This is a genomic window from Endozoicomonas sp. (assembly GCF_051008435.1).
Taxonomy (GTDB): Bacteria; Pseudomonadota; Gammaproteobacteria; order Pseudomonadales; family Endozoicomonadaceae; genus Endozoicomonas_A.
The window spans coordinates 1-57671 of record NZ_JBPCXO010000141.1 but is presented as its reverse complement, the minus strand read 5'-3'; the positions used below and the strand labels follow the sequence as shown (position 1 = coordinate 57671).

Here is a 57671-nt window from a genome sequence, read left to right as displayed (position 1 = left end):
TCAGGCGTTTGACCCCGGTATTGTTCATGGCGTTGATGATGCACTCTGTGCCTTTTTTTCTAAGCATGCTCTGATCTTTGGGTGGTGCACCCAGAGCACTCAGAATGGCATCCTGGCCTTGAATGGCGGACTCAACATCGTTGATGTTTAGAACGTCCCCCGCCACTTTAGCCAGCCTGGCGTGAGTGATTTGCAGGCTGGTTGTTTTGCGAACGAAGGCAGTTACTTCGTGTCCCTGATCCAGTGCCTGTTTAACCAGTTGAACACCTGTTCGTCCTGATGCACCAAAGATCACTAACTTCATAGTTTATAGATGACCTGACTGAATAAATACGAGTGTTCCCGAAAGGTGCAGTGAGCGTTTTCTGATGCTCCGCTTACCTTTAATCGGTTAATAACGGTCGTTTTGCCCAATTAAACAGCCTACGATAATCTCACGCGCAGCCTCTATGCAAGGGAAATCACGGGTAGTCCCTCTTTTTTGTTGAGTTGTGAAGAGAGAGTAAATATTTAGAGAAATAAGGCGAAAGTATCACAAAGGAAATTAGATTCGGCAGCTGGGAGCAAGCCATGAATTCGGATTTTATTGTATTGAGGGATCTTTATACCCGGACGCAGGCTCTGCAACAGAGGCGTGAGCATGAGGCTGAAATTGGCGTAGCTGAAACCGGAGAAGTGGTTGATAGCACTCAGCAGCCTGAGAGTGGATTAGGATATTACTTGAGTTATGTGGTGTCTCAGTCACCGGTGACGGAAGTCACAAAGGCTAATGCCTCTGCTGTGTTCAATCGCTGCACTGAGGAAGTGGAGCAGTTTAATGTTCGTGACAGGTTCGTGTCGCTGCGAGGTGCTTTGCCGAGGCAGCTTGCGGGTACAACTCCGGGAGCCATGGCGGATCAGTTAAAAGTTCTGCTCGACAGTGAGTGGGGTAGAACACACCAGCTCATGAGTGATATCGAGATCTTTGTGAAATCCAGCTTGAACGGTCTTGATCAGTTCAATCGCGAGCCAAAGGATATTAATGATGAGGGGGTTGATGAGGGGGTTGATGAGGGGGTTGATGAGGGTTTAAGGTCGACCTTCAAACTCATGGAGTACAACCAGAAAAAGTTGGTTGAGCGTATTGAGGATATGGTCAATCGATCCGCGAATCCTGAAGCCATTAGAGCTGAGCTCAAGAAGCTTTATGAAAGGCTTAGGGATGAGAAAGTAGGAGCGGGTCAGGAAGAGGGGGGTGTGCTGGCTCAAAGTAATCTGAAGTTAAGATTGATCAATCGCATGCTGAATGTTCTGCCAGACCTGGCCGTGGCGCCCATTCCTCTTCCGGAAGTCCGAGTCATAGATCGTGATGCAGATAGTTGCCTGGAAGGTATTGCTCAGTACATTAATGGCGTAACAGATAATGCCTCAATGCAGGGATTAAGAGGAGCATACCTTGCTACGGTGTCACGGGATGCTGCTGCCAGAATCAAGAAATTGATCGAGCGCAGCCACACAACGTCCGCTCAGAAGGTCTTTATCATGGATGTGATAAAGGCCGATCACCTTCAAAAACTAGAGAGGGCCAATGAGCGTATTCAGGGTGGCCTGACCCCTCTGATAGCCAGACTGGAGTTACTGGATGCTGAAATCGGACCAAAAATAAAGAGCTTGAAGCCTGTCCGCCAGTAGCTTCTGCTCCCAGAGGTCAGGCTATTAATATCAGCCAGATAGTTCAAAGTCAGTCTGATCTGATTGTTCAGCACCTCAGTAGTGGAGAAACTGGTCATGAGCAGGGCTGGTGTGAGGTTTTGGCTCAAACAGTAAGTACCTATCCTCTGGAGCAGCGCTCGAGAATTCGATTCGATATCGCTGCAGGTATTGAGAGGCGAGTATCTGAACAATTGAATGATCCTGATTTAGCAAAGGGCGTTTTTAATGTTTTGTATCGTGGTACAGGTTTGCAGCCTGTTCAACGAGTTGAATTGAAGAGGCTGTGCGATCGGTTAGCAAAGTTACGTCTGATGGATGTGGAGATGGAAAAGCTAAGGAGGAAAATTCCGGATGTTTCTTTAGCCGAGGTCAAGAACTATTCAAAGCCTATTCCGGGGTGACTTTTCATTACCCTATTGATGAAAGAGGGGTGGGTTCTGCCAGGGGTTTTATAGAGGAATTGCGAACTCACTTTACCCAGACTCGTCAGGGAGATGGTTTTGCAGATGTTTTTCGAAGTGTTGAGCAAGAAGTGATTCTGGATCTCTTTAAAGCGCTCTCAACTGATCATGCTGTGCAACTTATTCAAAGTATGCGTTCAGATCCTGCACTTCGGCACGGTATGTTGCAACGATTTTTAACCCACATCCTGAACAACGGACTGGTCAACAGTGACTCAATCCACGGTCATACCCGTGATCTAGTGAATCCTGATCATTTGTTATTTCTGGATCTGCTGGAAAAAGCTGGGGTCCTTGATTGGCTGGATGTTAAAAGAACAGATATTAACGGCGAGGAGCTGGCTTTAAGCCCCAGCAGACTAAAAGCGAACCTTGAGTTTGAAGTCCGGGATTTCTGTCACAGTAGCCCTGCCTATCGAAAACTGAAAGATCAGTTGTTGCGTCTGGATCTCACCCGGTTGGAAAAGGCTGTAAGTCAGGGGTCAGTGCCACCTGAAGACGTGGTTAAAACCGTGATAGAAGCCAGAAAGCTGATGCTGGATATTGATCTGGGTATGGGAAGGCGTTGGGATCTAGAAGTGCTGAAATCCCCGGATTACTGGCCGTCGAGAGATGACCATGAAGCTTTTCTTAAGCTGGAGCGCATCAAGTTTCTGAAAAGCCCGGCCATTTTTCGAGCACAAAGGCAGTGGCTGGTAGAGCAGCATAATAAGCATAAGAATTTTCCGAATGTAGTCATTGAAGGCGCAGGCCCGACCGGCATGATGTCCGCAATATGTCAGTACCAAGCAGGAGCAAAGGTTCAGGTTGTTGAGAAGCGAAACTTACAGTATGACCGGGTTCAGGTGGTCAGACTGAATCCCAAGTGGATGGATATGCTGCGCTTTTATATGGGGGAAGAGTTTGATCAACTCTTTACTGATCCTGCTCACCCTTCAAGAGTGGAGGGGAAAGGTATCATCCGGGAGGATGGTTTTGGTGAGATTGTCACCTTTGAGCTTGAAAAAGCCATGCAGAGAGAGCTCGGTAAAGTTGAAGCGTTGAACGGAGCCCGTAGTCATCTGGATCTGACTGCGCAATGTGAGCTTCGTGAAATTAAGGGGCCCGAGGATGGGCGCGGTTATAGAGCTGTTGCTCATAAGTTGAATACCAATACCCCTGTAGAGTTTGATGATGTGGATCTGGTGATTTGTGCAGGCGGTAAATCCAGTCCTACACGAAAGCGGTATCTGATTGCAGAGACGGTGACTGAAGAAGGGCAGTACGGAGTCTGTACCTGGAAGGGAGAAGACATGAGAGATAACCAGTTTGGTTCTTTCCTGGACTTTCGCCAGATGCTTGTGGTGGATAGGGGTTTTAAAGGGTCAGCGATTTCCCAGATGAGGGAGCAACTGAGAGGTTTTCAGCGCAATCAAACCGTTACAGCCGATGTTGCTCGTGAACTGGGGCGTAAACTCGACGAGCTTGATGGGAAGCTTCTTGCATTACAGGGACAAGAGCGTGCTTACCAGTCTCGCTGTTTTGAAAACAGGAAGCTGATCTATATCGGTATGGAGATACCCACTGTTTTACAGGACTCTCTGAGAGAGATGAGTCAATATCTGGAAGCACAGAATGTTGATAGAGCTCAGGTAAAGGAAGTTCTGACTGCGATGCGGATGGGCTGGTTCCAGGCAGTTGCGGGTAAATACGATCTGAATGCCTGGACAGGGGCAACAGAAAGGCACATTGATAGAAAGTTCGCTGCCACCTTCGGCGTTTCGCAACACCGATTGCAGCAGAATATTGTCAGAAATGAGCAGAGTGGCAGCAGAGTTTATGTAACTGCTGCCGGAGATGCTAACTGCAGCCCCCATTTCATGCGCTACAGTGGCCTGACCGGAGCTCGTGAGCATATCCTGCATGATCAGGAATTCACAGAGCGGCTGGCTGCCGGAGCAACGCCTGAGCAGATGGCCAGTTATCAGGATGATCTTGAAGAGAAAAGCAAGAATACAGCAGACTTTGTCATAGGTCGTGGACGTGTTTTTCTTAATCCGCTGGATAGGCTTCAGAAGGAGTATATTGATTCCTGATAGGAGCGATAAGTTTTATCTTGTCTTATTTTGTTCGGATAAGACTGACACTGGGATAGTGATCGTTTACAATGCGGCCCAAGCTCCCCCAATGACTGGAGGTAGCGCATTGAATTATAAACTTGACCCTTTTGGGGTCAAAACAAGAACGTTTGGAGAGTGTAATGGCCGTTGAGCGCACTTTGTCAATTATTAAGCCTGACGCTGTAGCTAAAAATGTAATTGGCGAAATTTTCAGCCGCTTTGAAAAAGCCGGCCTGAAGGTTGTCGGAACCCGCATGGCTCACCTGAGTAAAGAGAAAGCTGAAGGTTTTTATGCTGAGCATAAAGAGCGTCCTTTCTTTAATGATCTGGTGGCTTTCATGACTTCGGGTCCAGTCGTTGTATCTGTACTGGAAGGCGAAAACGCCGTAGCTCATCACCGTGAGCTGATGGGGGCAACCAATCCTGCTGAAGCGGCTGCCGGAACTATCCGTGCAGATTTTGCTCAGACTATTGATGAAAATGCTGTGCATGGTTCGGATTCCCCGACTTCTGCTGCTAGAGAAGTGTCCTACTTCTTTGAAGAAGCGGACGTTTGTTCTCGCACCAGATAATGGCATAACGGGGCATACGTCCTGGACCCTGAATTCAGGGTTCAGGCGTATGCCCTGTATTTTTATCTATGAAAATGCCGTGGCTAATGTGGTTTAATGGCGCTCATATTTTTTATCGTGAATAATTTTCATTACTCCATGAATAACGACTCATTGTTCAGTCGCTCATGAGAGTTAGTGGAAATACAGCCATTTCAGGTGTGCATTCCTTTCCTTGTCGAGAAACAATGCATTTCCGCCCCATGGCTGTTGAGCGATCTATAACGCTCATGGCTTTTTGAGGTATTAAGAATGTCAGAATTGATCACCGTAAGCGCTGAGACCGGTGAGGTTCAGAACACAGCCATTAATCTGATGGATTTGTCCCGCAGCAAGATGGTGGATTTTTTTCTCAGCATTGGTGAAAAGAAATTTCGTGCTGAGCAGATGCTCAAGTGGATTCATCACTTTGGCGTAGATGACTTTGATGAAATGACCAATATCAGCAAAACTCTGAAGCAGAAGCTGAAAGAGGTCGCTGAAATTCGTGGTCCTGAAGTCGTCAGCAGCCAGTTTTCTGAAGATGGCACCTGTAAGTGGGTTGTACGCGTTGCCAGCGGTAGCTGCGTTGAGACTGTTTATATTCCAGACGGAAAGCGTGGCACACTCTGTGTTTCTTCCCAGGCCGGTTGTTCACTGGATTGCAGTTTCTGTTCTACGGGTAAACAAGGTTTTAATTCCGATCTCACCGTTGCAGAAATTATCGGTCAGGTCTGGATTGCTGCACGCCATTTTAATAATGTCCCCGCCAAAAAAGATCGTGCTATCACCAACGTGGTGATGATGGGTATGGGCGAGCCCCTGATGAACTTTGATAATGTCGTCGACTCTATGAACCTGATGATGGATGACCTGGGTTATGGTCTATCCAAGCGCAGGGTGACATTGAGTACTTCGGGTGTTGTTCCGGCTCTGCTTAAGTTGGGTGAAGTAACGGATGTGTCACTGGCCGTTTCTCTTCATGCACCCAATGACGAATTGAGAAATGTTCTGGTGCCCATCAATCGCAAGTATCCTCTTGCAGCCTTGTTGGACGCGATTGACCAGTACATGAGTGGCCTTCCTGATAAACGCGTTGTAACCATTGAATATACAATGTTGGCTGGGGTGAATGATCAGCCTGAACATGCAAGCGAACTGACTCAGTTGTTGAAGGATGTTCCCTGTAAAATTAATCTGATTCCCTTTAACCCGTTCCCGCATTCTGGTTATGAGCGTCCAAGCAATAATGCAGTGCGTCGTTTTCAGGAACAGCTACAGGAAGCTGGCTTTAACGTAACAGTGCGCAAGACTCGCGGTGATGATATTGATGCAGCCTGCGGTCAGCTGGTAGGTCAGGTGGCAGATAAAACACGAAGAAGTGAGCGTTACATTGCGGCTCGAGAGCTGAATGCAAGCTGAGTGAAAACCAGTATTTGCCACTGGAAATCAAGTCAGGGTCAGAATTAAGTGGCCTTGGCTATCCCGGTTCACATAAGATGGTAAAGTTGTCGCGAAAATGCGAGCACTGAAGTGTCTGAAACCCTGAGTGAACTTTTTTTCTCGGTGAAACTTCTGGGATCAGGATAAAACTTAAGTAATATTCCGTTACCAATCGCTAAAATGTCACCCGTGGGCGGGTAGCTTAGAGACGTACTGGCAAGTGAACTGCTGGCGTGGCATTTTTCAAGTATAAAAGTGCCAGATGATTCAATACGATTAATGATGGGGAGAAGCATGATCGCAAAACTGAGAATCAGTGCAGTTTTGTTCAGTATCATCCTGAGTGGCTGTGTGACAACCGGTGGGCCTGAGCCTGTCAATGAAGATGAAGCTGTCCGTAGCTACCTGGAGCTGGCCAGGGGATATGTTCAACAGGGGTTGACCGAAAAAGCGGTTAAGCCTATCAACCGGGCGCTGGAAATTCAGCCCCGATCTTCAGATGCCTACGGCATGCTGGGACTGGTCTACCAGCTCCAGGGTGAAGCCAGTCTGGCAGAAGAATCCTTCAAAAAAGCCCTGTCCCTGAACCCTGACTCTTCCGAAATACATAATAACTTCGGTGTCTTTCTATTCAGTCAGAATCGTCTGACCGAAGCCTATCGTGAATTTGAGAAAGCGGCTGATGACGTGCGTTATAACAGCCGCAGTCGAGCTTATGAGAACCTTGGTCTGGTGGCGTTAAGACAGGGCCGGTCATCTCTGGCAGCAGAGCATTTTGGCAAAGCTCTGAAACTGAACAGTAATTTACCCCGTGCAAGTCTGGAATTAGCAGCGATACTTGAGGAGCAAGGCAGGTTCCGTGAAGCCTGGCAGTCCTATCAGGTCTTTACTCTCCTTTCCCGTCAGAATGAACGATCCCTTAAACTGGGGATTCGCTTGGCCAGAATTAATGGCGATAAAGACGCTGCAGCCAGTTATTCTTTGCAATTAGGGCGTTTATTCCCTTCTTCCGCTGGAGAGGGAGTGCGGAGTAGAGGCAGTTATGAGTACTGATGAGCAAAATAATCAGGAAGGTCTCGGGATGGCTGCCAAAGCCTCTCCAGGTCAGGTTCTGCAGTCTGCGAGGCTGAAAGCAGGTCTTTCGGTAGAGGAGGCAGCTGATCGTCTGAAGGTGCCAGAATCTTACATACTGGCGATAGAGGGCAATGATTTTGAGAAGTTGCCGGGAGTGGTTTTTGCCCGGGGTTATGTCAGGGGCTATGCTCGAGTTCTTGAACAGGATAGCAATGAGCTGGTGGAACATTTTGATCGTTATACCGGTCAAAGTGGTGTCGACACGCCTCACCTGAAAGCCGGTGCTCCGGTAACCAATCGCCGACCCATGTCTTCTGTCCTGGCTTGGGGGGCTTCTCTACTGACCGTTATCCTGGTGGGCGCTGGCAGTTATTATGGGTGGAACGCTGACAAGCGCTCGACTTCAGAGTCGGAAGTGACCTCCCATGAGCAGGCTCCTGCAGTGATTGAGCCTGTTGAACCTGTAGAGGTTTCTGATGAAGAGCTGTTACCTGCTCAAATTGATTTTGATGACTCTGATGTCGAGGTGACGGATCCAGAACTGGAATCAGAACCTGAATCACAGGTTGATTCCATGTCAGAAGAGGCAGAAGAGCCTGGTTTGGCGGATTCATTGGAAGCTGAACCTGAGATGACCGCTGCTGTTGTTCTGAATAATGCGGAATCACTCCCCGAATTAGACAACTCTCTGGTCAGTTTGGCCATTCAGTTTGCTGAAGACTGCTGGGTCCAAATTAAAGACATGAGTGGTAACTCACTCTATGCCGATGTTCAGAGAGCCGGCTCTAACTTGAAGTTGGACGTGCCTTCGTCTGTTCAGGTCCGGTTTGGTAATGTCAACGGGGTTTCAGGCCTTAAATTTGATGGCAGGGTTGTTGCAGTCAAGGCACCTGAGCCGGGCCGAAAGGTAGTCAGCCTGGTGCTCGATGCCGGCTGATTCAAAACTAAATTGCTGACCATCCCGTGAGGCAGGTCTATCGGCCATATACTCATGGCTTCGGAAAAGTTATAGTTGGCGCTTTTGTCGTTGGAAAAAACCATTTTTGAGCAATTTTGTTGGTTGATCAACAGACTTCCAGCATTATCTGCCATTATTATCTCTTCACCAACGGCGATTTAGAGGATTAGAGGACGTCAGAACTTGGCAAAGCAACTTCAAGCCATTCGCGGGATGAACGACATCCTGCCAGAACAAAGTCTTGCCTGGCAGTATCTGGAATCCAGACTCCGTAACCTGATGGCAACCTACAGTTATCGTGAAATCAGGATGCCTGTCGTTGAGCCCAGCCCGCTGTTCAGTCGCGGAATTGGTGCGGGTACGGATATCGTAGATAAGGAAATGTATACCTTCGAGGATCGAAATGGCGAGAGCCTGTCGCTGCGTCCTGAAGGAACTGCGGGTTGTGTTCGTGCTGGTATCCAGCATGGCCTGCTCTATAACCAGACTCAAAGACTGTGGACCATGGGACAGATGTTCCGTTATGAGCGTCCACAGAAAGGCCGTTATCGCCAGTTTCATCAGTTCAGTGTTGAGACCTTTGGCATGGCCGGTCCTGATATTGATGCAGAGCTGATTTTGCTGACCGCCAGACTCTGGAAAGAGTTGGGTATCCATGAGCATGTTCGTCTGGAACTCAATACGTTGGGTACTCTGGAAGCTCGCAAGAATTATCGTGAAGCATTACTTGAGTATCTGACCCGCTTTGAGCAGGAGCTTGATGAAGACAGTCGCAATCGACTGAGCGTCAACCCTCTGAGAATTCTCGATAGCAAGGACAAGCGGACCCAGGAAATTGTCATGGATGCGCCGGTATTGCAGGATTATCTGGATGCCGAATCTGCCGAGCATTTTGAAACATTGAAAAGTATTCTTGATGCTGCCGGAATTTCGTATGTAGTAAATCCACGTCTGGTTCGTGGGCTGGATTACTACAGTCGAACCGTGTTTGAATGGATAACTGACAGTCTTGGCGCACAAGGGACCGTCTGCGGTGGCGGACGATACGATGCCCTGGTTGAGATGCTGGGTGGCAAGCCGACCCCCGCCGTTGGATTTGCCATGGGACTGGAGCGTTTGGTGCTGATGCTGGAAACGCTGAATTTGATTCCTGAGTCGGTTCAAAAAACTGTGGATATTGCCGTGGTTACCCGTGGTGATGGTGTCAGTGGTAAAGCTTTGCCCATGATCGAGCAAATAAGAACTGGTGTTCCAGGTGTGCGCATTCAAGTGAATTGCGGCGGAGGCTTTAAAGGTCAGATGAAAAGGGCCTTTAACAGCGGAGCTGATTATGCCTTCATCATTGGAGAAGATGAGCTGGCTGGTCAGTCGGTATCCGTTAAGCCTCTCTTAACAGAAGGTGAGCAGGAAAATATGGACATTCCTGCTGTGATTGAATTTTTGAAAAAGCGAATTCAGGAGTAAAGAGTGAGTCGCTCAGATGAAGAAGAAGTAGAACTGCTCAAAAACCTCTGGCAGGAATACGGTAAGCCCGTGATTGCTGGTGTCGCTATCACGGTCGTAGCTATTTTTGGTTACAAGGCTTATCAGAAGAATCAGCTGGAAACAGCGGCTGTTTCATCACAGCTTTACCAGAGTCTTCTGGAAGCTACCCAGACAGCTCAGGGGCAGCCACTTTCAGAACAGCAGAAATCCACGGTCAAACACGTTGTGGAAACTCTGCAGTCTGATTATGAGAGCTCTCAGTATGCAGCCTTTGCTACGTTGTTTCATGCTCGTGAGCAAGTGCTGGATAATGATCTCGACGGTGCCAGATCTTCTCTGGAATGGGTGCTGGATCAGAAACCAGACCAGGAAGTTGAATTATTGGCTCGTACTCGACTGGCTAGAGTCATGTTGAGTCAGTCTGACGATAATGCTCAGGCTGCTCTGGATGTCCTGGCTAAGGCCAAGTCAGATGCAGGTTTTGTAGCAACGGTTGAATCTGTTCGTGGCGACGCTTACCTGGCAATGGGTCAGAAAGACAAAGCACGTGAATCCTATGAAAAGGCACTGGACGCTGCCCGTACCAACGGAGAGTCCCGGCCTCTGCTGCAGTTCAAACTGGACGATCTGGCAGCTAACGTAAAAGAGGGCTAATGGATGGAGAGGATAATCAGATCACTGCTGATCGTTTTTCTGGCACTGGGGCTGGCTTCCTGTAGCTTGTTTTCCGGTGACGAGGAAGAAGTCCGCAAGCCAAAACCTCTGGCCGAGTTTAAACCGGATGTTGAACTGAAAGAGGTCTGGTCTAAAGGCATCGGCAAAGGGGTTGAAGACAGCTACGAGCGACTGGTGCCGTCTGTATCAGGTGACGTGATTTACGCTGCAGGTGCTCAGGGTAATGTCGTTGCCCTGAACCGCGAGACTGGCAAGGAAATCTGGAAGAAAACTCTGGAATTACCGGTTGGTGGTGGTATTACTGCTGACTCAGGAATGCTGCTTCTGGGAACGCTGGATGGACATGTTATTGCCTTGAAGGAAGAAGATGGCAGTGAACTCTGGAAAACCAGAGTCAGCAGTGAAGTGATTTCTTCTCCGCAAACCAATGGTCGCGTTGTTCTGGTTCAGAGTATTGACGATACCATTACGGCTTTGAATGCTAAAACAGGCAAAGAACTCTGGAATCAGGAAAACCTGCAGCCAGCGCTGACACTGAGGGGGTCGAGTACGCCCCGTATAGAAGGTGAAGCAGTCTTTGTAGGGCTTTCTAATGGTGAAGCCAAAGCGTTCAGAATGACCGATGGTACCCCTATCTGGAATAGTCGTGTTTCCATTCCAAAAGGTTCTTCTGAGCTGGAAAGAATGGTCGACATCAAGGCTGAGCCACTGATCGTAGGTGACAATCTCTTTATGGTCAGTTTCCAGGGCAATGCAGCTGCTCTGGATATGTACAGCGGTAGGGTTCGCTGGACTCGTGAGTTATCCAGCTATAAATCCATTGCAGAAGGTTTTGGATCACTGTATCTGACCGATGACAGCAGTTATGTCAGTTCTCTGGATCAACGCAGTGGGGCTGTGAGCTGGCGTCAGGATCAGCTGGAATATCGTCTTTTGACGGCTCCGGCAACGTATAGCAGCTATGTGGCTGTTGGCGATCTCGATGGATATATACATCTGTTGTCTCAGGTTGATGGTGGCATGGCAGGCCGATTTAAAGCTGGCTCATCTGCAATCAAGGCTCCACCTGTGGTAGCAGGGGATTTCCTTTATGTACTGAGCGCTAACGGTACATTGACAGCGCTGAAACAAAAGTAAATTGCTGAATTAAACCATTAGTTTGGCAAATGAATAAAGCCGGGCTGAACCTCAGGGTTCAGCCCTTTTTCTGTTATTAGAATGCTAGGAATTTGCAGGAAGCGAAGCCGGAAGGCTTGTGTTCAGCAGATTTCGTGACACACTGCTCCCTCTGAAACGGCAGTTTGTCAGTCACTGGCTAAAGTTTTGGGGGTATCCAATAGCCCCTGTGGAATGAAGTGTATGGTTCCTGTAATTGCCCTGGTGGGGCGTCCCAATGTCGGCAAGTCCACTCTGTTTAATCGATTGACTCGCTCTCGAGATGCTCTGGTTGCCAATGTGGCCGGCCTGACCCGTGATCGTAAGTACGGTGAAGGCAGGATGGGCTCCAGACCCTATATCGTTGTCGATACTGGCGGTATCAGTGGTGATGAAGAAGGGATAGATTCGGCTATGGCCGAGCAATCTCTGGCCGCTATTCGGGAGGCGGATGTTGTCCTGTTTCTGGTGGATGCCAGGGCTGGGTTGACCGCAGCCGACGAAATGATTGCTGATCATCTGCGTAAGCAGAATAAGCAGTATCATCTGGTCCTTAACAAGACCGACACGGTTGATGCTGATCAGGCCGAAGCGGACTTTGCTGTTCTTGGTTTTGGTGAGGCTTTCCATATTGCAGCGGTTCATGGCCGTGGCGTTAAGGGCATGATCGAAGGCGTGCTCGAAGAAGTAATGGGGCCTGAGACTGATGAACTCGAAGAAGATGAGTCAGAAGAAGACAAGGCCAGAGGGATCAAGATTGGTATTGTCGGACGACCCAATGTAGGAAAGTCGACACTGGTCAACCGTCTACTGGGTGAAGAGCGTGTCATAGTTTACGATCAGGCTGGCACAACCCGTGACAGTGTCTACATTCCTTATGAGCGCTGGGGTCAGGATTATACTTTGATCGATACGGCAGGCGTTCGCCGTCGTGGAAAAGTGCATGAAGTGGCCGAGAAGTTCTCGGTGATTAAAACCCTGCAGGCGGTTGAAGACGCTAATGTGGTGGTGCTGGTCGTTGATGCCCGTGAAGGAATTGTAGAACAGGATCTGCACCTGCTGGGCTTTGTGCTTGAAGCCGGGCGTGCTGTTGTAATTGCCATTAATAAATGGGATGGCATGAAAGAAGAAGAGCGCAAAAAGGTGAAGGAAGAGCTTGGCAGAAGGCTTGAGTTCATTAACTTTGCCCGTATTCATATGATCTCTGCCAAGCACGGAACGAATGTTGGGCATCTTTATGAGTCTATTGATGAAGCCTATGAATGTGCGACTCGAAAGCTCTCAACCAATCAGCTGACTCGTATTCTTGAAGATGCCACCAAGATTCATCAGCCGCCCATGGTCCGTAATCGTCGTATCAAGCTGAGATACTGTCATGCGGGTGCCATGAATCCTCCTACTATCATCATCCATGGTAATCAGACAAACGAAGTCCCTTCTGCCTATAAGCGTTATCTGGAAAATACGTTCAGGAAGGTACTCAAGATCATGGGGACGCCGATTCGTATCGAGTTCCGATCTTCAGAGAATCCTTATGCAGAACGTAAGGCGGTGCATAAGAAGAACCCGGGCGGTGAGCGTAAGGTGACTCACAAGCGCCGAGTGATTGAGCTGAAAGGCAAAAAGAAAGACGATAAAAAGAAGAAGCAGAAATCTCGCCGATAGATTTTCTGCTTGATCCGATAAAAAGCCCCGACACAAAGATAAGCTGTCTCGGGGCTTTTTTGTGCCTTGAGTACCCGGCCAGTTGCTTCGCTATATTTTGACGAGTAGATTTTTTCAGCCTTCAAGGCGTTTATGCCCTCGGGTACAACGGCGGGCGCGTAGCCTTAGCTATGTAACCAAAAGCTATGTAACCAAAAGCTATGTAACCAAAAGCTACGTAACCAAAAGCTATGTAACCAAAAGCTATGTAACCAAAAGCTACGTAACCAGAGTTGGAACGCAGAAGGCTGGAAAAAGCTGCCGTCAAAATATGCGAAAGCAATTGGTTGGGTACTTACTCATAATACCGAACTTGGCAAGTCGTAATTGCGCTATCCACCTATTCTAAAGCCCGCCCTGAACAGATCAATCAAACTTCGGTTTTCTAACTGGGCGCGGTTTAGGCACTTGGTTTCCTGAGAAACGGAACTAAATGGGTGAAGACGGGTCAAAAACATCGTTGCAAGCGGGTCATCTCAAATCGGCATTAACAATGTCACCTGGTAGACAAAAATCGATCTGAGTTGTTGGCGGATGGTTTCTAGCCACTTCTAGAATGAACCCTATAAACACAAAACTATTAGCAGTTGAGTGCATTAATCGATCAATAGGATGATTACTCATAAGGAGTTGGACAATGAGCAACCCAGGCGGTCTGAATTTTGAATCCGGTGGTGTCACTGGATTATCTGGCGCTACACCTCTTCCAGAAGAAAAACAGCTTAAAGGAAAGTGGTTAAGCAACAATGTTGGCAAACTCAACAGTACCGAGACAAAACTCCCATCAGCCCATCAAAGAAGCTCAAGTGTTCCTGAGCGCTCAATTTTGTCGAGGCTATCAACTGCAGACTCTTCTGCTTCAGATATTGGCCAATCTATTCAGGATCAGGCGGGCTACTTATTGGGCCGACCTGCGAGTCCTGAGACCAGATATAAAGTAGTCGACTTGTTAGTCAGTTCAGTAAAAACAACAGAAATGCTGTCTATGTGGGAGCATCAGGGGTTGGACCCTGTGCTGGCTGCTGAAATGAAAATTCTGCAAGCCCAAACCAAGGTATCGGATACTGCTGTCAAGAAGCTTGGATTAGACAAGGGTTCTGTTGTGAAGCAGCAGACAAAAAAACGTCTTGAAGTAACCGAAGCTTTTACCAAAAAGTTGGCAGCTTCCTTAAAAACTTCTGATCCTCAAGAGCTAAGGCAGCTGTTTGAAAGGACGGGTGTGTCCAATGAGTCGATAAAGCATTTTGTTGCCAATGTCGCCAAAGGGTTTGGTTCTGCAGAGCTTAAAGGGTGGAATGGGATACCGGAGCAAACCAAAGTTGTTGAGCTTCCTGAAGGTTATGGATCAGGTTTTCAATCTCTGTCCGTTTCGGTGAAAACTGCATCAAAAGGAAGACCTTTGTCGTCTGAAGAGGTTAGTAGTCTTGCAGATACTACCGCAGTTTCATTGCTGGAAGCGAAGCAGAAGCAAAGTCCGGATCCAACGGTTAAGAAAGAACTTGAGACGGATGAGAAATCTGTCATCCAGGATGCAAACAGAATGTTGGTGACGTTTGAAGAGAGTTCGGAGCAAGAGGTGCAGTCTTCACAGCACACCGGGGTTTTGTTTGATTCGAGGCTTCTTAAAACACAGCCCGGATCTTCAGAGGCTGGTCAAGATGCATTGAAAAAGCGTAAAGAGGTTCTCGAAAACCAATTTGCAAGCTGTATGGATACATCGGATGCCAGTAAGGCTGTTTTCAAGACGTTCTCGCATCAGGGGGCGATGAATGAACTCGTTAATAAATTGTATCCCATGCTGCCTAAGCAGCCTACCTTTCAGCAGGGGGTAGGCACTCAGGCTGGTTCTGATGTTCGCTTCATCAAGCAAGGTTTTGACAGAATGCAGGTAGTTGCGACTAATAAGTACAATGCTTTCGTTGATCCCAGTGATACCAAAGGTAAGAAATTGCCGGGTAACGGTATTTTGAAAATGCAGGTACAGCTGGTCAGAAAAAATGATGTCTGGACTTGTGAGCATTTTGACATCAGTTATACGGATGATGTGAATGAAGGTCTCAAGGAGTTGCCTCCTTTACAGGCTGGAACGCCCAAACATTCAAGAAAAGTCTACAACGGAGGGGGCGTGCATAAGCGCTTACAAAGTGAAGGAGCTATTCAGAGTTTCAATGCGGCCACTCGGGCTCCGGGTAGCAAAAGAGCTCAAATGGGAAAGTCGGGGTGGTATGTGGCTGATGAGAAAACTCTGGGTTTACTCAAAATGTACGAGCAGAAAGAGCGAGTTGGTGTGAACCTCAAGAACTTGCTCACAAAGTGGGAAACAGCCCTTTCTCATGCTGAAGGTGCACCGCTCAGTAAGCACCGACTTGCGCTTAAAGGTTTGGGTGCTAGTGAAGAGGCTCTGAAATACGATCAGTTATTAGCTGGGCTGGCTACGAGTATTAATCAATCCTCCCAGGAGTCTGACATTTATGTGAAGTCTATCAGGGCAACCGTTGATTCTGACCAGGTCAGTGATGAAGAGTTGGTCGATTTATTTGCGGATGAGCTTGGTGAATGTGAGCAGCTCAGAGATCAGTATAGAGAAAGAACTGCAAAGGCTTTTCAGGCCTTTCAGAAGACCGAACCTGAAAGTTATGAGGTAGACCTTTCGCTCTATCACGCAGATAAACACGCTGATGTAAGAAAACTGACTGACATTTATAAAGGTTCTTATGACTGGCATGTAGAGAAGCATCACGAATTGAAAGAGAAACTGGACAATCTCGACTCATGGAACAGTGTAGGAGCTATTCGTGCTGAGCTTAGTGCATTGAAAAAGTTGCCTAAAGAATCCAAGGGTAAAATTGATGGTTATCGAGGCTCGGGGTCTGAAGCAAAGGAAGTCCAGGAGTCCCTCAAAATGACGGATACGCAAAAAATGGAGTTCACTTTACTTTCTGATAGGACATTCGTTTATCAAAAAATATTCCTGGATGAATTAGAGCAGTTGGAAATAGCTCTGGCTGAGCGTCTTTCTGAATTAGAAGGTGCCCAAGGCAGGTCTGCTCCCGATGATGGGACTACTCTCGATGATGGCTGGAATGTTGTCACTGAAGAACCTGATAGAACTGATTTGTCTGAACCTAGAGAAGTCAACCAACGAGGCAAGTTTACCAGGGGGCGTATGTCATCAGATACTGAGTATAGCTTTCTTGGCAGGGCCACCAGTAACGTGACAGAAGTTGAAACTCTGCCAGCTGAAGACTTTGCAGTGACTCATAAGTCTCTCACGGAGGAACTTGAAAAAGTTGGAGGAGATAGACTTGTTGACCTTTCAGAGGTGTTACTGGGAGAGAGTTTTTATGGAATGACAGAAGCTGAAATGATCCAGAATTTGCTGTCTGAGGCGGATCCATTGGAACTCAGGCAGGAATTGCAAATTCGATAAATAAACCGTCTTCCCACTCTTTGCAGTCATGAAGTTTGGCTGCTTTTTTTTGCCTGAAGAAAAGTGCCTGACTGTTAATGTCTATGACACAATGACTGTTTGAGCGCGATTATAAAGCTGGGAAGGAGTGGGTGATGAAAAACCTTTTTCAGGACATTCCAGGGGATCTTCCCAATGAGATCTTTGAGGATTTGCATTCGGGTCAGCAATTTAAAATGGAAAGGATTGTCTCCCGAGGTCATATTACCCCAGCGGGCGAGTGGTATGACCAGGAGTGGGATGAGTGGGTTGTGCTGTTAACCGGAACAGCGCAGTTCAGGATTGAAGGTAAGGAAGCACTTCTGGATCTTAATCCTGGAGATTATCTTCATATCCCAGCTCATCAGAGGCATCGGGTGGAGTGGACTGACCCTGACAGGGATTCTGTCTGGTTGGCAATCCACTTCAAACCTGATTAATCAATCTTTGTGAATGTGGGTGACGTTGCAGTCTGCCGAACCTTGACTGAATCGTGCAGTGACTTGCTCGCCTTCGGTCAGCTGGCTGGCATCCCGAATGAACTCATCTCCTCTGGCTACAATGCTGTAACCCCGTGATAGGGTGGCAAGTGGGCTGACAGTATCCAGCATTCCTGAGAGCTGCTTGAGGTGGCTTTCTTTTTGTTTTACAAGGTGTTGTATGCTGGAGTTCAGCTGGTTTTGCAACAGGTTCAGCTGTCCTTGCATCCGCTCTATACGTCTGGCGGGTGAGGAAAGAGTGAGTCTGTCACCCAGTCGCTCGTATTTTGCAGTATTGGCCTGCAGGGCGATGGTCATGGATTGCTGCAAACGAATCTCTAAATCTTCAAGCCGCTGGTTGTGTTCTCTCAGACGTTCTCCCGGGTGCCGAAGGCGCAGGGTGGTGTTGTCGAGAGTTTGAGACAGGACTTGCAAGCGATGTTTCATCAAGGCTTGCAGTTTACGGTTCAGTAGACTGAGTCTATTGAGAGTTTCCTGTTGATCAGGGCTGAGCACTTCTGCTGCTGCCGATGGAGTAGGCGCCCTGTAATCGGCCACAAAGTCGGCAATTGTGAAATCAATTTCATGACCAACAGCACTGACAATGGGGATTTCTGAGGCCGCAATGGCTCTTGCCACTTTTTCTTCATTGAAAGGCCAGAGGTCTTCCAGTGAACCACCGCCTCGACCAACGATAAGAACGTCAAAAAGACCGCTGTTATTGGCTCTCTCAATACCCTGAACCAATTCGTTGGCCGCTTCTTTGCCCTGGACTGCACTGGGAATAACGGTGACCGGTATGGAGGGGAATCGTCTTTTCAAGACTGCAAGAATGTCCCGGATGGCAGCGCCTGTGGGGGATGTCACTACACCAATGTGAGAAGGCAGGGTGGGTAGGGGTCTTTTCCGCTCTGCATTGAACAGGCCTTCGGTGGCCAGTTTCAGTTTGAGCGCTTCAAAAGCTCGTTGAAGAGCGCCGGCACCCCCTTCTTCCATGTGATCCACGATCAGCTGATAGTCGCCTCGACCCTCATAGAGGCTGACCCGTCCCCGGACAATTAACTGCATACCTTCTGCCGGAACGAAGCGAATGCTGCGATTACGATTTTTAAACATGGCGCAGCGAATCTGGGCACCGGAATCCTTCAGGGTGAAATACCAGTGTCCGGAACCGGGTTTGGCAAGACCGGAAAGCTCACCTTCAACCCTGACATTACCGAACCGGGTTTCCAGCATTCTGCGGGTCTGGCTATTCAGTTCTGTTACGGTCAGGGGGCGCTGACTGTCCGACTGGCCGGAAGAGCCCGGCTCAGCATGAAATAAGTTCTGGCCTTGCATGAGAATAGTTATGCCATAGTGAGTGGGTGATAGATAAAAGTTGAACGCGTCTGTTACCTGCTTAAAGCACTGAACGCTAGGAGCTAATAAAAAAAACAGCTGGGTGGTCTCAAATCAGCAGCGTTTTGTTAAGGCTGAACAACAATATACTGGATAATTAAGCATCAGCCTATACATTCATTAATGTTCAGAAATGGCCTGTCATAAAGCGAAGGAAACATCACTTTAATCTTGAAGTGAAGAAAATCTCTCCTGCTACCGGTCAGCGGATGACGCATCAATAAGCCATGAACGAAATAAATATTTTTGCCTCACCCTCGATGAAGTAAAGGTGATGACAACATTTTTACGGTAAAAAGGTGGATATGTTCTTTCTACAATTTCTGGTCGTCCTGGCCTGTATCCTTATTGGTGCAAGAATGGGTGGTATTGGGCTGGGACTCATGGGGGGGGTCGGGCTGGCCATTCTGAGCTTTGTTTTTGGCCTGCAGCCTACCAGTCCTCCCATTGATGTCATGTTGATGATCGTAGCGGTAGTTTCTGCAGCTGCCTGTATGCAGGCTGCTGGTGGTCTGGATTATCTGGTTCAGATTGCTGAGAAGATGCTTCGAAAAAATCCCCGACGTATCACTTTTGTAGCACCTCTGGTGACTTATATTTTCACCCTTTTTGCCGGTACTGGCCATGTGGCTTATTCGGTCCTTCCTGTGATTGCAGAAGTGGCTCATCGAACAGGTGTACGGCCTGAAAGGCCTCTTTCAATGGCTGTTATTGCTTCTCAGATAGCTATCGTAGGCAGCCCTATCGCTGCTGCAACAGTCGCTTTGCTGGGGTTTCTTGCGCCTCTGGGTATTCAGTTAACTGATATTTTAAGCGTAACCATCCCGTCAACGATTGTTGGTCTGTCTCTGGCGGCACTGATCACCAATAAAATAGGCAAGGAATTAGAAGACGATCCTCTCTATCAGAAAAAGCTTGAAGATCCTGAGTACAGAGAAAAGCTTGAGCCCTCTTTCAACACAGTAGCGAGAAACATCAAGCCCGGAGCCAGGCTCTCAGTCGTTCTTTTCCTGCTGGCAGCTCTGTCAGTGGTGGTTCTGGGAGCATTTCCTTCTTTGAGGCCGGCCTTTGATCAGGGGCCCATGGGAATGGCTCATACCATCGAGATCATCATGCTCACTTCAGGGGCCCTAATGGTGATGTTTTGCCAGATAGAGGTGCTCAAGGTGACTCAGGGTGATGTCTTCATTGCTGGCATGAGGGCGGTAATTGCTATTTTTGGTATAGCCTGGTTGGGTGATACCTTCTTTGGGGCTCATGAAGTGATGCTGAAATCCGGTATCGGTGATCTTGTCAGTCGTTTTCCGTGGGCTTTTGCTGTTGCCCTGTTTGTCCTTTCTGTCATGGTCAACAGTCAGGGCGCTACCACCGGTACACTTATGCCTCTGGGCATTGCTCTTGGGTTACCGGCAGCGTCTTTGATTGCTATGTTTCCCGCAGTAAACGGGTACTTTTTTGTACCTAATTACGGCCCGATCATTGCCTCGATTGATTTTGACCGAACGGGAACCACACGGATTGGTCGATATGTTTTGAACCATAGTTTTATGTTACCTGGTTTAATGTCAGTCAGTTTCTCTGTGGTGGCAGGCTTCTTCATGGCTGAACTCGTTCTCTAACCCGGATATTTCATAAATTTGCATGCGCCATCGCTTGCCCCTTGCGGCACTAAGAAAGTTTGGTTCAATCGACCGTACACACCAGTACGGCACTCAATCGCCAAATTCCTTAGTGCCACAAGGTTCGGCGCGATCATCGCAGCAATTTATGAAATATCCGGGCTAAGTATTTTTGCATGCATGTTCAAATTATTAGAATGGATTTTCTGTTTTATTGAAAATGATGTTGATGTATAATCGACGGGATTCTTTCCATCCATCAAATACACTCGGATCGGTAACAGGTAATGCTGAGAATCGCCCAAGAAGCCCTCACTTTCGATGATGTCCTGCTTCTGCCTGGATATTCAGAAGTTCTCCCCAAAGATGTTTCTCTGACCACAAAGCTGACCCGCGACATCGAGCTCAGAATGCCTCTGATTTCTGCAGCTATGGATACCGTGACTGAAGCCCGTCTGGCTATTGCCATGGCGCAGGAAGGTGGCATTGGCATCATTCACAAGAATATGACCGTTGCCCAGCAGGCTAATGAAGTCCGCAAAGTCAAAAAACATGAAAGCGGTGTGGTCAAAGACCCTATCACGATCGATTCCTCCTCGACGGTAAGAGCTCTGCTTGAACTGACCGGTCGCCATAAAATATCCGGTGTTCCGGTTCTGGACGGCAGCGATCTGGTCGGTATTGTCACCAGTCGCGATGTTCGTTTTGTTTCCAATCTGGACATGATTGTGGCGGATATTATGACGCCAAAAGGCAGACTGGTTACCGTTAAAGAAGGTACTGACCAGGAAACAGTCCGTAAACTGCTTCACAAGCATCGTATCGAGAAGGTACTGGTGGTGAATGAAGCGTTTGATCTGGTCGGTATGATGACCGTTAAGGACATCAAGAAGGCCCAGGACTACCCCAACGCCAGTAAAGATTCCCACGGTCAGCTCAGAGTAGGAGCGGCTGTAGGTACTGGACCTGAAACCCCTGAGCGTGTTGCTGCTCTGGTCGATGCCGGCGTAGACGTCGTTATTGTTGATACCGCCCACGGGCACTCAAAAGGCGTTATAGATAGGGTTCGCTGGGTTAAGGAAACCTATCCTCATGTACAAGTCGTAGGTGGCAATATCGCTACCGGTGCGGCGGCCAGAGCGCTGGCTGATGCAGGCGCTGATGGTGTCAAAGTGGGGATTGGCCCTGGTTCCATCTGTACTACACGTATTGTGACGGGTATTGGTGTTCCTCAGATCTCTGCTGTAGCCAATGTTGTGGCTGAGTTGGAAGGAACGGGCATCCCGGTCATTGCTGACGGAGGTATCCGTTTCTCGGGCGATCTGGCTAAAGCTATTGTAGCGGGCGCCAGTGCTGTCATGCTGGGAAGTATGCTGGCAGGTACCGAAGAGGCGCCTGGTGAAGTTGAGCTTTATCAGGGTCGTAGCTACAAGGCCTATCGGGGTATGGGTTCTCTGGGTGCCATGGCTCAGGCTTCGGGCTCTAGTGACCGTTACTTCCAGAGTACGGAAGAAGGTACAGAGAAGCTGGTGCCAGAAGGCATTGAAGGTCGTGTGCCTTACAAGGGGCCACTGAATGCTATTGTCCACCAGATGGTGGGGGGCTTGCGTGCTGCAATGGGGTACACAGGTTCAGAGGATATGAAGGCTATGCGTACAGTGCCTGAGTTTGTTCGGGTCACCAATGCGGGTATGAAAGAGTCTCATGTCCATGACGTCACCATTACCAAAGAAGCCCCGAATTACCGCGTCGGTTAATAACTGAACTTGATAATTCCCTCGAACTGTTGGCGGTAAGCTCAGCAGTTTATTGAATTTCTGGGCAGTGACAGGCCATCATCCACACTATGGAGAAGACCTGTTGTTGGCCATGGTTGTTATACATTTTTGAGAAGACACATGTCACAGGATATCCACGCCGAACGAATTCTGATTCTGGATTTCGGTTCCCAGTACACCCAGCTAATCGCCCGTCGTGTACGTGAGATAGGCGTTTATTGCGAGCTGCATCCTTATGATATGGATGAGCAGGCTATTGTTGAATTCGGCCCCAAGGCCGTGATCCTTTCCGGTGGCCCCGAATCAGTGACCGGTGATGCTTCACCCCGAGCGCCTCAGGCTGTGTTTGATCTGGGTGTTCCTGTGCTGGGCATCTGCTATGGCATGCAGACTATGGCTGAACAACTGGGCGGTGAGGTGTCTACCTCTAGCCTGCGTGAATTCGGTTATGCCCAGGTAAGCCTGGAAAACAAGATTCGCTTGTTCGATGGCATTGAAGATCATGTGGGTGAGCAGGGACGTATGAGCCTGGATGTCTGGATGAGTCATGGCGACAAGGTTTCCCAGTTGCCAGAAGGTTTTGTTGTAGCGGCTTCTACTGACTCCTGTCCTTTTGCGGCTATGGCCTGTGAAGAGAAGCGGTATTACGGTGTTCAGTTCCATCCTGAAGTGACTCACACCAAGCAGGGCGGGCGAATTCTTGAGCGTTTCGTGATTGATATTGCCGGCTGCCAGAAGCTCTGGACACCGGGTCAGATTATTGAAGATGCCATTACCCGTGTTCGTGAGCAGGTAGGTGATAAAACAGTACTGCTGGGGCTCTCCGGTGGTGTGGATTCCAGTGTTGTAGCGGCACTTCTGCACAAGGCTATCGGTGATCAGCTGGTCTGTGTATTTGTTGATAATGGCCTGCTTCGTTTGAATGAAGGCGATCAGGTGATGGCCATGTTTGCCCAGAACATGGGGGTGCGTGTCATTCGTGCTGACGCTGAAGAACTGTTTCTGGAAAAGCTGAAAGGTGTTCAGGATCCTGAAGCAAAACGCAAAGCCATCGGTAACACCTTTATTGAGGTCTTTGATCAGCATGCTACAGCTCTGGATAATGTCCAGTTCCTGGCACAGGGCACGATTTACCCTGATGTGATCGAATCAGCAGGAGCCAAATCTGGTAAGGCTCATGTCATCAAATCTCACCACAATGTGGGTGGTTTACCTGATGATATGGCGATGGAGCTGGTTGAGCCTCTTCGTGAGCTGTTCAAGGACGAAGTGCGCAAGATCGGTCTCGAACTGGGTCTGCCCTATGACATGGTTTACCGGCACCCGTTCCCGGGCCCTGGTCTGGGTGTCAGGGTTCTGGCTGAGGTCAAAAAAGAGTACTGCGATATTCTCCGTCAGGCTGATGCCATTTTCATTGAAGAGCTGCACAATGCTGACTGGTACCATAAGACCAGCCAGGCCTTTGCTGTGTTCCTGCCAGTTAAATCTGTAGGTGTGGTAGGTGATGGTCGTCGTTATGAATATGTCATAGCGTTGCGTGCGGTTGAAACAATTGACTTTATGACGGCTCGCTGGGCACACCTGCCTTATGAGTTGTTGGAGAAGGTGTCTGGTCGGATTATCAATGAGATTGAGCATGTATCTCGTGTAACTTATGATGTCTCCAGTAAGCCGCCTGCGACGATTGAGTGGGAATAAAAATCTGGCATTGTCCGGATAATGGTTTAAACAACGGCTTGTCATGAATCAGATGGCAAGCCGTTTTTGTTTCTATGGATAAAAAAGCTAACAGATTAAATTTCTGAAATGTGGGTGGTTTTTAGATGTAAAGGTGCCTTTACGTAAAACTCACAGTTGTCACTCTTGCGTTGATGTGCATAATTATTGACCATCAGGGGTGACGTGGCAGGAAGCCGTCGCTACGTCCCTGCCTGTGATCCTCTTTATAAACACCGTAGACTGGAAGTTATTTTCAGACCTTGAGGTCTGAACTCCACTAGGGTGAAAGGGGGCTTTTTTGCGAATAGCAAAGAAGTTCCCACAAGAATCAAGCCTTTGATCTCTGGAATCCATTGATCAAGGTAAAAAGTAGAGGCGCACCGTTTATCAGTAATCCGGAGCAGAGTGACTCCGAAAGTCCTGAGTTTTCAGGACTGCAAACCGGATGAAAGGAAAGGGTGCCGAAGCAGAAGGGTCGTCAAACTCATCTGCTGGTGCTGCATCGAATAGGTGTATCACTGTCACAGTTCCTACTGTGGAGCGCTACTGGACAATTGTTTCTGAATAATACTGTCCAAAAGGCAGGTTGTTCAGCGACAGGCTAATACAGGTTTATCGAACCGTATTCTGCTCAATCCATTGCCCTCCTGATCCTTTATCGTGAATTAAGCTTAAATCCAGTAGTCATGGAAGTTCTACTCTCTGGGCGTGTTCACTCACAAGATCAGTATTTATGGAATTACTTAGTTACAGCACATCTTCCTTGTCATTAGTTGCTCCTGCAGTAGCTATTATTCTGGCGATCCTGACTCGCCACGTACTCTTCTCACTGGGGGCGGGTATCCTTGCTGGTGCATTGCTACTGACAGATTTCAGTGTGACCAGTACGTTTTCTTACCTCACCAGCAGCTTTACCAAGGTTTTTTGGGACGATGGCCTGAATACAGGCAGCGTTTTCATCCTGATTTTCCTCATTATGCTGGGCATCATTACCACCCTGATTGATGTTTCTGGTGGTGCCAGAGCTTTTGGTGACTGGGCACGCCAGAGAGTAAAATCTCGCCAGGGCTCACAATTAGTCACAGTACTGCTGGGTGTTATTATCTTCATCGATGATTATTTTAATGCTCTGGCCGTGGGTAATATTGGCCGTCCCCTGACAGATCGTCATGGTGTTTCAAGGGCTAAGCTGGCCTATCTGATTGATTCAACAGCTGCGCCTGTCTGTGTTATCACCCCAATCTCCAGTTGGGGAGCTTACATTATCGCCTTAATTGGCAGTATTCTGGTGGCTCATGAAGTGACCGATGTCAGCGCTATTGGCGCCTTCGTCAGCATGGTGCCAATGAATCTGTATGCGATTTTTGCACTGGCTTTGGTATTCTGCACCGCGATTATGGATCTGAATGTGGGTCCCATGCTGACCCATGAACGTCGCGCTCGAGCAGGTGAGCTGTATGACAGCCAGAAAGGTACGCCTCCAGGTGCTTCCGATACGATTAGCAGCAGTGAGAAAGGTACCGTTGCCGACCTGGTTATTCCTGTACTGACTCTGGTCATCGCGACGACCGCTTCCCTGATTGCGACCGGTGCTTTTGCGCTTCAGGAAGCCGGTACTCCGTTCTCTATTCTGGGTGCTTTTGAAAACACCAATGTGGTTAATTCTCTGATCTATGGCGGTCTGGCGGGTATGCTGGTAACGGCTGTCAGAATGCTTAGCCATAATCTGGATGCTGCGACCTGGGGTAAAGCTGTCATGGAGGGTACCCGCTCCATGCTGCCAGCCATTTATATTCTGGTGCTGGCCTGGGTGCTGGTGGATATTATCGGTTCTTTAGAGACCGGTAAGTTCCTGGCTGATCTGGTTAGTAGTTCACAAATCGATCCGGGCTATTTGCCGTTGATTCTGTTTGTGGTTTCCGGAGCTATGGCGTTCTCTACGGGCACCAGCTGGGGAACTTTCGGAATCATGCTGCCTATCGCGGGTGATATGGCTGCCGCAGCCGATATTGCCATGATTTTGCCTATGTTGGCTGCAGTACTGGCGGGTGCGGTGTTTGGTGATCACTGTTCACCGATCTCTGATACCACGATTCTGTCCTCTACAGGAGCCTCCTGTCACCATATTGATCATGTGACTACCCAGCTGCCTTATGCGTTGGGTATTGCTGGTGTGGCTATGCTGGGCTATCTGGTGATGGGTCTGACAGACTCTTCGCTCATGGGCTTTCTTGCTTCTGGAGCAGGTTTTGTGCTGCTTGTGCTGTTGTTCCGCAAGATGTCGGGCAATAGCCAGAGTAAGTCCGCTGAAAATCTGGTGGCAGAATAAGCTTCGGCCATATGCTGTTGAAAATAATATCGGGAGATTTTTTCCGGTACCTGCCGAAACAGTACATTCATAGTAAACTGTAATTAATACCTAACCAGAAGGCATGGATGCCTTCACCCGGAGCAGGGAAGCTATGAGTTTCGATAATCTGATGAAAGCCGTCGCCCGCAACAATCAGCTGGGTGAACTGGACTTTCGTGATAACCGCTACTATCTCACCATCGACAACCGCATTGAGTTAACCTGTTTTCAGGCTAATGGACGATTCTTTTTGCATGGGGTTATTGCCCAGTTGTCATCCGGCGAAAAAGATCGGGAAAATTTACTTCGCAGTCTGATGACTAAAACCGTGGGGCTGGCTACTACCCAGCGGGTGATCCTGTCGATTGAGCCAGAAAAAGATGCTTTGGCCTTACATTACTCTTGTCCACTGCAGGGATTGGATGAAGATCAGATAGAAGAAGCTCTGTCTGAGTTTGCTAATAATTTTGAGTATTACCTGATGGAGATCAGTCAGGAACAGGCAGTGATGCCAACAATGCCAACGATGATAATGCCATGACGGATCAGGCTTCCAATCACACTTTATTTGGTTGTCTTGTTACTTGGGAAGACAATTCCATTAGCGGATATAACGGCCTGCGTCAGGCTAATGAAGCCTTTCTCAAGGCGGTGATTCGATACAGTCGTTTTGATGAGCTTCATCTATTTTTGCATGGAGGGCAAGTTGCAGCCTTCAGGCAAGATTGGAAGTCCTACCTTAGTCAGTTTGGAGCAGGTAAGAGCATCAGTATTTTACCAGTTCATGAACTGCCTTCTTCGCTGCAGGAACATGTTTATACCGTTTTTCATTCCGGTGATCCTTATATCTCTGACCTGGCTTCTCTTCGAGAAAGACATGCATCGGGTGTATTTCCAATAACAGGCAGAGCTCATAGCCTGAATGATGACACTCGTCTTTCCCGGGTTCGGGATTTGATTTTCTCACCCTTAAAACCCTGTGATTCCATAATCTGCAGTTCAAGCGCACAAAAGACCGTCATGAAGCGTCTGCTGTCTTCAGCCAGCGCCAGCGTCAGTGACACAGTAGGAGTAGCTGTACCCTATCGAGGACAGGTCAATCTCATTCCTTTGGGTATTGAACCTGCCGGTAAGGAATCGGGTGGGCAAGAGCCTGCTGTTTCTTCACAAAGAAAAGTGCCTCAGATACTTTGCCTTGGCAGGTTGTCTGCAGCCGATAAGATGGACTTACATCCATTGCTGCTGGCTTTGAACGATCTGATCGAAGAGGGGGCTGTCACAAAGTTTCAGCTGGTGATTGCGGGTGCCGGTGATGCGTCCAGTGAATACGTGCGTTCTTTATTGGCCCAGGCGTATGAATTCAACCTGGAAGATTATATCCGCTTTGAGCTCTCGGTAGATGATGACAAAAGAGAGCAATTGATGGCGGAAGCGGATGTTTTTGTGTCTCTGTCAGATAACGTTCAGGAAAGCTTCGGGTTGGCCCCATTGGAAGCAATGAGGGCCGGCATTCCCGTTATCCTTTCCGACTGGAACGGTTACCGTGATCTGATCGTTTCAGGGCAAGAGGGTTACCTGATCAAAACCTCTTCAGCCGATCATGATGCTATTTCTCGCTCCCTTAGTCTTGTGAGCAAAGCTCAGGCTCAGCTTATTCAGGCTCAAGGTGTTGCAGTGGATATTGAGTCGTTGAAAGAGGCTTTGTCATCATTGCTTCTGGATGAGAATCTCCGTAAAGAAATGTCCAAAGCAGCCATCCAGAGAATTAATGAGACTTTCAGCTGGCCGTTGTTGATTGAGCAATACCACAGGCTGGTGGAAGCGTTGGGCCAGGAAACTTCCAGAATGCGCCTTCATAAGGGCAGGGAAGTGGGCATGCCTTATCGGGATGTGTTTGGTCATTATGCTTCTGCCACTCTGGCAGAAACCGACCGACTTGTGGCTACTGATAGAGGTCTCCGCGTTTTGCTTATGTCGGAGAAGGGTTTTTTCTTCAGTCAGCTGAGTCATCTTCTTGATAAAAATGCCATAAGAATTGTTATTCGAAAGCTGGTTACACCTGAGAGCATCAGTAACCTGGAGAAAGTATTTCCCGACAAGCAGCAGTTATTGTTTTTGTTGACCTGGATGCTTAAGTATCAGCTAGTTGAACTTTCCTCAGAAAGTAACAGGACAAAACCTGCCTCTTTTGGATTGCCGGAGTGGTTTGAGATAGACAGCCAAAGTCTGACTGATGACCTGGTTTTTCCTGAGCAGTTGCGATCCAAATGGATCAAGCCTTTTATCAATCAGTTCGTAACACTCTGTCAGGATCATGCAGCGGATATGGATGGCTCTGATGATGGTCTGATGCAATCTATTGCTCAACCAGTCCTTGAGTGGATGGACGACAGGTTGCTTCAGGCTATTGGCTGGTTTGCAGAAGATCATGACTTGAGCAGTTATGGAGAAGTGCTGAAGTTGTTGGAATCGAAAGGGGTTAAGGTGTTGATTGAATCTTACCCTTTTTGGTATCGGAATTGTCGTAAAGAATTCCTGCAGCGATCAAGGTTCATCAGATTGCTTCTGAGACGAGTCAATCAGGATTTGTCAGAGATAAATGCTCTCTTTTTCTCCGATGACAGTCGGCCTGCTTCCGGTTTGATGTCCATCACCAATATGAAAATAGACTCTGGTGCTCCGGTCTTTCGGTTGGAATTTAATAATGGAGAAAGTCTGGTTTACAAGCCCAGAGATCTTTCTATTGATCAATTATTGCTTGGAGATCAAGGGAGCATGGCCCAGTCATTGAATGGCTGGTTGCAGGATTCTGATGCTCTGGGTGTTTTCAAAATACTGAATAAATACACCTACGGTTATGTTGAATTTATAGCATCAGAGGCGGTTGCTGAGATCAGTGATCTGGACACTTACCATCGTCGACTGGGCGTAGCAGGTGGTTTCTGTCTTATGACAGGCCTTGCTGATATTCACAGCAAAAATCTACATATCAATGACAATAAACCCTATCTTATTGATGCTGAGACTGCGCTACACAGTGGCGTTATTATGCAGCTGGAGAGGGAGTTACAAAACCCTGAACTTGGCTTTTTACGAGGTATGCAGGATTCCAGTCTGGGTCAAACCAGTATCATGAAGATATGGGAGAATTTTCATATCTGTCAGACCCGTTATTGCTCAGTAAAGCTGGAGAATGGGGAGCTGGTAGCGGATCAGCCTCAACAGATTCATCCTTTTCTTGATCATATGCTCATGGACAACGGTCGACATTCTCTGGATGGTCGACAGCCTCCGGTTGCCGCTTTATACAGCACAGCTTTTATAGAAGGCTTTCAACAATCAGTTTCTCTCATTAGTGAAAATGCTGAGCACTGGAATGATTGCCTGAAGTCGATGATGGGTTGTGAGGTCAGGTATCAGCCTCGTTGGAATCTGAACGAAGCTCGCAAGCAATTTCGTGATCTGCATGTAGCCAGAGCGTTGCAGGAAATCACCAGAGAACGAAGTAAAGGGTATTTCCTGAGGATTGCCAAGCGGATCACGCTGGGCTCAGAGGTTAGTCAGCGCTGGCTTGATACCCCCTGGCAGGAGCCGGTCAGTGTCTTGTCGGATTCAGTTGCGCAAGGGTGGCTGGCCATCGAGCAGCGTGACTTTGTCAGAAAGCTTGGAGAATCCGGGGTATTTATTCAGGGTTATAATGGGGCTTTGCACGAAATAAGCCCTGATTATTTTTCTGTCGATACGATCGAAAAGCAGGTGGGGTTAATTTCGAACCTGTCGGATAAAGAGCTCAGGGATCGATTTTTGAATGCTTGCCAGCAGATGATTGAAAGCTGGTTTGAACAGCATCTCAATGCTGGAGAGGGTATGCCTGAGGAACTCAGGCAGGGTGTTCTTGAAGAAATGGCAGTCAGGGAGAAAAAGACTTAACCTTTTCTGATGTTGTTCAGCAGTTCTTTGGCCATAGTGGCTGTCTCTTCATCGCCCTCTTTTTGGGCGGTGGTCAAATAATCTTCCCCTTCCTTGTTGCGCCCTTCCATCATCATGGCCATACCAATGAATGCTTTGACAGTTGGGTTCTCAGGATCTTTTGGAATGGCTTCTTTGTGAAGAATCTCCAGCGCTTCCTGATTCATCTTCTTATTTATGAAGGTCAGGGCATAGCCCAGAGTAGGCAGGACGCTGTCGGGTCTGGCTTTTTCAAGGGCGCTGAAAATACCGAAGGCGTGCTTTGACATACCCACGCTGGAGGCCATGAAGCCTATATCTGCCAGGGTCTTGATCAGTTTTTCATCGGTCATGGTTCAGGCCTCTGTCTGTTTACCTTGAAAATGCTACGTTTCGGAGTTCGGTAGTTATTTTCATGGTTCGAGGGGAACAGCATTGACAGCTCATGGCTGCTTGCCCGGCTTATAATTTCTGGATAATACTCTGTAGTGTGTCTTTGATGGATTTGATGATGCTTGATCTCAAACCCTCAATGATCATGTACTTGTTGAATTCAACCTGGAACTCCACCATGTCTTTGGTGTTGTTTGGGTCCATGTTGGTGATTTTGGCTTTCAGGTTCTGGTCAAGTGTTTCTGCCGTCTTACCAAAAACTGACTGTATATGGTCAAAGTTAAACTGGTTGGCTCCAGCTGTTCCCTGTTGTCCGGTTGACATGATCCTTCTCCCTTTTGGACAGTACTGTAGCCGTCAGACGGTACTTTAATCAGTGTTTTTTATGATGAGTGTTCCAGGTTTTATCGACGACTTCGGCGGCAGCCATCAATGCGGTAATCATCGTGTCGTTGGTTTCAAATTCATCAGGAGAAAGCCCTTTGTCACGGGCGGCTTTGAGGCGAAACGCTTCATCAACCAGCTCCTTGAGAACCTGTTCCCTGAGTTCACCTTCGGTGTCAAGAATCAGACGGTCTTCAAGGTCTGAGAGATGGACTTTCTCATTATCGGTTTGTTGGTCCTTCACTTTTCCCTCCAAGACGATATTTAATTCGATCTGTGCCTTTTGATAATAAAAGATACTCAAGATTGATATCTTCAATTATATACCCGTTGGCCAGTTTTGCGCCGACCAGGTACTTTGCACCGTCTGCCATGGTCACGAAAGGCACTCTTCCCATACTCACTGCCCGAATCTTAAGAGAGGGGCCCAGGGGAGTATTAATGACCCTGGCAGGAGCTCCAGCCGTTTTGGTCGCCAACCTGAGTTGAGGCTGATTGCCATACCGTTTTCTGAAACGCGTGACCACATCGTTCAGGTTATATACCTGTTCATCGTCCAAGAGGTGGCCTTCTAAAGTGATCTGGTTGGGTTTTTGTATTAAATGTATGCGAGGGCTCAAGCCTTTTTCCCTCAACATGGACTTGAGGGTGTTGAGTCTGCCAGCCTGGTTTTCCACCTGATCGACGATAGAGACCAGTCCGTGAACCTCTTGTTTCAGGGCGGCAATGATCTTTTGCAGCTCTTCAGAGGTAGGAGCATAGCCTGTCATAACCAATGAGCCGGGAGAGTTGTCCAGTTCCAGGCTGAGCGATTTGTGTCCCTGATTCTTCAGCAGTGCGTCGGCATTGGCTCTCAATTCACTCATGACAACCAGTTGTGAGCTGAAAGGAATGTTCTTTTCGCGAAGCTCTCGCTGAATGGTCTGCTTATCACTCATTGTCAGGGTATAGCCGGAGATCAAAATACTTTGGTCAGGAAGTTCTTTCAGTTTGACGTTTTTCTGATTCAGCAGGTTGCGGATCTTCTTGGCCTGATCAAGATGGCTCATTTGAGGAGGTTCATCGTCCGGGCCACTTGAAAGCAGCAGGATCAGGAGCAGGAAAAAAGCAAAAATCCCCGCCGGTATACCGATCAGCCACTTTTTGTCGACATTCTTTAAAGGGTTTTCAAACTCCTCAGAGTCGTCTTCCTCTTCATCTTCCTCACTGTCGTTTGGCTGAGACTCATCCATTCCATCCAGGTCTTCATCCAGGCTATTGAGGTCATCGCTATCCACTTCATCATCGTCTAGAAAAACATCGGGGGGGTCAGGAAACTCGTCATCATCTTCTTCCTGATCTGAGACTGGCTCGAGTTCTTCTTCCGCTGCTTGAGGTTCTGGCTCAGGTCTCTGGAGTTCTGGTAGAGGCTGGTCTGGCCAGTCAGCATCCACAGGGCCCAAAGAAAAAAACAGCTGACTGGAGGTTATGATGTCAAAATGATTAGCATTTAGCGTTGGCCCCTGCGGTAGGCCATTGCTGTAGAGCAATCCGTCTTCAGTTTGGCTGGATATTGTTAACTGACCATCCGGGCTGATGTTGATAATCAGCTCCTGCTCACTGAGAGAGTCGTCAGTCAGCACCAAGTCACACTGATCACTCTTGCCCAGTGAATGACTGCCAGGTTCCAGAGGGATCTCGGCCCCCTGGTGATTACCTGAGAGTATCTTGAGGTAAAACTCAATCATGACCGTCTACCCAATGTCTGCTGGGGCGGAGGTCGAGCATCGAAGGTTCGCTTTTCAAGGCTGGTGGATGGCAAAGTGATCGTCCTTTCAACCGTGAAAATCATCTCATCCCTGTGACGAAATGCTTTCCTTAGTTCATGGCTGCTTGCGCTTTTCCCAGGGCTATCTCATTTCATCGGTCTTGGCATGAAAAAGTGAAATGGCCTATTTGGGGTGCCTTTTCCCTGATAAAGATCATAGAAACTTCGATGTTCAGGCGATTTAAATATTAGGTTAAGTGAAACTACTTATCTTTTCCAGAGCTGTTTCTTTGATCTACATTTTCGAACAAAGTGCTGATAAGGTTAGAATCTGTCATCAAGTAGCTGGAAAATCCCTTCAGGGTGATAGCACACCCCCTAAACAGCTATATGTGTGCAGGCGTATTTTCAGCCGGTTTACCTTGTCAGAGGCTGAAAGTCGCCGAATAGGCAGCAAGAGCAAAGAGCCGATGAGTGATGCGGATAGATGTTTTTACGACAGAAGTCTGGCAAGCTCTAACAGAGCGAACACCCTTGCAGAAATAGAGATGTGTGCGGTATCGGGCAGACTCGTATAGAAAAGCCTGGTGTCGTAGCATGAATAACAAGAAGAGAGCAGGCACTTATGGAAGCATCTTTCTGGAGCGATAAGCGTCCGGCGGGCGTTGCTGAAACCATCGATCCCGATCGTTACCCCAACCTTCTGACCATTATTGAGGAGCTTCTTGCAAATAATGCCTCCCGACCGGCATTCACAGGTATAGGCCACACCCTGACTTACGGTGATTTAGACCAATACAGTCAGCAGTTTGCCAACTACCTTCGTGAGCATACTTCTCTGAAGCCTGGCGACCGCATTGCCATTCAAATGCCCAACCTGCTTCAGTATCCCATCGTTGTCTATGGGGCGATCAGAGCAGGTCTTACCATTGTTAATACCAATCCTTTATATACTGCCCGGGAAATGTTGCATCAATTCAACGATTCCGGTGCCAAGGCGCTGGTATTTATGGACAACTTTGGTCATCTGGTAGAAGAGGTGGTGGCAGAAACGGATATTGAGCATCTGATCGTCACCCGGGTGGCGGATATGCTGCCTTTTGCCAAGCGGACCTTGATCAACTTTGCTGCAAAGCACGTCAAGAAGATGGTGGAGCCATTTAATCTTCCGCAGGCTTTACCATTTAGGGAGGCTCTGGCCAAAGGTGGCACCTGCCAGGCCAAGCCGCTTGAAAACCCTCCTGCTCCGGAAGATCCTGCCGTTCTCCAATATACCGGTGGAACAACCGGTGTGGCTAAAGGGGCGGTACTGACCCAGCGTAATCTGATTGCCAATATGCTCCAGGCTCGCTCGGTTTTGTCACAGTTGGATGCAAGTGGTCAGCCGGTGCAGCAGGCTGGTAGCGAAATTATTGTGGCTCCATTGCCTCTGTACCATATCTATGCTTTTACAGTCCATCTGCTGTGTATGCCCTACATGGGTAATCAGAATGTCCTGATTGCCAATCCAAGAGATACAAAAACCTTTATCAAATTTGTTAAGCCATGGCAGTTTACCGGCTTTATTGGTTTGAATACGCTGTTTGTCAGTCTGATGAATCATCCTGATTTCAAGGAGTGCGATTTCAGCAAACTGAAGCTAACACTGTCCGGTGGTACCGCCCTGCAGAAAGAAACGGGAGTCCGCTGGCACGAATTCACTGGTTGTCATGTTTCAGAAGCTTATGGCTTAACGGAATGTTCTCCAGCGGTCTGTATGAATCCTTTTGGTGAGATTGCCCAGTTGGGTACAGCAGGATTGCCAGTGCCCAGTACTGAGTTGAAAGTGATTAATGACGAAGGGGAGGCTCAGGCTGTGGGTGAAAGAGGGGAGCTCTGTGTTAGAGGACCTCAAGTGATGCAGGGTTATTATAAGAGGCCTGAAGCGACTGCTGAAGTACTGTCTGAGGATGGCTGGTTGAAAACCGGCGATGTGGCCATTGTAAAAGAAGACGGTTTTATAGAAATTGTGGACAGGATCAAGGATATGATTCTGGTCTCTGGCTTTAACGTATACCCTAATGAGATAGAGGATGTAGTAGCCAGTTTTGATCGAGTTGAAAACTGTGCAGCCATTGGTATTCCTGATGATGTCACTGGAGAGCGAATCAAATTGTTTGTGATTCCTTCAGACAACGGATTGAAGAAAGATGAAGTTGTAGCCTATTGCAGAGATCATCTCACCGCATACAAGGTCCCGAAGGATATTGAATTCCGGCAAGAGTTACCCATGACACCGGTCGGAAAAATTCTGAGAAAAGATCTGCGCAAAGAAGAGCTGGAAAAAACTTCTTGATCCAGCGTTGCCGGGTTCTCTGAATTTACGGCAAAAAAAAGCCCTCTTCCAGGAAGAGGGCTGACTTAAGGAACCATTAGAACGTTTGCAGAATCTATCTTACGGACATTGTTCCTACCCACCTATTTGTATCTTGCGAATCAATGATGTGAGTTACGCGTGGGAAGGTTGCGTATTTTTCGTTGCCGATATGGTTTTATTTCAGACTGAGGTTCTTGTTAGTTAGTTCTGTCGGGTTCATCTGGGTAGTACTCAATAAAAAAACCGGCTTTTCGCCGGTTTTTTTGTATGAATATATGAAAAGTGATCTGGAAGGGTGGTATGGATACGCTCTCAGGTACTGGTTTCAGCTTTAGCTTTGTTGTCTTTTTTTTCTGGGAAATACTGGTTGAGCATTTCAGGATCACTGCTGAGTGCATCACAGGCTTCTGGCTGTGAGGCGGGTGTAATGCCGGTTGAACAGAGTTTCATGTTTCGGATACTGGCGTCAAACCAAAACCAGTTGTTGTTATCAGAAAGGCATAGGGCTCTGGCAGTGTAGTTGACAGAAGGGACCAGAGGGACTGAAGGAAAACCATGAAGTTGTTTCTTGACGACTATGGCATCCAGACATGAGTAAGTGACATCATTGTAGCGTCGCTCAAACCGGTTAAAGGTCTGTGCGATCATCTGCTCAGCCATCTTGTCCTGTCTCCGGCTCAATTGATAGAGAGCCAGCCCACACAATAAGAGAATGATGATGCTTTCCATTATGAATACCTCAAGGCTTTATTAATTAGTGCTAGCGTCCGTACCTGCTTTTTCTAAACCCTTATTTTTATCAAACCATATTTCCCTTACATCAGGGAAGCCCTCATATGGATTAGAAAGCATCATTCTTTTTACCGTGATGAACATTTTGCTACGATTTGTTTTCATGCTTCGTGGTGGTGCAAATAAGATATTTCTCTTTGCTCGGGGGTACTCAGCCCAGAGACTCAGAAAAAGTTTTGAGTGAAAGTACTTTCATCGCTGTGCTGTTGGCATCGTCTTAAGAAAGTACTTGGTTTCAGCCCGACCTTTCTTGATAACTGTTCAAAAGTACTGGCGCTATCCAGGGTCTACAGTGCCCAGTCTGCCAGCATTTGCTTAGCTATCGGGCGATAGGCATCTTTACCGTAGACTGCGTCAATCAGTGCAAAACTGAAGCTCATTGCGCAGCCAGGCCCCTGACCGGTAATGACTCGTTTTTTCTGATCAACCACCACCGGGTTTTCTGGTTGTGGCAAAGCCCCTTCGAGTTGATCAAAAAATGTGGGGTAGCATGTAGCTCGTACATTATCGAGCAGGGAGTGGTGGGCCAGAACAACGGCAGAAGAGGCACAAATGGCTGCGTACCAGCGATGTGATTTGTGTTGTTCGTTCAGTAGTTCTGTCAGGTGTGGGTTGTCCCGAAGGTTGGCTGCGCCTGGCATGCCACCCGGCAGAGCTATCAGATGAAAGTTCTTGTTAAGGCAGGCTTCAATATGACAGTCGGCAATGAATTTAATGCCCCTGGAAGCTTCAATCTCCAGACTGCCATCGGCGGTACAGGCTGCAACAGTAACCTGAGCACCAGCCCGGCGAAGCGTGTCAATAATGACAACCGCTTCTATTTCTTCACAGCCATGAGCAACAGGGACAAGAATCTGCCTTGGCATAATGAAACCTCTATGGTTGAGCCTTCGGAATGCAAGCAAGGAACCTGCTCTGATTGATTGAAGTTTCAGGGCAAGTACTGCTAAGCCTGTTGAGCTGATTGATACAATCGTCAGTTCAACAGACTCATAAGCCTAGTAGGGATGATTAATAAAGCCAGAAAGTAAGCTAAAGGGTTTGTAAAATCCGTGAAAAAGATCAGGCGGGTTGAGCAAGGCCGGACTGATTGAATTGCTGAAGTAAAGAAAATCCAGCGGAGTAGCCTCTGTGATAGTCCGATACCAGTCGAGCACGGTCTCTGGTGCTTCTGGTTGAGTTGAGTTGGATATCCGGAGCTATCTCCGTAATGGATATGCCGTCGCGCTTTAATTGATCGAAATTATTCAGAGTTTCGTTATAGATCGAGTATTGCTGACGAATCAGTTCAGCAACTTCCGGCTGTTTTCTGAATTGCCAGGCTAGCAGTCTGTTAGCTGAAGAAGCTTTTTTTCGATACTGACTTTCGCGGCTGCGCAGAACAACTATGTGCTGATAACCATCTTCAGCCGCTTTCATGATGGGCAGTGGGTCTGCAAGGCTACCGTCTACGTGGTTTCTGTCATCGATGGCTATGGCATTGCGATAAATCATGGGCAGTGCACTGGATGCTTTCAGAACGGTGAACAGCTGCTCAAGATCAAAGTGTTCATCGAATGTGTGATAGACAGGGTAACCGGTGTTCGCGCAGCTGGTGACAATGGTGAATGTTTTGTCCCGAAGGTTGCTTCGAAACTTGTCAATATTCATATGTTGTCTTTGGATTCGATCAAATAACCAGTCCAGATCAAATAGATTGCCGCCTTTCATATGCCGCTTTAGGCTGATGAAACTCGGTTCCAGACAGGCGCCGGTATACAGATCGAGGTTACGACCTCGTTGACCGGCAATAAAAGAAACCAGGTTGAGTGCGCCGGCTGAAACGCCGTAGAAGCCATCGAACTGCCGATAGCGTTTGTCCATGAAGGCATCCAGAATGCCGGCAGAGAATATACCGCGCATTCCACCACCTTCAACGACAAGTGCCGTTTTTGTAGGTGAGCTGGCCTGTTGTTTCTGCATTGAGATCCCAAACAGTCACGAACGAGAGAGTAATCTTTCATCCTTCTATGTTGAGTAGAGGTATTGAAAGACTTTTCACAAAAAAAGAAAGCCGGATAAACCGGCTTGTATTTGGTAGCGGGAGCCGGATTCGAACCGACGACCTTCGGGTTATGAGCCCGACGAGCTACCAGACTGCTCCATCCCGCATCAAATACTTTTCGAACAACAGGTTAAAATCTGGAACCTGTTGTTCTGAAATTGGTAGCGGGGGCTGGATTTGAACCAACGGCCTTCGGGTTATGAGCCCGACGAGCTACCAAACTGCTCCACCCCGCATCAACGAGGTGCGAATAGTAGGGACGATGATCCATAAAGTCAACACAAGTTTCCCGGGTGGAAACCTCGGAGATTGAGTCGAAAAAAACCCAGCCATTGCAGGGCAACAGCTGGGGCAGTGTGTGGTGGAATGTACGGAGAAGGTTAACTGGCCAGAGCTCGATCCTCGATCAACTGCTGTACCACGCCCGGATCAGCCAGTGTCGAGGTATCGCCCAGATTCTCATATTCACCGGTGGCGATCTTACGCAGAATGCGTCGCATGATCTTGCCGGAACGGGTTTTTGGCAGACCCGGAGCCCACTGAATAACATCAGGAGTGGCGATAGGGCCAATCTCCTTGCGTACCCACTGTCGAAGCTCAGCCTTAAACTCATCCGAATAGTCGACTCCCGTCTTCAATGTCACGTAGACGTATATACCCTGGCCTTTGATGTCATGGGGGAAGCCCACCACAGCGGCTTCCGCCACGTTCTGATGGGAGACCATGGCCGATTCAATTTCCGCCGTGCCCATGCGATGGCCTGAAACATTCAGGACGTCATCAACACGGCCGGTAATCCAGTAGTAACCGTCCTCATCTCTTCTGGCGCCGTCACCGGTTGTGTACATGCCCTTGAAAGCTGAGAAGTAGGTCTGAATGAACCGCTCATGATCGCCAAAGACCGTACGGGCCTGCCCGGGCCAGCTGTCCAGGATGACCAGGTTGCCTTCCGCCGGGCCGTCCAGCAGTCTGCCCATGTTGTCCACGAGAGCAGGCTGAACGCCGAAGAAAGGCCGGGTGGCAGAGCCGGGTTTAAGGTCTGTAGCACCGGGCAGGGGTGTCAGCATGGCTGCGCCGGTTTCTGTCTGCCACCAGGTATCGACGATCGGGCAGCGCTCTTCACCCACGGTGGTGTAGTACCAGTTCCAGGCTTCCGGGTTGATGGGTTCACCAACGGTACCAAGCAGTCTGAGGCTCTTACGACTTGTGCCTTCTACAGCCCTGTCACCCTCAGCCATCAGGGCACGGATTGCGGTAGGCGCTATATAGAGAATATTGACGTTGTGCTTATCAACGATCTTGCTGATCCGGTTCACTTCCGGGTAGTTGGGCACACCTTCATGCATGACAAGAGTGGCGCCATTGAGCAATGGGCCATAGGTGACATAGGAGTGTCCGGTGATCCAGCCGACGTCGGCATTGCACCAGAAGACTTCGCCATCCTTGTAGTCAAAGACATACTGGTGAGTCATGGAAACGTATACCTGATAGCCACCAGTGGTGTGCAGAACACCTTTCGGCTTACCGGTGGAACCGGAGGTATAAAGGATAAACAGTGGATCTTCCGCGGCCATCTCCCGTGCTTCGCAACGAGGGGAGGCCAGGGCGGTCAGCTCCTGCCAGGAAACATCCCGATGGTTGTGCCACTGGATATCGGCGCCGGTGTGGCGGTAAACAATGACTTTTTCAATCGTTTTGATATTCGGGTGGCATAGGGCTTCGTCGACATTGACCTTCAACGGCACCCTTTTGCCGCCACGCAAACCTTCATCGGCAGTGACCACCAGCTTGGCGCCGGAGTCAATGATGCGGCCGGCCAGGGCTTCAGGAGAGAAGCCGCCAAACACCACGGAATGGATAGCACCGATGCGGGCACAGGCCAGCATGGCCACCGTGGCTTCAACGATCATTGGCATGTAAATGGCTATCACGTCGCCCTTGCGCACGCCCTGGCTTTTCAGACCATTGGCGAAACGACAGACCTGTTCATGCAGCTCCCGGTAAGTGACCTTGCGGGCCTCGGCTTCTTCATCGGGTTCCCAGATGATGGCGACCTGGTCACCTTTTGTTTCAAGGTGGCGATCCAGGCAGTTCCAGGAAGCGTTGGTGGTGCCATCCTGGAACCAGTTGATGTCGACAAAATGCTCGTCAAAAGACACCTTCCTGACCTGGGTGTAGGGTTTGAACCAGTCGATGCGCTGACCGTGTTCACGCCAGAACCCTTCCGGATTGATGATGGACTGCTGGTACATCTCCAGGTAACGATCGTTGTCGATGAGGGAGTTTCTGCTCAGCTCCGGGCTCACCGGATAGACGGAGGCTGCGGTCATGTATTGTCCCTTTGCATTGTTATTGTTGTTAACCAGACGTTCCTGGCAATTCCATTCACACGACTCTGATCGTCAGAGTTCGCTGCCAGGCTCCGAGGAAAGGGGGGGCGATAACTTTCCTGTGATCCGGGCCTTATATTACGGTTCCCGGAACGGTGCAACATTAGACTTTGGTCTGAAGAATACATTTTGACCAGAAATGGGCGGGGTCGTAAAGGGCTGGTTTCAATCTGAATGCTGTGCCTTGCTGAACTGTCCATGCTCAAGGAAATACAGCGTCTGCTTTGCCACTTCTTTGTTGAACCGCATCATGGAGTGGCCCACATCAATTTCTACGTAGTCTGCCATGTTCGCCAGCTTTGTTGAGCTGGCAGCAACCAGTCCGTCATTTTTCTCTCCGAAAATCCTGTCACTGAGAAACCAGCCATTGGTGCCGGCGATGACACCAGGCCGAAAATCAGGAAGGGGAAGCTTTTGGGGGAAGCCTTCCTGGGTGGTGCCCAGGGATAGGGTCGTGTCACCGAGTCTGTTCATCCACCAGCGGTCTTCGTAGTGGTCAACGATGGCACTGCCCTGGTTGGGCGTGCCAATCATTATCACCTGTCCCAGCTTTTGCCTTAACTTTTCGCTCTGTGGCTGGCTGAAATAGGCCCGGGTCAACAGTCCGCCCAGGGAGTGGCCGACGAAATGGACTTTCACAGCATCATGGCAGCAGCTGTTGACCTGCCTGGTGACATCGTTCACCACTTCACCCATGGGCCTGCCCAGGGAGGAATAGTCAACCACAAAGGTCCTGTAGCCCGCTTTCTCAATACGACCTGTCAGGCTGCGCATGGCAAAACCACTGCGGGCCAGGCCGTGAATAATCACAACGGTTTCGTTATGCCGGGATGGCTGGACATCCTGGGTTGTCGTACAACCTGCCAGGAAGAGCAACAGTGACAGTGACAGGGCAATGGCTTTCAGCATGGGCGTAAAGAATAACAGGGACGTTGTCTGCATTATACGCTGAATATAGCTGGTGCAGATGAGCAAAGCTTCTGATGATTCATGTAAACCGGGTTCTGTGGTATTTTCGCCCTGCATCTCGGCAAAAAAGAAGCAATACAAATGACCGGATGGCTGCTGGCGTTGATCGCCCTGGTGTATGTCGGAGTTCTGTTCACGGTCGCCTGGTTTGGTGACCGCAGCGGTGCCGCCTGGCGCGAGCACTGGCGCCCATTGATTTACAGTCTGTCCCTGGCGGTCTACTGCACATCGTGGACATTCTTTGGCGCAGTAGGACAGGCCAGTGAGAATCCCTGGTCGTTCCTGCCCATCTACCTGGGTCCGATCCTGATGTTCGTGCTGTTCTGGAAGCTGCTGGCCAAGCTGATTCTGGTCAGCAAGAAAGAGAACATTACCTCCATTGCTGACTTCATCGCCTCCCGCCATGGCAAGTCCAGGGCACTGGCGACTCTGGTCACCCTGATCCTGATAGCCGGTATCCTGCCTTATATCGCCCTGCAGCTGAAAGCCATCGTCATGGGGTTTGATCTTCTTTCCGAAGGTCAGAGTGAGCAGTGGAACCGTCAGGACCTGGCGTTAATCGTGACAGTGACTCTGGCGGTCTTTGTTGTGGTGTTTGGCACCCGTCACCTCTACACCACTGAGCATCAGCACGGTGTGATGACCGCCATCGCCTTTGAATCCCTGCTGAAGCTGGCCGCTTTCCTGCTGGTGGGAGCCTGGGTGACCTGGCAGTTTCTGAGTGACAGCTGGCCTGTAAACGTCAGCCTGCCTGAGCGTTCACCATCGGGCGGTTTGCTGGAAACCATGGTCGTTCCCACTCTCATGGCCATGGCGGCCATTATCTGCCTGCCCCGGCAGTTCCACGTGATCGTGGTGGAAAACGCCAGTATGAAGGACTTCCACCGGGCCCGGTGGCTTTTTCCTGCTTACCTTGTGCTGGCTTCCCTGTTTGTTCTGCCCATGGCTCTGGCCGGCAATAGCCTGCTGGGAAACTCAACGTCGCCTGACTCCTATGTCATAGCCCTGCCGTTGGCTCTCGGAAATGATGGCATGGCGCTGCTGGCCTACATGGGAGGCGTATCAGCCGCCATCAGCATGGTGATTGTGGCTACCATTGCTCTTTCCACCATGATTTCTAACGAAATCCTTATGCCGCTGTTGCTGCGCAAGTCCAGGGATAACTCCGTAGATTTCTACCGCTTCAGTGGCCTGCTGCTGAATGTCAGGCGCACCACCATTCTCTGTCTGCTGCTTATGGCCTATGTGGTGTTTCGGCTGATAGATAACAGTGGCTCCGGCAGTCTGGCAGGTTTAGGTCAAATGTCGTTTGCTGCGGTAGCCCAGCTGGCCCCGGCCGTTATCGGTGGGCTGTATCTGAAAGAGAGCAATAGCAAGGCAGTGGGGCTCGGGCTGGTGGCAGGTAGCGGCATCTGGTTCTACACCCTGATGCTGCCACTGATGATCAATGCCGGGTGGTTGAAGAGTGACCTGTTGTTGCATGGGCTCTTTGGTATTGAAGCACTGAAGCCCGGCGCCCTGTTCGGATTTGAAATGACGGGGACTGTGGTGGGAGCATCGGTGTTGTCATTTTCCGTTAACCTGATTCTGTACAGCCTTGGCTGCCTGTACTTCAAAGTGGATTCCGCTGAAAGACGACAGTCGCGGCGTTTTGTCGATGCTTCCTGGGAAGATTCCAGTCAATACCGGGAAGAGAAAGTCGCCCTGGAAGACCTGCAGACACTGGCAAAGCGCTTCCTGGGAGAGAACCGGACAGCCAGGCTTATGGAGCAGTTCGCTCCCTCGGGCCGCTATGCTGACAGTGACCTGATCAGTGCCACCGAGCGTCACCTGGCTGGAGTCATGGGCGCATCGTCGGCCAAAGTGGTTATGAAGTCGGCGCTGGCCGGCGACACTGTACAGCTTGAAGACGTTGAGGCCATGGTGGATGAAGCCCATGAGGTGTTCCGCTTTAACCGGGAGCTGTTACGTGGCGCCATTGAGCATATCAGTCAGGGGATCAGTGTCGTTGACCGGGATTTGCGGCTGGTGGCGTGGAACCGTCGTTACCTGGAACTGTTTTCTTACCCGGATGACCTGATCCGGGTTGGACGGCCAGTTTCCGAGATTATCCGTCACAATGCCGTCAATGGGCTGTGCGGTCCGGGTGATCCGGAAGAACACGTCCTTAAAAGGGTGCAGTTCATGCGTGAGGGAACCGCCCATAAATCCGAGCGGGTCCGGCCCGATGGGCGGGTTATCGAGATGCGCGGCAACCCCATGCCGGGTGGCGGGTTTGCCATGAGCTTTACCGATATCACCGAGTTCCGGGATGTCGAGCATGCCCTGCAAGACATCAACGAAAGTCTGGAGCAACGGGTGCAGGAAAGAACCCGTGAACTCTTTGACTTGAACCGGGAGTTGATGCGCGCCAAAGGGCAGGCAGACCGGGCCAACCGTCTGCGTTCTCGCTTTTTTACAGCTGTCAGCCATGACCTGATGCAGCCCATGAATGCTGCCCGGCTCTTTGCCGCCTCCCTGGAATCTTCAGTGACGGATGCGCAGAACCAGGAATTGATCCGCCATCTGGGCAGTTCATTGAAAGCCGCTGAGGAGCTGCTCAAGGATCTGCTGGATATGTCCCGGCTTGAAGCCGGCCAGTTAATTGCGGAAGTCAGGGAGTTCCCCCTGTCAGAATTGCTCGATCCTCTGAAAACCGAGTTTGAACGGCTGGCAGGAGAAGAGGGACAGGTTTTCAGGCTGGTGGGCAGCAAGCTCTGGGTCCGCAGTGACCCGGTCCTGCTGAGGAGAATTCTTCAGAACTTTTTAACCAACGCCCTGCGCTACTGTCGTACGGATGGTGGCAGGGTCATGCTGGGTTGTCGTCGTCGGGGCAATACGCTGGTGGTTGAAGTCAGGGACAATGGTCAGGGCATTCCTGTCGAGAAGCAGGAGCTGGTGTTTGCCGAATTCCAGCGGTTTCATACCGATGGCAAAGGCCTGGGTCTGGGCCTGGCAATTGCCAGGGGCGTTGCCGAGCTTCTGGGACACTCTCTGTCTGTTCGTTCGCGGCCGGGAGCTGGCACTGTGTTTACGGTTTCCCTGCCAGTTGTTCAGCCCCGCGTTATTAAACGGCAGCTGGAGGTGCAGTCCGACACCTCGTTGGCAGGGCTCAATGCGTTCTGCATAGATAATGAGGCGGAAATTCTGCTGGGCATGAACCGTTTGTTGACTCGCTGGGGCTGCCAGGTGGCCTGTGCTGACAGTTGTCAGAAAACCATGGAATTGCTTGGGAATGGCGATGCTCCAGACATCCTGCTGGTTGACTACCGGCTGGATGAGGAAGAGACAGGCCTGGAACTGATCGAACGGATCCGGATGAAATGCGACAGGCTGATTCCGGCAATATTGATTACCGCTGACCGGCAGGACAGCTTACAGATCCAGTGTCGTGAAGCCGATATCCGTTTTCTCGGCAAGCCAGTAAAGCCTGCTGCCCTGAGAGCCCTTATAAGTTCACTGGTGACGAAACCGGAGAGGTTGTCATGATTCCGGGGTGCTGTCCTCTGCAGGAGACGGGTCATGATCTAACTCTTTCATAACTATCACCGCCTGGGTGCGATTGCGAACGCCCAGTTTCTTGAAAATTGCCGTCACATGCGCCTTGATCGTTGCTTCCGACACTTCCAGCTCATAAGCGATCTGCTTGTTCAGCAGCCCTTCGCTCATCATGCCCAGAACCCTGAATTGCTGGGGTGTAAGCGACGACAGTCGTACTTCCATGTCATTGCTTGAGGACTCTGTCAGGGGGATACCTCTCATTGAGTCCGGCAGCCAGGTTTCCCCTTCCAGAACCAGTTTTACGGCATCTTTCAGGATATTCAGTGGCGAAGACTTGGGGATGAATCCGGCGGCGCCATGCTGCATGGCTTTCTGGATAACCTGCTGCTCTTCGGCGGCAGACACCAGCACTACGGGAACATCGGGGTACTGTCCGCGTAAAAAAATCAGGCCGGAAAAACCATGTGCGCCCGGCATGTTCAGGTCAAGCAGGATTAAATCGGGCGAGGGGATCTGCTCCAGAAGGTTCTGAAGCGCGGCGATGGAGCCGGCTTCATGTATTTCCGGGTTATCCAGGCCCTGTCTCAGTGCCGCCTGCAGAGCTGCACGGAACAGAGGGTGGTCGTCAGCGATTATGATTTTTTGCTCCATCCTTTGAGCTTGCCATTAAGCCTTGAGGCTGTAAAGGCTCATTTGCGCTGACCGACCAAATGTCAGGCTGGGCCAAGCCGTGAGACAGCCTGGAAGCCTGTCCGACATAAGCTTTCGAGTATGCTCTTCATGGTAAGAGTCAGTAGAGCGAGTCAGTTTTTTCGTTGGATTTGTGCGAATAGTTGACCTATTTAAGCAAATTCAACGGAGCTGTCCAGAACGCTCAAGGCTGCGGCCGCTCTTTCTGAATTTCAGACCGAAATAGCCTTAGGTCCGACAGGCTCCTTGGGCTGGACCGGGCTGAAACAGTCCGGGAACTTGCCATTGATGCCCTGGTAGAAAGCCTGGATTTCCGCCATGTCCTTTTCCATGTTGTCACCGGGCTTCAATGCCGGGCCAAAACCGCCCACTTTGCGCTCGAAATCCAGGTAGCCCAGGATGATCGGAACATTGGCGCCCTTGGCGATATGGTAGAAACCGGTGCGCCAACGGTTGCCCCTGGAACGGGTACCCTCAGGGCAGATAACCAGCCCCAGCTGTTTGTTGCCTTTAAAGCAGCAGACTGTCTGGCTGACCAGGCTGTTGCGCTTGGTCCGATCCACGGGAATGCCGCCCAGCCAGCGCAAGACCAGGCCCAAAGGGCCCCAGAACAGGCTGGCCTTGCCCATCCAGTAACATTTCACACCACAGCGGAGGCCTATGGCGATGCCGATGAAAAAATCCCAGTTGCTGGTGTGCGGCGCAGCTACCAGGACGTAACGTGGAACTTTGGGTTTCTGGCCCTCGATTTTCCAGCCGGACAGAGAGAGCATGAGCCTGGCGAGAAACATGAGGAAATGACTGATGACAGGCGTATTGAACACAGTAACACGCATATTTTCAGTGCCTTGATGCCTTGGGTTGTGAGTTGGTTGTTGGAGAAGCAGTTCGGTCTTTTGTTTACCGATCACTGACAAAATCATTGAGGCGGATTTGACGCCTTTCTGAGATGCAAGGAAATACGTGAAATTCCGTCTTGTTAGTAGTGGGTCTGTCTGTATTTTCATGATTCTGGTGGTTATTTAACCCGAACTTACCTTGTCAGAGACGATCCGTTTGATAATTTGAAGTGATTGATAAGTGTTTCCGCTTAACTGTATAAAAATACAGTTTAAGGGTTGCTGCTGACAGGTATGGCTCGGTAGGATTGTCCTGAGCCGGGTCGCTGTTTTCGACTGCCCGGCTTTGCCGTGTTCATTGTCAAAAGTCTGATGAAATGCCCGAATCCCAGCTGACAGACACCCGTAAAATACTGCATGTGGATGCTGATGCTTTCTACTGTTCCGTCGAGGAAAGGGATGATCCCATCCTCAAGGGCAAAGCCTTTGCCGTGGGCGGCAAGGCAGAGCGCCGAGGGGTGATAGCCACCTGCAGCTATGCGGCCAGGAAAGCCGGGGTGCATTCAGCCATGGCTTCCTATCGGGCTGTCCGGGAATGCCCCCAGCTGATCATCATCAAGCCGAGGTTTGAAGCCTATAAGGAAGCTTCACAGCAGATGCACGAGATATTCCAGAAATACTCTTCCCTGATTGAACCCCTGTCGCTGGATGAAGCTTATCTGGATGTTACGGATAGCCAGAAATGCCGGGGCAGCGCCACGCTGATGGCGCGGGAAATCATGCAGGCGGTCAGGGAACAGGTGGGAATTACGGTGTCTGTTGGGGCTGCCCCCAATAAATTCCTGGCCAAGGTGGCCAGCGACTGGAATAAACCTAACGGTTTGTGTGTGATTCCCCCGGAAAAAGTTCAGGACTTTGTCTTCGAGCTGCCAGTTGAGAAAATACACGGCGTTGGCAAAGTGACGGCGGAAAAGCTGCACAACAAAGGTATTATGACCTGCGGCATGCTGCGCCAGTATTCCCGGCTTGAGTTGAGCCGCTGGTTCGGCAGTTTTGGCGAACGGCTGTGGGAGCTGGCCCGGGGAATTGATGATCGCCCGGTGGAAACAGGCCGGCGACGAAAGTCCCTGTCAGTAGAACATACCTACGATGCCGACCTGCCTGATGAGGCAGCAATCCTGGCAAAAGTTGGGGCGCTGCTGGAAGACCTTGAACAGAGGTTTAAAAAAATCAGTGGCGAATACGGCGTCAGCAAACGTTTTGTGAAAGTGAAGTTTGCCGACTTTACCCAGACGACCCTGGAAGAGTTGCTGGAAAGGAATGACCAGCCGGCGGAAGAGCATTTCAGAGCACTGATGGTCCGGGCCTGGGAACGTGGCAGTAGGCCTGTGAGGCTGCTTGGGGTCGGCGTCAGGCTGGTGGACCTCAGGGCGCCGGAGCAGCTGCTGCAGCTGGAGTTGTTTGAGCGAAGGAAAGGCCGGTTGTAATCTCTTGACAGCATTGATTGTGCAGTCGAAAGTAGCGTTTTCTTCACGGCAACCCTGAACCCCTGTATGGAATTGACGCTCACAACGCCGGCTCTTCTGTTCCCGGCCATTTCACTGCTTTTTCTCTCCTACACCAATAAGTTTCTGGCCCTGGCCTCACTGATCAGAACCTTGCATGGCCTCTATGAAAAAAAGCCCGGTAATCCACGGATCAAGGGGCAGCTTGATAATCTTCGACGACGCATGAAGCTGATCAAGCATATGCAGGGCGCCGGAATCATGAGTTTTATCTTCTGTGTGGTGGATATGTTTCTGCTGCACTTTCAGCTGAAACAGCTGGCGTTTGTCGTCTTCGGCATCAGCCTGTTGTTTCTGCTGCTGTCCCTGCTGGTCTGCCTGAAGGAGATCAAGATTTCCGTCGATGCCCTGGAGCTGCAGGTGCAGGAAATGGAGAGTTGACTGCAGCCAGAAGGGGGGAGTGGAGCCATCTCCCCGGCCGAAAGAAAACCAGCCTTATGATCCGGAGTCCTATCCACCGCTACCGGAAGGGCTGCAGCGACAATTACAGGAATGAGCTGTAGGTAATCGCCGCCGGGGCGTAAGTGGGACCTTCAGAGTTCTCTTGTTAACCACTGTCCGGCAGCCCCAGAAACCAGGCAGTAGGCTAAAAACCAGTAAAAACCATCGTGCAGGCTGGCATGAAAAGCGAGCAGGGCGCTTTCGGAGGATGCGGCGTTGGCCGCCAGGCTGGCGATGAGCACTCCCATGGCGAAGACGTCGGCCATGGACCATTTGCTGATGGCGGCGCCGATCACCAGCAGCCTGCGGTTGTCGTTGACAAAACAGGCGCCGAGCAGCATCAGGGACTTGATGCCGGGAATAACGACACTGAACGTCAGTATCAATATAGCCACCAGTCTGTAACCAAAGTTCCAGAGGTCTTCGGCTGTGCCGAGGATACTCCGGGTCTTGTCATAGACCCGGCTCTGGCCTTCCACCCGAAGATTGTCCAGGAACTGGTTGGCAATGGAGGCCATGGCCGGGTGAAGCTTCTGCTCATTGAGGACTTTCTTGCCTTCACTCACCAGGGCCTGCCGGTTCATATCCGCCTGCAGGGTCATGAGTGGCCGGGTGATTCCTGGAATCAACAGGGCCAGTGACAGGATCACGACAAGTAGGGGGGCAACTTTGCTTCTGGCCAACGGCTGGTACCTTTTTCAGAGTTTTCAGGAAAACTGCTTAAAAAGATAACAGAATAGAGCAGCCAGCCGGAACAGCAATCAGGCCGGCTCAAAATAATCCACCAGCAGCTGCAGGCTGGTCTGGCCCCGGTACTCGTTGATATCCAGTTTATAGACCACTTTGATGGTGCTGATATTCAGATTCGGCCATTGTTGGGTATCCACATTAAAGGCTATGGCGTCCAGGTAGAATTCCGAGTCGGGAACCTTCAGAACCATTTTCAGATGTTTTTTTCCCACCAGCCGCTGCTGAATGATCTGGAACAGGCCGTCGAAGCAGGGTTCCGGGAAATTCTGCCCCCATGGGCCAGCTTCCCGAAGCATCTGGGCGGTCTCCATGGTCATGTCTCCGACCAGAAGCTCCCCGTCGGTAAGAATGATCGCTTCCAGGCTCTCGTTGCTGAGCTGGCTACGTACCTCCCGGTCAAAGGCATCGACAAAGAGGGGAAAATCCGCTTTTTTGATGCTCAGGCCGGCAGCCATGGCATGTCCGCCAAACTTGATGATCAGTCCCGGATTTTCCCGCGCCACGCTGTCCAGGGCATCGCGCATGTGTAGGCCCTGTATGGAACGGGCCGAGCCTTTTATGTCGCCATCCTGCTGGCCGGAGTCCGATTCGGCAAAGGCGATGACTGGCCTGTTCAGCCGATCCTTGACCCTGGAAGCGAGAATGCCTACGACCCCCTGGTGCCAGTCTTCCCGGAACAGGCTGATGCCCACAGGCAGCTGACTCTTGTCGTCCAGTTGCAGTTTATCCAGTTCGGCCAGGGCTTCCTGCTGCATGGTCGATTCTATTTCCTTGCGCTCCTGGTTCAGACTGTCGAGCTCAGAAGCAATCTCGCGTGCGCTGTTGAGATTGTCGGTGATCAACAGCTCTATACCGGTGGACATGTCATCCAGCCGACCTGCGGCATTGAGCCTGGGGCCGAGAGCAAAGCCCAGGTCTGCGGCCACCAGTCTTTCAGGATTCCTGCCGGAGATTTCAATCAGGGCCCGAATACCGGGGCGGCAGCGTCCGGCGCGAATCCGGGCCAGTCCCTGGTGGGCCAGTATCCGGTTGTTGGCGTCCAGGCTGACGACATCAGCAACAGTGCCCAGCGCCACAAGGTCCAGCAGTTCAAAAGGGTTGAATTCGGGATCTGTGTCAAACCAGCCTCGCTGTTTCAGTTCCGTCCGGAGGGCGCACATGACGTAGAAAATGACACCGACACCGGCGGTGTTTTTGCCGGGAAAAGGGCAGTCCGGCTGGTTTGGGTTGACGATGGCATCGGCCTGCGGCAGTTCTCTGCCGGCCAGGTGGTGATCAGTCACTACCACTTTCCAGCCTTCGGCTCTGGCGGCAGCGACGCCGTCAATGCTGGAGATGCCATTGTCCACAGTCACCAGCACATCCGGTTTGTATTGTCTGGAAACTTCAACAATTTCGGGTGTCAGGCCGTAACCGTATTCAAAACGGTTGGGCACCAGGTAATTGGCGTTCCCGCCCATGGCTCTCAGGGCCAGGACTCCAAGAGCGCTGCTGGTGGCGCCATCGCAGTCAAAATCACCGACGATTAGAATGTTCTGGCCGGCAATGATGGCATCGGCCAGCAGGCTGGCGGCAACATCAATGCCCTTGAGAGAGGTGTAGTGATGAAGCCCTTTCAGCTGGCGGTTCAGCTCCCTGTCACTGCTGACATTTCTGGCGCTGTAGATTCTGGCCAGAAGCTGCGGCAGGTCGGCGCTGAAATCATGGGTCCCGGGGCCGGCCTCTCGACGAATGATCTGTTTCTGCATGGCATTAAACTGTTGGTTGATCGCCACAGGTTATCACAAAGCCGCTGTCGGGATGAGTTCTACCGCACTACAAAAGTTAAGGGAGACTGCCCGGGTTGTCAGGTGCTTTTTCTGCTTCTCTGCTATGTTGCTCGCTTCAGTCAATAAGAATGAGATTTGACCGATGAGCTTGGAAGCTAGGAGCCTGTCGGGCTTAAGCTTTCGAGCATGCTCTTCAGGGTAAGAGTCAGTAGAGTGAGTCAGATTGTCCGATGGATTTGTGCGAATAGTTGACCTATTTATGCAAATTATCGGACAATCTGGCCGCTCTTTCTGGATTTCAGTCCGAAATTTCCTTAAGTCCGACAGGCTCCTAGAGGTGCTCGAGGGTCTTCAGGCTGAATGGGATAAAATACTTGCCGGCATGGTGGTTTTTCCTGATTTAGCACTTATTGTTCACCTTCTTTGTCTTCTTCCTGAGAGGACTTTTTCTTCTCCGGTGGCTTTTGTGAGGAGGGAGCAGGAAGATAATGATCAAGCAGATAGGCTGCGGTAGTTGTTGCCACAAATACAGTGGTAACAAAAATAAGATGCCTGAGATAGCTGCCGGTATACAGTCCAGCTGCCAAATTTATCAGCTCGCCCGACACTGCAACGACACCTCCGATAACTGGATAGATAAGACTTCTGTACTGGGGGCGATTCTGAATGGATACCATCAGTCGGGCCAGTTGCTGTGTCGGTATTCTGGGAACATAAACACCCGTATCGGTTATCAGGGTGACCAGATTATCAGGATGCATAAGAATGACGATATGACCCAGAGGGGGTAGGTTGAAATGGTGGAAGCCAGTGTCATGGCTAAAGGCAATAATGAGGTTCGCAACAGCCTGATCGTGATCCAGGCCGTTCAGGGTTAAATCACTTAACTGGGCAGGTGTTTCAAGAAGGTTCTGAGTAATGGATGTCAGCTGGGTGTTGATAGAATCGGCTTCCAGCTCACTAGAGACCTGGGAGAAGACTAAATAGTTGCGGGCATTATCACTCGCATGCTGAGTAGTCAGATATAAAAAAGGCAGTATTGTCAGCATCTGCAACTGATGCTCTTCCGGGCCGGGTTGATTACCTTGTTGAAGGCTCCAGGTTGCTGCAGACAGCAACGCCAGTTGCAGGGAAATGAGTCGTATTACGGCCTGCTCCGCTGTAGTGTAAGTGCTGATTAGCAGAGTCAGCATGGGGATGGGGATAATCTGCTCAGGAGCAACGCCAGCTTCAGACAGGAGGTTCATAGCAGATGTATTGGCAGAGTTCAGGCGATTGATCAGTTGATTGGCTCTACATGTATCTCTCGAGTCTGATACTGGAGATTGCTTGATATAGACGTGATAACCTTCTACTCCTTCTACTGGCCTGTGGCAGGCGAATGAGGAGTAAATATCAAAGTGGCTATAGACCTCATTGCATTTCGTATTGGCGCATTGCAGCTCATTGTTACTGGTCAGTTGCCAGCACTTTCCCGAACATTTGGAACAGAACATATGGCCCTGGACGGTAAGGGGGAGCAGCAATACGAGAATAAAAAGCAGTACCTGAAGAGCTGCTGAGCCAGTTGTTTTCATTAGAGCCTCCGTATTTCTGGCGGGGCTCTCATAACGTAGACGCAAAATAAATGTACGTGAGTCTATTTTGACAAGGTAAATAACCGGTTAGACAAGATAGAGGAAACGCTCATTCTCATTGTAAACCGCCTCCCCGTGTAGCACGCTATCTGACAAGGAGGGTCCGCCTTCCTGTTGGCAGCTGAACTCACAGGGATATTGGGCAGTTTGAATCGTGACGTCTAGGAGCCTGTCGGACTTATGCTTTCGAGCATGCTCTTCAGGGTAAGAGTCAGTAGAACGAGTCAAATTTTTCGATGGATTCGTGCGAATAGTTGGCCTATTTAATCGAATTCATCGGAGCTGTCTAGAACGCTCAAGGCTGCGGCCGGTCTTTCTGGGTTTCAGGCCGAAATTGCCTTAAGTCCGACAGGCTCCTAAAATACAAGCTGAATGTTCCCTCCGTCGTTTATCGAGCTTTAACTCAATGCACTTCCTGCTCAGGGCTGGATTGTTTTTTCTTGTCATTCAGAATGCCCAGGCCGGCCTGCCTGAGATCAGTCTCCGGTTACTGAACAGTCAACATCAGGTCAATATTGCCGAGCGTTATGAAAGCGACGTGCTGCTGATCGTCAATACTTCGGCCTATTGCCACCATGCCCAGCAGTTTCAGGGGCTACAGGCGCTCTATCAGCGATACCGTGACAAAGGCTTTGTGGTGCTGGCGTTTCCATCCAGGGATTTCACCAGTGGTGAGACCAGGAATGAGCAGTCACTCAATGACGAGTGTCGCTTGAAGCATGACGTGACATTTCCCCTGTTCGCGGTTTCCCATGTCAGCGGCGCCAATGCCAATGCCCTGTTTCAATGGTTGAAAGAGCAGGGCGGGAGCTACCCTTCGACAGACTTCAACAAGTTCCTGGTGAGTAGAAACGGTCGACTCGTACGCTCTTTTCGTCATGACACCAGGCCTGATGATGTTCGCCTGGCTGTGGCGATTGCCAGAGAACTGGAAGGAAGTGGAGAAAAAAAGGAGCAGTGATGCAACAGACTGGATCAGCTCATCACTGACCCGGTCTGCTGAGGTGCTGTTATCAGCTGTGACGGGTGCTTTCCTGGATGAAGGATTGCAGTGTCTTCAGGTCATTTTCCAGGACACTGTAACGCTCTTCACGATCCATCAGATCGGACATGTGCTCTGGCAGCTCCGGAGGCTGTAATCCTGCTTTTTCCGCAGCCTCGGGGAACTTCACTGGATGGGCCGTTGCCAGAACCACTCTCGGCATTTCGGCCTCGATTGCTACCTCTTCCAGGGCACGAACCCCCGTTGCAGTATGCGGGTCGGCCAGGTAGCCAGTGGTAGCGTGCAGCGACTTGATGGTTTCGCAGGTGCCTTCGTCATTAGTGCGACAGCTGTCAAACAGTTCGCGGGCTTTCTCCCAGGCTGGAGCGTTGACGGACAGGGCTCCGGTTGTCTGGAAGCTGTTCATCAGGCTGGTCATGGCTTCACCGCTGCGTTCGTGCAGATCAAACAGCAGTCGCTCGAAGTTGCTGGACACCATGATGTCCATGCTGGGTGACAGTGTCTGTTGCAGGTCCAGCTTGCGGTAGTCATTGTCCTGGAAGAAACGGTGCAGAATATCGTTACTGTTGGTGGCCACTACCAGCTTGCCAACGGGCAGCCCCATGCCCCGGGCAATATAGCCGGCGAAGATATCGCCGAAGTTGCCGGTGGGAACCGAGAAAGCCACTTTCCGCTCAGGAGCGCCCAGCAGCAGTGCAGAGTGGAAGTAGTAAACCACCTGCGCCATGATGCGCGCCCAGTTGATCGAGTTAACCGCTACCAGCCTGGCTTTCTTACCTGAAGAGTCTGGCAGAAAGGACTGGTCGGAGAAGCACTGCTTCACCATGTCCTGGCAGTCATCGAAATTGCCGTGGATGGCGATGTTGTTGACGTTGCTATCAAGAACGGTGGTCATCTGGCGACGCTGGACTTCTGACACACGCTGGTAGGGGTGCAGGATAAAGATGTCCAGGGCTTCGCTGTGCCGGCAGCCTTCAATGGCGGCAGAGCCGGTATCGCCGGAGGTGGCGCCCAGGACAATGGCCCGCTCGCCTCGCTCGGTCAGAACGTGGTTCAGAAGGCGGCCAAGCAGTTGCAGGGCGAAATCCTTGAACGCCAGCGTCGGGCCGTGAAACAGTTCCATGACCCACTCGTTGCTGCCTAGTTGTGTCAGTGGCGCCACAGCCTGGTGGTCAAATGTACTGTAACTGTCGTCAATGAGTTCCTTGAGTTTGTCGTCTTCAATCTCGCCACCGACGAACGGGCAGATGACTTCGAAAGCCAGTTCATTGTAGGGAAGCCCGCGCAGGGAGCGAATCTTGTCCGGGCTGAACTGTGGCAGTTCGGCAGGCACATAAAGGCCGCCGTCCTCGGCCAGCCCCGCCAGCAGAACGTCCTTGAAACCCTTCTGCCCGCCATTGCCTCTGGTACTGATGTATTTCACTGCTTGTTCCATTTTTTTCTGATTCTTATGCCATGGCTTCAACGCGAATGCGGGTGACAGGCGCCTGCACGTCGTCCAGCTGTTCAATCTTTGCCAGCGCCTGGTCCATCAGGGATTCCTGAACCTTCTGGGTGAGGATGACAATATCCGCATAGCCATCACTTTCCCGTACGGCCTTTTGGGTCATCGCTTCGATATTGATGCCCTGTTTGCCGAGAATACTGGTTATGGCATGCATCACACCGGGATGGTCATCGGCATGAATGCGCAGGTAGCAGGCAGAGTGGGTATCGGCAATGGGAAGAACCGGGGTGTCCTGAAGCCTGTCAGAATCAAATCCCAGGGGCTTAGGGTTGGTCTGGGGAGCTTCCATCGTCCGGGCGATATCCATGATATCCGCCACCACGGATGAAGCTGTCGGCTCCGCACCGGCACCTGGGCCTACCAGCATGGCTTCGCCCACAGCGTCGGCATTTACGACCACTGAGTTCAGGACTCCGTTGATATTGGCGAGTGGCTGGCTGGCGGGTATCAGTGTCGGGTGAACCCTGAGTTCAACACCGGCACCGTTATGCCGGGCAATGCCAAGGTGTTTGATACGATAGCCCAGTTCTTCTGCATATCGGATGTCTGCCGGTGTGACCTTGCTGATCCCTTCTGTGTAGGCCTTGTTGAATTGCAGAGGGATGCCAAAGGCGATAGAGGCCATGATGGTCAGTTTGTGGCAGGCGTCTATGCCTTCCACGTCAAAGGTCGGATCCGCTTCCGCATAGCCCAGTTCCTGGGCCTCTTTGAGGACATCGCCGAATGAACGGTTCTTGTCGCCCATCTCGGTAAGGATAAAGTTCCCTGTACCGTTGATGATGCCGGCCAGCCAGTTAATGCTGTTGCCGGCCAGCCCTTCCCGCAGGCATTTGATAATGGGGATGCCGCCTGCCACGGCCGCTTCATAGGTAACAGTGACATTCTTTTCCCGGGCAGCCTGGAAGATCTCGTTGCCATGCTCGGCAATCAGCGCCTTGTTGGCTGTGACGACGTGTTTACCATGTTCAATGGCGGTAAGAATCAGGTCTTTGGCAGTGTCATATCCGCCGATAAGTTCCACGACAATATCAATGTCCGGGTTGCGCGCTACTTCGAAAATATCCCGGGAAACTTCGGTGGTGCTGGTGTCGCAGGCCGGATTGTCGCGCCTGGCACCTACCTGTCCGATGGTGATTATTCTGCCTGTCCGTGCTGCAATGGCTTCGGCATTGCGATTGAGTACATTGAATGTACCGCTGCCGACTGTACCCAGGCCACAAATTCCTACCCTGACCGGTTTCAAAATGCTTTCCCCTTGAGGCGAGATAAATTATTGCTGGCGAAGGTCTGGCGGAACGATTGATCTCACTCTGTGCCTTCCCGTCCACTGGTGTTTATTGTTTGCCCTGGCAGACCGTCGCGTATTGGTTTTACCGGGAGAGTGGCGATTATAGCCGCAAATGCCAGGGCGGCGCGATAGCAATCCACTTTGTGGGTCGGGTTTGCTCAGATGTTATTACATGACTCCCGGGGGAGGAGGGGGAGGGTGGTTATCCGGACCCCGGTTTTTTGATTTTCCTGCCTGCTGCGCGCAACTGCCGGGGTTCAGGATCCAGCGAAAAGGGTGGATCGCCACTGAAATAGGAACCAGCGCATAAGTCGTCTCGTTGCCGGCGCTTCCTACTACAACATAGTGATGTTCTCCACCAGATGTAACCTGCATGAAGTTGCACCACCATGAGCCGCCCGGTGCGGGAATGGCGTTAACGGTTGTGATGCCGGAGATCTCGTTGTGTATCCCGGTGATTTCAGGAGGCGCCATGGCTGGAGGGGAGACAAAAGAAAACTGCAGGTTCGCTATGTTGTGCTGGCAGCCTGGCAGTCTAAGATAGCTGCCACCGAGACTGGGGCACTCCATTCTGGAGTTTCTGATGATAAAAGGTGTGGGGTGGGCGCTTCCGGGGCGGATTAGTGGCAGCCCTCCACTCATGCCCGCGGAGTCCAGTTGACTGGCTGCCCTTTTTGTTTGACTGAGCCAGGCTCGCACTTGTTGCAGCAGGTCAAAGTAGGAGTGTGAGGCAGGTTGCTGAGGGCCTTGAGTGATGGATACCTCCTGAGATTCAATGGAGCAGAGCCAGGGAGTCTGTTGGATCAGTTGTAAATCCAGTTGGCCAAGTGCCTGAACTATACCCTGAATAACAGGGTTATTCGGGTTGTCTGGAGTTGAAGTGTCTATCTCAATCTGGTACTCGGCGAATTGAAGAGCCCCGGAGCCCTGCAGTGGTGTATGGATAGACCCCAGGGGGATCTGATGCCATGTGTTGTCGTCCAGGTGCGGGCCGTCATTAAGAGGTAGTCCGCTTCCCTGGGGAAGCGGACTGATGTGATGGCTGAGAATGTTATTGGCGGGAGCCGGTGCTGTTGGGTGTATGACCTGATTGGTGACAATCCAGGCCAGTGGTTGGTTGGGAGCACTTCGATGGACGCTGGCCAGCAGGTAGGTAAATGGAGTCCTTAGGTTGCTGAACCTGTTGAGAGGAGCCCATGTCTGATGGCTGTAGAGCAGAAGGTAGAAGGAAAGAAGTGAAACCAGAAGGGGTTTTGACGTTCGTTTCGTAATGCAATTGAACATAACCATATACCCAAATCCGATACACCCAAAAGATAGACCGGTCTGGCAGGATATTGGGCTGGTTAGGGGTAATTGCTTAGGGCCCGGATATTTCATAAATTGCTGCGATGATCGCGCAGAACCTTGTGGCACTAAGGAATTTTGCGATTGAGCGCCGTACTGGTGTGTACGGTCGATTGAGCAAAACTTTCTTAGTGCTGCAAGGGGC

General features: G+C 50.2%; 43 protein-coding genes, 2 tRNA genes and 1 riboswitch (1 of these 46 running past the window's edge). Of the genes, 24 read left to right on the top strand and 21 right to left on the bottom strand.

Annotation, left to right across the window (positions count from 1 at the left end; all coding sequences use genetic code 11):
- Nucleotides 1–304, bottom strand: partial view of an NAD(P)-dependent oxidoreductase gene (locus ACR2PX_RS06750; protein WP_433998597.1) — the beginning only. It extends 326 nt beyond the left edge of the window; only the first 304 of its 630 coding nucleotides appear in the window; its start codon is at nucleotides 302–304; its stop codon lies off the left edge, out of view.
- A gap of 266 nt (nucleotides 305–570) precedes the next feature.
- Here ACR2PX_RS06750 and ACR2PX_RS06745 point away from each other — a divergent pair, with 266 nt between their 5' ends.
- The 13 genes from ACR2PX_RS06745 to ACR2PX_RS06685 all read left to right on the top strand — a co-directional run bounded on the left by ACR2PX_RS06745 (nucleotide 571) and on the right by ACR2PX_RS06685 (nucleotide 17224).
- A complete protein-coding gene (locus ACR2PX_RS06745) occupies nucleotides 571–1671 on the top strand; it encodes a hypothetical protein (protein WP_433998596.1) in 1101 nt (366 codons plus the stop codon).
- Nucleotides 1672–1790: 119 nt separating this feature from the next.
- A complete protein-coding gene (locus tag ACR2PX_RS06740; RefSeq protein WP_433998595.1) occupies nucleotides 1791–2093 on the top strand; it encodes a hypothetical protein in 303 nt (100 codons plus the stop codon).
- Nucleotides 2090–4228, top strand: coding sequence for an FAD-dependent monooxygenase (locus tag ACR2PX_RS06735; protein WP_433998594.1), 2139 nt, complete (start codon nucleotides 2090–2092; stop codon nucleotides 4226–4228). Before ACR2PX_RS06740 ends, ACR2PX_RS06735 begins: the two co-directional genes overlap by 4 nt.
- 164 nt (nucleotides 4229–4392) lie before the next feature.
- Nucleotides 4393–4824 (top strand): nucleoside-diphosphate kinase, encoded by a 432-nt coding sequence (gene ndk, locus ACR2PX_RS06730; protein WP_433998593.1) that lies wholly within the window; start codon nucleotides 4393–4395, stop codon nucleotides 4822–4824.
- A gap of 291 nt (nucleotides 4825–5115) precedes the next feature.
- Nucleotides 5116–6264, top strand: coding sequence for a 23S rRNA (adenine(2503)-C(2))-methyltransferase RlmN (rlmN, locus tag ACR2PX_RS06725; protein WP_433998592.1), 1149 nt, complete (start codon nucleotides 5116–5118; stop codon nucleotides 6262–6264).
- A 315-nt stretch (nucleotides 6265–6579) separates the two neighbouring features.
- The gene (gene pilW, locus ACR2PX_RS06720; protein ID WP_433998591.1) at nucleotides 6580–7338 is read left to right on the top strand and encodes a type IV pilus biogenesis/stability protein PilW; all 759 of its coding nucleotides are present in this window, start codon (nucleotides 6580–6582) and stop codon (nucleotides 7336–7338) included.
- Nucleotides 7328–8296: a helix-turn-helix domain-containing protein gene (locus tag ACR2PX_RS06715; RefSeq protein WP_433998590.1), complete on the top strand. Its 969-nt coding sequence runs from the start codon at nucleotides 7328–7330 to the stop codon at nucleotides 8294–8296. Before pilW ends, ACR2PX_RS06715 begins: the two co-directional genes overlap by 11 nt.
- Nucleotides 8297–8500: 204 nt before the next feature.
- Nucleotides 8501–9781: a histidine--tRNA ligase gene (gene hisS / locus ACR2PX_RS06710; protein ID WP_433998589.1), complete on the top strand. Its 1281-nt coding sequence runs from the start codon at nucleotides 8501–8503 to the stop codon at nucleotides 9779–9781.
- Between the two features lie 3 nt (nucleotides 9782–9784).
- Nucleotides 9785–10456, top strand: coding sequence for a YfgM family protein (locus tag ACR2PX_RS06705; protein WP_433998588.1), 672 nt, complete (start codon nucleotides 9785–9787; stop codon nucleotides 10454–10456).
- 3 nt (nucleotides 10457–10459) lie between these two features.
- Complete coding sequence (bamB, locus tag ACR2PX_RS06700; RefSeq protein WP_433998587.1) at nucleotides 10460–11614, top strand: outer membrane protein assembly factor BamB; 1155 nt, start codon at nucleotides 10460–10462, stop codon at nucleotides 11612–11614.
- A gap of 222 nt (nucleotides 11615–11836) precedes the next feature.
- Nucleotides 11837–13297 (top strand): ribosome biogenesis GTPase Der, encoded by a 1461-nt coding sequence (gene der / locus ACR2PX_RS06695; RefSeq protein WP_433998586.1) that lies wholly within the window; start codon nucleotides 11837–11839, stop codon nucleotides 13295–13297.
- Between the two features lie 676 nt (nucleotides 13298–13973).
- Nucleotides 13974–16766, top strand: a complete 2793-nt coding sequence (locus ACR2PX_RS06690) for a hypothetical protein (protein WP_433998585.1) — start codon at nucleotides 13974–13976, stop codon at nucleotides 16764–16766.
- Nucleotides 16767–16900: 134 nt separating this feature from the next.
- Entirely contained in the window at nucleotides 16901–17224 is a 324-nt protein-coding gene (locus ACR2PX_RS06685) for a cupin domain-containing protein (RefSeq protein WP_433998584.1), read from the top strand.
- Here ACR2PX_RS06685 and xseA read toward each other — a convergent pair whose 3' ends face one another.
- Complete coding sequence (gene xseA / locus ACR2PX_RS06680; RefSeq protein ID WP_433998583.1) at nucleotides 17225–18601, bottom strand: exodeoxyribonuclease VII large subunit; 1377 nt, start codon at nucleotides 18599–18601, stop codon at nucleotides 17225–17227.
- A 365-nt stretch (nucleotides 18602–18966) separates the two neighbouring features.
- On the opposite strand from xseA, the gene ACR2PX_RS06675 reads away from it, so the two are divergent.
- The 6 genes from ACR2PX_RS06675 to ACR2PX_RS06650 all read left to right on the top strand — a co-directional run bounded on the left by ACR2PX_RS06675 (nucleotide 18967) and on the right by ACR2PX_RS06650 (nucleotide 30057).
- Nucleotides 18967–20280 (top strand): anaerobic C4-dicarboxylate transporter family protein, encoded by a 1314-nt coding sequence (locus ACR2PX_RS06675; protein ID WP_433998582.1) that lies wholly within the window; start codon nucleotides 18967–18969, stop codon nucleotides 20278–20280.
- Nucleotides 20281–20567: 287 nt separating this feature from the next.
- Nucleotides 20568–22037, top strand: coding sequence for an IMP dehydrogenase (gene guaB, locus ACR2PX_RS06670; protein WP_433998581.1), 1470 nt, complete (start codon nucleotides 20568–20570; stop codon nucleotides 22035–22037).
- Nucleotides 22038–22178: 141 nt separating this feature from the next.
- Entirely contained in the window at nucleotides 22179–23756 is a 1578-nt protein-coding gene (guaA, locus tag ACR2PX_RS06665; RefSeq protein WP_433998580.1) for a glutamine-hydrolyzing GMP synthase, read from the top strand.
- 383 nt (nucleotides 23757–24139) lie between these two features.
- Nucleotides 24140–24331, top strand: a riboswitch (Lysine riboswitch).
- Nucleotides 24332–24510: 179 nt separating this feature from the next.
- Nucleotides 24511–26106: a Na+/H+ antiporter NhaC family protein gene (locus tag ACR2PX_RS06660; RefSeq protein WP_433998579.1), complete on the top strand. Its 1596-nt coding sequence runs from the start codon at nucleotides 24511–24513 to the stop codon at nucleotides 26104–26106.
- A 133-nt stretch (nucleotides 26107–26239) separates the two neighbouring features.
- Complete coding sequence (locus tag ACR2PX_RS06655; RefSeq protein ID WP_433998578.1) at nucleotides 26240–26668, top strand: CesT family type III secretion system chaperone; 429 nt, start codon at nucleotides 26240–26242, stop codon at nucleotides 26666–26668.
- On the top strand, nucleotides 26665–30057 hold the full coding sequence (locus tag ACR2PX_RS06650) for a DUF4135 domain-containing protein (RefSeq protein WP_433998577.1): 3393 nt from the start codon (nucleotides 26665–26667) through the stop codon (nucleotides 30055–30057). The genes ACR2PX_RS06655 and ACR2PX_RS06650 overlap by 4 nt, the downstream gene beginning before the upstream one ends.
- Here ACR2PX_RS06650 and ACR2PX_RS06645 read toward each other — a convergent pair.
- The 4 genes from ACR2PX_RS06645 to sctD all read right to left on the bottom strand — a co-directional run bounded on the left by ACR2PX_RS06645 (nucleotide 30054) and on the right by sctD (nucleotide 32579).
- A complete protein-coding gene (locus ACR2PX_RS06645; protein WP_433998576.1) occupies nucleotides 30054–30428 on the bottom strand; it encodes a tetratricopeptide repeat protein in 375 nt (124 codons plus the stop codon). The genes ACR2PX_RS06650 and ACR2PX_RS06645 overlap by 4 nt on opposite strands.
- Nucleotides 30429–30537: 109 nt before the next feature.
- Entirely contained in the window at nucleotides 30538–30792 is a 255-nt protein-coding gene (gene sctF / locus ACR2PX_RS06640; RefSeq protein ID WP_433998575.1) for a type III secretion system needle filament subunit SctF, read from the bottom strand.
- Between the two features lie 49 nt (nucleotides 30793–30841).
- Nucleotides 30842–31096: a hypothetical protein gene (locus ACR2PX_RS06635; protein WP_433998574.1), complete on the bottom strand. Its 255-nt coding sequence runs from the start codon at nucleotides 31094–31096 to the stop codon at nucleotides 30842–30844.
- A complete protein-coding gene (gene sctD / locus ACR2PX_RS06630) occupies nucleotides 31074–32579 on the bottom strand; it encodes a type III secretion system inner membrane ring subunit SctD (protein ID WP_433998573.1) in 1506 nt (501 codons plus the stop codon). Before sctD ends, ACR2PX_RS06635 begins: the two co-directional genes overlap by 23 nt.
- A gap of 645 nt (nucleotides 32580–33224) precedes the next feature.
- On the opposite strand from sctD, the gene ACR2PX_RS06625 reads away from it, so the two are divergent.
- Nucleotides 33225–34934 carry an AMP-binding protein gene (locus ACR2PX_RS06625; protein WP_433998572.1) on the top strand — a complete coding sequence of 570 codons (1710 nt, stop codon included), beginning with the start codon at nucleotides 33225–33227 and terminating at the stop codon, nucleotides 34932–34934.
- 333 nt (nucleotides 34935–35267) lie between these two features.
- Here the strand turns inward: ACR2PX_RS06625 and ACR2PX_RS06620 are convergent, their stop codons facing one another.
- The 7 genes from ACR2PX_RS06620 to ACR2PX_RS06590 all read right to left on the bottom strand — a co-directional run bounded on the left by ACR2PX_RS06620 (nucleotide 35268) and on the right by ACR2PX_RS06590 (nucleotide 41123).
- Nucleotides 35268–35684 carry a hypothetical protein gene (locus ACR2PX_RS06620; protein WP_433998571.1) on the bottom strand — a complete coding sequence of 139 codons (417 nt, stop codon included), beginning with the start codon at nucleotides 35682–35684 and terminating at the stop codon, nucleotides 35268–35270.
- A gap of 350 nt (nucleotides 35685–36034) precedes the next feature.
- Nucleotides 36035–36613 (bottom strand): DJ-1 family glyoxalase III, encoded by a 579-nt coding sequence (locus ACR2PX_RS06615; RefSeq protein ID WP_433998570.1) that lies wholly within the window; start codon nucleotides 36611–36613, stop codon nucleotides 36035–36037.
- Between the two features lie 196 nt (nucleotides 36614–36809).
- On the bottom strand, nucleotides 36810–37709 hold the full coding sequence (locus ACR2PX_RS06610) for a patatin-like phospholipase family protein (RefSeq protein WP_433998569.1): 900 nt from the start codon (nucleotides 37707–37709) through the stop codon (nucleotides 36810–36812).
- 112 nt (nucleotides 37710–37821) lie between these two features.
- Nucleotides 37822–37898, bottom strand: a tRNA-Met gene (locus ACR2PX_RS06605).
- A gap of 52 nt (nucleotides 37899–37950) precedes the next feature.
- Nucleotides 37951–38027: transfer RNA gene (locus tag ACR2PX_RS06600), tRNA-Met, on the bottom strand.
- A 144-nt stretch (nucleotides 38028–38171) separates the two neighbouring features.
- Nucleotides 38172–40121 (bottom strand): acetate--CoA ligase, encoded by a 1950-nt coding sequence (gene acs / locus ACR2PX_RS06595; RefSeq protein WP_433998568.1) that lies wholly within the window; start codon nucleotides 40119–40121, stop codon nucleotides 38172–38174.
- Between the two features lie 225 nt (nucleotides 40122–40346).
- Nucleotides 40347–41123, bottom strand: coding sequence for an alpha/beta fold hydrolase (locus ACR2PX_RS06590; protein ID WP_433998567.1), 777 nt, complete (start codon nucleotides 41121–41123; stop codon nucleotides 40347–40349).
- Between the two features lie 108 nt (nucleotides 41124–41231).
- On the opposite strand from ACR2PX_RS06590, the gene ACR2PX_RS06585 reads away from it, so the two are divergent.
- Nucleotides 41232–44678, top strand: coding sequence for a hybrid sensor histidine kinase/response regulator (locus ACR2PX_RS06585; protein ID WP_433998566.1), 3447 nt, complete (start codon nucleotides 41232–41234; stop codon nucleotides 44676–44678).
- Here the strand turns inward: ACR2PX_RS06585 and ACR2PX_RS06580 are convergent.
- Together ACR2PX_RS06580 and ACR2PX_RS06575 are read right to left on the bottom strand one after the other, a co-directional pair.
- Nucleotides 44673–45341 (bottom strand): response regulator transcription factor, encoded by a 669-nt coding sequence (locus ACR2PX_RS06580; protein WP_433998565.1) that lies wholly within the window; start codon nucleotides 45339–45341, stop codon nucleotides 44673–44675. The two genes, ACR2PX_RS06585 and ACR2PX_RS06580, sit on opposite strands and share 6 nt — an antisense overlap.
- 251 nt (nucleotides 45342–45592) lie before the next feature.
- Nucleotides 45593–46291 (bottom strand): lysophospholipid acyltransferase family protein, encoded by a 699-nt coding sequence (locus ACR2PX_RS06575; RefSeq protein WP_433998564.1) that lies wholly within the window; start codon nucleotides 46289–46291, stop codon nucleotides 45593–45595.
- 305 nt (nucleotides 46292–46596) lie between these two features.
- Here ACR2PX_RS06575 and dinB point away from each other — a divergent pair, with 305 nt between their 5' ends.
- On the top strand, nucleotides 46597–47706 hold the full coding sequence (gene dinB, locus ACR2PX_RS06570; RefSeq protein ID WP_433998563.1) for a DNA polymerase IV: 1110 nt from the start codon (nucleotides 46597–46599) through the stop codon (nucleotides 47704–47706).
- A 66-nt stretch (nucleotides 47707–47772) separates the two neighbouring features.
- Nucleotides 47773–48165, top strand: coding sequence for a DUF2721 domain-containing protein (locus ACR2PX_RS06565; protein WP_433998562.1), 393 nt, complete (start codon nucleotides 47773–47775; stop codon nucleotides 48163–48165).
- Between the two features lie 152 nt (nucleotides 48166–48317).
- Here ACR2PX_RS06565 and ACR2PX_RS06560 read toward each other — a convergent pair whose 3' ends face one another.
- The 3 genes from ACR2PX_RS06560 to ACR2PX_RS06550 all read right to left on the bottom strand — a co-directional run bounded on the left by ACR2PX_RS06560 (nucleotide 48318) and on the right by ACR2PX_RS06550 (nucleotide 52321).
- On the bottom strand, nucleotides 48318–48908 hold the full coding sequence (locus ACR2PX_RS06560) for a paraquat-inducible protein A (RefSeq protein WP_433998561.1): 591 nt from the start codon (nucleotides 48906–48908) through the stop codon (nucleotides 48318–48320).
- Between the two features lie 78 nt (nucleotides 48909–48986).
- Entirely contained in the window at nucleotides 48987–50723 is a 1737-nt protein-coding gene (gene recJ, locus ACR2PX_RS06555; RefSeq protein WP_433998603.1) for a single-stranded-DNA-specific exonuclease RecJ, read from the bottom strand.
- A 428-nt stretch (nucleotides 50724–51151) separates the two neighbouring features.
- Nucleotides 51152–52321, bottom strand: coding sequence for a hypothetical protein (locus ACR2PX_RS06550; RefSeq protein ID WP_433998560.1), 1170 nt, complete (start codon nucleotides 52319–52321; stop codon nucleotides 51152–51154).
- A 466-nt stretch (nucleotides 52322–52787) separates the two neighbouring features.
- Between ACR2PX_RS06550 and ACR2PX_RS06545 the strand changes: the two genes are divergently transcribed.
- A complete protein-coding gene (locus tag ACR2PX_RS06545; protein ID WP_433998559.1) occupies nucleotides 52788–53342 on the top strand; it encodes a glutathione peroxidase in 555 nt (184 codons plus the stop codon).
- 52 nt (nucleotides 53343–53394) lie between these two features.
- Here ACR2PX_RS06545 and thrC read toward each other — a convergent pair whose 3' ends face one another.
- From thrC to ACR2PX_RS06530, 3 genes are all read right to left on the bottom strand, one after another.
- The gene (gene thrC, locus ACR2PX_RS06540; protein WP_433998602.1) at nucleotides 53395–54807 is read right to left on the bottom strand and encodes a threonine synthase; all 1413 of its coding nucleotides are present in this window, start codon (nucleotides 54805–54807) and stop codon (nucleotides 53395–53397) included.
- 25 nt (nucleotides 54808–54832) lie between these two features.
- The gene (locus ACR2PX_RS06535) at nucleotides 54833–56134 is read right to left on the bottom strand and encodes a homoserine dehydrogenase (RefSeq protein ID WP_433998558.1); all 1302 of its coding nucleotides are present in this window, start codon (nucleotides 56132–56134) and stop codon (nucleotides 54833–54835) included.
- A 213-nt stretch (nucleotides 56135–56347) separates the two neighbouring features.
- Nucleotides 56348–57463, bottom strand: a complete 1116-nt coding sequence (locus ACR2PX_RS06530) for a hypothetical protein (RefSeq protein WP_433998557.1) — start codon at nucleotides 57461–57463, stop codon at nucleotides 56348–56350.
- Nucleotides 57464–57671: the final 208 nt, after the last annotated feature.

Coding starts and splice junctions, on each gene's coding strand:
- ACR2PX_RS06745 (WP_433998596.1), top strand. CDS start 571: ATGAATTCGGATTTTATTGTATTGAGGGATCTTTATACCCGGACGCAG.
- ndk (WP_433998593.1), top strand. CDS start 4,393: ATGGCCGTTGAGCGCACTTTGTCAATTATTAAGCCTGACGCTGTAGCT.
- rlmN (WP_433998592.1), top strand. CDS start 5,116: ATGTCAGAATTGATCACCGTAAGCGCTGAGACCGGTGAGGTTCAGAAC.
- pilW (WP_433998591.1), top strand. CDS start 6,580: ATGATCGCAAAACTGAGAATCAGTGCAGTTTTGTTCAGTATCATCCTG.
- ACR2PX_RS06715 (WP_433998590.1), top strand. CDS start 7,328: ATGAGTACTGATGAGCAAAATAATCAGGAAGGTCTCGGGATGGCTGCC.
- bamB (WP_433998587.1), top strand. CDS start 10,460: ATGGAGAGGATAATCAGATCACTGCTGATCGTTTTTCTGGCACTGGGG.
- der (WP_433998586.1), top strand. CDS start 11,837: ATGGTTCCTGTAATTGCCCTGGTGGGGCGTCCCAATGTCGGCAAGTCC.
- ACR2PX_RS06690 (WP_433998585.1), top strand. CDS start 13,974: ATGAGCAACCCAGGCGGTCTGAATTTTGAATCCGGTGGTGTCACTGGA.
- ACR2PX_RS06685 (WP_433998584.1), top strand. CDS start 16,901: ATGAAAAACCTTTTTCAGGACATTCCAGGGGATCTTCCCAATGAGATC.
- xseA (WP_433998583.1), bottom strand. CDS start 18,601: ATGCAAGGCCAGAACTTATTTCATGCTGAGCCGGGCTCTTCCGGCCAG.
- ACR2PX_RS06675 (WP_433998582.1), top strand. CDS start 18,967: ATGTTCTTTCTACAATTTCTGGTCGTCCTGGCCTGTATCCTTATTGGT.
- guaB (WP_433998581.1), top strand. CDS start 20,568: ATGCTGAGAATCGCCCAAGAAGCCCTCACTTTCGATGATGTCCTGCTT.
- guaA (WP_433998580.1), top strand. CDS start 22,179: ATGTCACAGGATATCCACGCCGAACGAATTCTGATTCTGGATTTCGGT.
- ACR2PX_RS06660 (WP_433998579.1), top strand. CDS start 24,511: ATGGAATTACTTAGTTACAGCACATCTTCCTTGTCATTAGTTGCTCCT.
- ACR2PX_RS06655 (WP_433998578.1), top strand. CDS start 26,240: ATGAGTTTCGATAATCTGATGAAAGCCGTCGCCCGCAACAATCAGCTG.
- ACR2PX_RS06650 (WP_433998577.1), top strand. CDS start 26,665: ATGACGGATCAGGCTTCCAATCACACTTTATTTGGTTGTCTTGTTACT.
- ACR2PX_RS06645 (WP_433998576.1), bottom strand. CDS start 30,428: ATGACCGATGAAAAACTGATCAAGACCCTGGCAGATATAGGCTTCATG.
- sctF (WP_433998575.1), bottom strand. CDS start 30,792: ATGTCAACCGGACAACAGGGAACAGCTGGAGCCAACCAGTTTAACTTT.
- sctD (WP_433998573.1), bottom strand. CDS start 32,579: ATGATTGAGTTTTACCTCAAGATACTCTCAGGTAATCACCAGGGGGCC.
- ACR2PX_RS06625 (WP_433998572.1), top strand. CDS start 33,225: ATGGAAGCATCTTTCTGGAGCGATAAGCGTCCGGCGGGCGTTGCTGAA.
- ACR2PX_RS06620 (WP_433998571.1), bottom strand. CDS start 35,684: ATGGAAAGCATCATCATTCTCTTATTGTGTGGGCTGGCTCTCTATCAA.
- ACR2PX_RS06615 (WP_433998570.1), bottom strand. CDS start 36,613: ATGCCAAGGCAGATTCTTGTCCCTGTTGCTCATGGCTGTGAAGAAATA.
- ACR2PX_RS06610 (WP_433998569.1), bottom strand. CDS start 37,709: ATGCAGAAACAACAGGCCAGCTCACCTACAAAAACGGCACTTGTCGTT.
- acs (WP_433998568.1), bottom strand. CDS start 40,121: ATGACCGCAGCCTCCGTCTATCCGGTGAGCCCGGAGCTGAGCAGAAAC.
- ACR2PX_RS06590 (WP_433998567.1), bottom strand. CDS start 41,123: ATGCAGACAACGTCCCTGTTATTCTTTACGCCCATGCTGAAAGCCATT.
- ACR2PX_RS06585 (WP_433998566.1), top strand. CDS start 41,232: ATGACCGGATGGCTGCTGGCGTTGATCGCCCTGGTGTATGTCGGAGTT.
- ACR2PX_RS06580 (WP_433998565.1), bottom strand. CDS start 45,341: ATGGAGCAAAAAATCATAATCGCTGACGACCACCCTCTGTTCCGTGCA.
- dinB (WP_433998563.1), top strand. CDS start 46,597: ATGCCCGAATCCCAGCTGACAGACACCCGTAAAATACTGCATGTGGAT.
- ACR2PX_RS06565 (WP_433998562.1), top strand. CDS start 47,773: ATGGAATTGACGCTCACAACGCCGGCTCTTCTGTTCCCGGCCATTTCA.
- recJ (WP_433998603.1), bottom strand. CDS start 50,723: ATGCAGAAACAGATCATTCGTCGAGAGGCCGGCCCCGGGACCCATGAT.
- ACR2PX_RS06550 (WP_433998560.1), bottom strand. CDS start 52,321: ATGAAAACAACTGGCTCAGCAGCTCTTCAGGTACTGCTTTTTATTCTC.
- ACR2PX_RS06545 (WP_433998559.1), top strand. CDS start 52,788: ATGCACTTCCTGCTCAGGGCTGGATTGTTTTTTCTTGTCATTCAGAAT.
- ACR2PX_RS06530 (WP_433998557.1), bottom strand. CDS start 57,463: ATGTTCAATTGCATTACGAAACGAACGTCAAAACCCCTTCTGGTTTCA.